Here is a 57,671-nt window from a genome sequence, read left to right as displayed (position 1 = left end):
CTGCCAGTCCGCCCCACAGACCGGCAGGTGCTTCGCCTTCCAGCAGGCGTGGTGAGGGCGGTTCCGGGATTGGGTCCCCAGCCGTCTGCGCGACATCCCACACGTAGGCAGGGCGGGCGGCGATCATCTTCGACCGCACTGCCTCGCCCGGCCGGGGCTGCTCGCCCTTCCCAAGCCGACGCCATGAATCGGAGGCAGCGGGATTCGATGAGGCGAAGCGTCCCGTTACCGGGGCGAAGATCATGTATCCCGGCTGGCTCTTCTCCACCTGACGGCCCAAACCCTGCCACTGTCGATACCCCGCCACGTACGACGGCATCGGGTCGGGCACCCGGCCCGCCTCATACGCGGCCTCATGCTGTGCCCAGATCAGCAGCGTGTTGGAAAACGATCGCGCCCGAAATCGTGCCGCGAACGCGAGCGCCCGAGCCCAGTCATCACCGGAGACGAGCTGTTTCACAGCGCCGGTCAGGCGCTCAAGCAGCTCGTTGAGCTTTGCCTCCCGCGCCTCCTGGGATTGATCCCGCGTTCTGGCCATGGCCTGGTCTCCTCCCGATACCCTGAGCACCGGGCCGATTGGGCTCGGTGACCAACAGGTACGCCGGGGTCACCAGAAACGAGAGACGGACAACAAACAAGCGATGTGACCGTCGGGCGCGGCGGTGAACCCAACGAGTCTTATCCGGACTACCAGTCGAACAGCCGCCTCGGGCGGAGCTACGGGTGAGATGCGGATACTCGTACCTCAGATGCGCAGATTTGTATCAGTGCTTACTCTCTGAATTTGCCCTGACTGAGTTGCCGGTATCGAACTGGTGTTACTCCGACGGCCTCGCGGAAGATACGGGAGGCGTGGCCTCGGCTTTGCCAGCCGACCTGGCGCATCGCTGCTTCGACAGGTGTGTCGGTCTCCCGCAGCAGGCGCGCCAAGTTCTCGGCGCGCACTGTCGATAGGTAGGTCATTGGCGTCTTGCCGTAGGCGTCCACGAAGACCCGGCCGAGTTGCGACGGCGACAAGTGCACGGCAGATGCGAGATATTGAAGCGTCCACCGCTCCTCGGGCCGGTCGCGAAGCAATTCCAGCGCCTGCCGAGCTTCAGCGCGCAACGGCGCGAACTGGCGAAGCGACGGGGGACCGGGCAGGCGGGAAGTCTTCCGCTGGCTGGGCGTGCGGCGCACCGAGGTGGCCGTAACATACGGAATGGTCACGTCGAGCACCGCGAAAAGCAGGGCTTGCATCCGGAAGAACCGATCCGATGATGAACCGCCGATACTGAGCGCCACCAACTCGTCCAACCACGGCATGAGCATCCCTGCGCGGTTCTCGCCAAGGTGCAAAATCTGGGCGGGCTCGGAGTACAGCTCGTCAGTGAAATCCTTCGCGTCGAGCCTGTCCGCAAGCAGCGCGGCGTGTTGCCAGAACACCTGGTCGACGATGTAATCGCGATCTAGATACAGGGTGGTAACGGTGATCGACCCCTCGGGATCACTGCCGCAGAGAGTATTTGCCGCGAGTGCGACGACATCGCCCACCTTGACTGGTTTCTCGCCGAATTCGCTGAACAGAATCGCGGAGCCATCGCGAACAAAGATCAACTTCACGCAGTCGTAGGCGACCGGGGCGATGGGGGCATGGATTGTTCGGCTTCGAGCCATCAACGGCTCGAAGCCGACCTCCCGAGTCGATTCGTGAGACACCAGGCGCTGTTCAGTGGGAGTCCACTACAGCGGCCCAAGCACATCGCCGACGGGCGCGTTGAGTTCGAGGCTCTTGAGAACAGTGAGCAGTTGCCGCTCCTCATAGGCAAAATGGGTTTCCATCACGGCGGCCACGCCGTCTAAGTGCATGGCAAGTTCGGCTGGAGATGCGGAGTGGTCGACGGCATTGCGAAGTTCGCTGAGCAAGTGGGCGATCATCGAGTGATCTTGTTCGAGTGCTCGCAGCACCGGGGCAAGCTCAGGGTGAGCGGCCTCGATCGCAGGAAACAACGCGCGGTCTTCGCCTCGATGATGCCCGTCTAGGGCCGCGCAGAACCCGTGGCAGTAAAGCAGTAAGTCTCCGGTCGCATCACGGGAAGACTCCCCGATTCGAACCGCAGCCTGCGCGAGATGAAGAGCCTCTCGCAGCCGGCGATGGACGTCACGTAGTTCTTTGCTCCAGGCGACAAGCCTGGTCGTCTCGCGATCAGTCACGCGAGGACGAAGGGCGCGATGAGTGCATCGTCATTCCTTCAGGTCCCACGCCTCCATGCCCGGCACAGACTGCCAGCGCACGCGACGCTACCTCCACCTTAGACGACGACGCACGGATGCAAGAGATCGAGAAGGCTTCACGAAGTTGCCGAAATGCGTGCACGGCTCTACAACCGTCGCTTACGTGGTGGATTTGGGTCGATGTTGGTCTCATGTGGGACCACGATCGAACGGACACGTGATCGCGACTTCAGGGGCGGGCGGTAGCCGGGAAGCCGGTCCATCGCAGCTCGGGGGATAGATGGCTCATCTCGTTGAACATCGTTATGCCAGGTGGGAGACCGGGGCGGTAGTCGATGACGGTAAGAGCGGTATTGGCGCTGGAGAGGCCAAGCCAGCGCTCCGGCGGGGCATCGAGGGCGTGGCGAACGAGCCAGGCGATAGGATAGGCGTGGGTGATCAGGATCTCGTGGAGGTCGTCCTCACCTGCGGGTGTGGTGGTGAATCTGTCGATAAGGCTGTCGGCGATCTTGTTCCCGGCTTTGGCTTCTTCGGCGTCGTAGCCGTCGAAGAATGGCACCCAGGATGGTGGGGTTTCCTCAATTGAGGGCACGTAGGGCACGTGGTCGATCAGCTCGGGGGCCTCGGCGACTGGCGGGTTTCCCTTCAGGAACAGGTCGAGTTCGGCCGCAGTATCTCGTGCGCGGGGCAGCGGTGAGTGCCAGACAGCCGTGATCGGCAATTGTGAGAGACGTCGCCCGAGAAGCCTGGCCTGTTCGCGGCCGGTGTCGGTGAGTGCGCCGAATGCGTCGGCATCGCCATGCCGAGCGATGTAAAGGTACCTGATTGCCATAAGTGATTCGAGAGGTCGCATGCGAAGGTGCGTCTCTCGGTCTCCTTCCTTGAGTGGGTGTTGCGCTTCATTCGGTCAGTGGATGGTGAGGGTGCCGTTCGTGCCGTCGAGTGTGACGCGGGTGCCGTCTGTGATCAGCTCGGTGACATCGGTGATGCCGAGTACAGCGGGGATGCCGTACTCTCGCGCAACGATCGCGGCGTGTGACAGAGCCCCGCCGGCTTGGGTGACGACGCCCCCGGCGATCGTGAACAGCGGCGTCCACGCCGGGTCCGTGTGCGGGCAGATCAGAATCTCGCCCGGCTGAATACGCCCAAATTCGCTCGGGCTGCGGATGACGCGCGCCTGACCGGACGCGACTCCATGAGCCCCCGGGGTACCGATCAGCACTCGGCTATCGGGCCGGGCGCTGCGAGGTATCGGCGGAAGCGAGGCGGTTATGGGGCGAGCCTGGAGAATCCATATCTGTCCATCAGAGATCGCCCACTCGATGTCTTGGGGGCCGCCAAGAACGGAGGCGACTCGGTCTCCGAGAGTTGCGAGGTGTGCGGCAGTCTCGTCATCCAGCGTGAGCGCGGCCCGGTGGTGTGAATCAACATCGCGAGTGGACACGCCAGCGATGTCCTCGTTCCGATCCATCCGAGTCGTCTTTGTCCCGACGGTGTGACGGACAGTTCCGTTCGGGGCGACTTCGTAGGAGTCCGGTGTGACGGTCCCGCCCACAACTACGAGTCCGAGCCCCCAGCTCGCTTCGATTCGTGTAGAGCCGTTGCGGTTAGCGGGCGTGAACAGTACTCCCGATGTGTCGGCGTCGATGAGTCGCTGCACCAGCACGGCCATCGTTGATTCCGACGCGGCGCTGCTGGCATTGGTCTTAGCCCAATACTCGGTCACCCGTGCCGATGAGGCAGAGTCCCAGCAGTCGCTGATAGCGCTCAGAACGGCGTCTGCGCCACGGACGGCGAGAATGCTCTCGTACTGGCCTGCCGCCGACGCACCTGCGGTGTCCTCGTTCTCGGCCGATGAGCGTACCGCGACCGGTGGATCCCCCATTCGGGAAAGAGCGAGGTCGACCGGCTGGTAGAGCTTCTCCATCCGCGTTGCAGGCTCGGTGTGTAACGCCCGATGGGCCGCAGACGGCACAACGAACCCGTCGGGCACGGGCAGTCCGGCGCGGAGGAGTGCTCCGAGCGCTGCGGCTTTGCCTCCGCAAGCTTCGGATGACGCGTCCGTCAGATCAACCACTGTCATCTCGTTCATCAACGCTATGTTGACAACATTTTGTTGATAGCGCAAGATGTGAGACATGGACAGTAAGCATGATCCGTCTCGCACAGGTGACACGGACTACGTGGAGGCGCTACGTGAGCGTGAGGCGCAGGAATGTCTCCTGGAGCTTGGCGCCGATGAGTTGACACCGCGGCCCTGGCGACCTGAGCCTGCTCCGCCCACTGCGGTTGACCTCACGCAGTTCGCTCTCTGGCGCTCTGAGAGCCTCAGCGCAGACGGTGTACTGAGCGCGCTTTCGCTTCTTCCCGCGGCGCGGTCCGAAGTCGAGGGCGTCGAGATCGGCTTGCTCTTCACTGCGCGCAATGCCGGGCTTACGTGGGCACAGATCGCTGAGGCAACGGGGTTTCGCTCGCCGCAGGCGTGTCAGCAGTACTACACCCGATTGAGTGCGCGGCAAGGCGAGCAGGCATGACTCATCGGTCGCCGTCCGGTCTACGAATCCTGCACGCCACTAGGCTGCTTGGTTTTTCCGGAGCTGGCGAGATCGCCGACCGTGCCGGCGCAGCCGAGGACGAAACGCAGAAGTTTCTCCGAGAAGCCGAAGGAAAAGGCTGGACGAATGAGATGGCCTTCGCAGACCTTCGTGGATGGTCGCTCACCGATGAAGGCCGCGTTGAGAATGAACGTCAGCTCGCACGGGAACGCGGTACCGTCGACCCCGAGAGGGTGATCGAGGCCGTGCATCGCAGTTTCCTGCCGCTGAACGTCCGCCTTCTGCGCGCCTGCACCGACTGGCAGCTTGCCCCCGTAACGGAAGATCGTTTCGCTCCCAACGATCACTCCGATCCGGAGCGAGATGAACGCATCCTGACCGAACTCGCTGCTCTCAGTGCTGCGCTCACGCCGCTGGTCGATCGGCTCACCGCAGTGTTGGCCAGATTCGGCGGCTACGACACCCGTTTTGAAACGGCTCTGCGTCTGGCGCGGAGCGGACAACATGACTGGGTCGACAAAGCGAGCATCGACTCGTGCCACCGCGTCTGGTTCCAACTCCATGAAGACCTCGTCGCAACGCTCGGCATCGACCGCAGCACTGAGGGAGCAATCAACCCTTCCTAGCGCAAAACCGATACGCCGGTGCCACGCCGTCGCCTGTCACGCATTTCTGGGGGAGACGAGCGGCAGGATTCGTCGATCGGAGACATCTCGACAGTCTCGGCGATTGGTTAGGCGCGAGACTTCCGGCAGGTTGATCTCTCGGCGTCCGCAAGGGTCTGATCGCCTGGCAGGCTCATGCGCCACATCAATCACGACCAGTGATTTGTCGCGCGCTGGGAGCCCGCGGATCGACCCCACTCGGACTCCCTGAGCAGCTGCCGTCCGAGCTGCCACGCCTCTTGCAGGTCGAGGACTGCCGCATGCCAGACTGAACGCACCAGTGCGGCAGGAGGCGTGATGTACGTTCCGAGTCTTCAAGATGCTGTGACCCGGTACGCGACGAGTCTCGCCGTGCCTTCGATGCTGGAGAAACTGCATCCGCGCACCCGCGGAAATCCGGGCAACGCGGGCGCCCTCGCACCCGCGATAGTCCTCACCTCGGTGTCGGCATTCGAGGGTTTCGTCGAAGAGTTCGTGGCGCTCGTCGCTGCTCACCGAAACCAGAGCTTTGGACAGATCGCCAAGTTGGTTTCCATGAACAACCCGACTGTGAAGGTGTTCGATGAGAAGCTCCGGCAGGTACTCGCCTGGGGAGATGGGACGAGTTGGAAGACACCCTTTACGGTGAACGTATGGAAGCCGCCAGCGATCGGTGACTCGTCATGGATCGGGAAGCAAACACTCTCTTGGGCGGACGCGGAGACGCACGCCGAGGGCTGGATGCAAGTCCGTCATTGCCTGACGCATGGACTTGCGCGCGGATTTCGCTCCGAAGTGTGGCCGGGCCCGCTCAGAGGCACCGTATCGGCATCGAGTGTGCTGCGTCCGAGGAGCAATGGCAAGCATTCATTGTCAGTCCATGGCGCGGAATCGTGCGCACATATCTATCGGGTATGCGCCCAACGCCTTGCTGACGAAGCGGCCTCCTTCATCAGCCACCCCGCACTGGACTGGTCGAAAGTGCCGGACTTCAAGCTCTAGTTGCTTCGACAGGCACACCTACAGTGTGTGACGGTTTCGATGCGGGTCATGTCCGCGGGCGACGGATACAAGTACCTGTTGCGCACGGTCATCGCCGGGGACGGCGACCGCTCGTTGAGCACACCCTTGACGCGCTATTACGCGGAGGAAGGCACGCCTCCGGGCCGTTGGCTCGGTTCCGGCGTTACCTCGCTTGGCGGGCAGATCGTGGAGGGCGATCAGGTCTTCGAAGCCCAGCTCGAACTCCTCCTCGGGCTCGGCCGCCACCCGGTCACGGGTGCCCCGCTCGGGCTGGCGTATCCGGCTTACAAGTCGGTGGCCGAGCGGATCGAGGAACGGGTCACTGCCCTCGATCCCGAGCTTGGACCGGCGAGCCGCGCGGAGGCGACCGCCGCAATCGAGGTCGAGGAGTCCGCGCGCGGGGTGCGGCGGCCGGTTGCGGGCTACGACTTCACCTTCTCGATCCCGAAGTCCGCCTCGGTGCTCTGGGCGGTCGCGGACGCGGGCACGCAGGCGCTTATCGCGGACGCGCATCATGCGGCGGTTGCGGAGGTGGTTGCGTTCATGGAGCGGGAGGTTGCAGCGACCCGCACGGGCGCAACCGGACGCGACGGGGCGGTTGCACAGGTCGATGTCCGTGGCCTGGTCGCTACCGCGTTCGATCACTACGACTCCCGGGCGGGCGACCCGCACCTGCACACGCATGTCGTCATCTCCAACAAGGTGCAGACCGTCCTCGACGGCAAGTGGCGCTCCCTCGACGGCCGGCCCATGCACACCGCGACGGTCGCCCTGTCGGAGGTGCACGAGGCCGTGTTCGCGGATCATCTGACCCGGATGCTCGGCGTCGAGTGGGAGGCGCGGGAGCAGGGGCGGGATCGGAACCCGGCGTGGGCGGTCGCGTCGGTGCCGGAGGATCTGGTCAAAGAGTTCTCGACCCGTGCTCGGCACATCGACGCCGAGACGGATCGCCTCATTGCCCGCTACGTCACAGAGCACGGCCGCAGGCCGTCGCCGGCGACGATCATGAAGCTTCGCGCCCAGGCGACGCTCTCCACCCGCCCGGAGAAGGAGGTGCATTCGCTCGCGGACCTCACCGCCTCCTGGCGGCGTCGCGCCGGGCAGGTGCTCGGCTCGGACGCGACCGCGTGGGCGCGGCGGGTGGCGGTGAACGAGGCGCCGTTGTTGCTGCGCGCTGACGACATCCCATTGGACGTGATCGCTTCCTTGGGCGGGAGCGTGGTCGAGGCGGTCGGTGAGAAGCGCTCCACCTGGCGGCGGTGGAACCTGATGGCCGAGGCTGCGAGGCAGACCACCGGCTACAGGTTCGCCACGACTGAGGATCGAGAGGCCGTCGTCGGTCTCGTGGTCGACGCGGCCGAGGCGGCCTCGCTGCGGCTGACGCCGCCGGAGCTCGCGTCGAGTCCGGTGGTGTTCCAGCGGCCGGACGGCACCTCGGTGTTCCGGCCGAAGCACTCGGTCGTGTTTTCCTCGGAGGTGCTGCTGGCGGCCGAAGACCGCCTCCTCGAGCGCGCCCGCACCACGACCGGCCCGACCGTGCCGCTCACCACGGTGGAGCGGATCGCACGCCGGCCCGACCGGCACGGCCGCACCCTCGGCCCAGACCAGGCTGACACGCTGGCGAAGATCGCCCTCTCCGGCCGGCTCATCGACGTACTCGTGGGTCCTGCCGGAGCCGGGAAGACGACCGCGATGAACGCCCTGCGGCGGGCATGGGAACACGAGCACGGGCACGGCAGCGTGGTCGGGCTGGCGCCGTCTGCGGTCGCGGCGCAGGTCCTCGCCGATGACCTCGGGATCGCCACGGAGAACACGGCGAAGTGGTGGCAGAACCACCTCATGTACGGCGAGACGTTCCGCAAGGGACAGCTCGTCATCATCGACGAGGCATCCCTGGCCGGAACGGTCTCCCTCGACCGCATCACCGCGCAGGCCGTCGAGGCCGGGGCGAAGGTGCTGCTCGTCGGGGATTACGCCCAGCTCCAGTCACCGACCGCGGCCGGCGCCTACGCGATGCTCGTCCACGACCGCGACGACGCCCCCGAGCTGGTCGACATCCACAGGTTCAGGAACGAGTGGGAGAAGTCCGCCTCGCTTGGTCTGCGGCACGGGGACACCGCGGTCATCGACGCCTACGCGACGCACGAGCGCATCATCGAGGGCGAAACCGAGGCGATGGTCGAGGCCGCCTACGCCGCCTGGCGCGCCGACACCCTCGACGGCAAAGCGAGCGTGCTGGTCGCAGACTCCAACGAATCCGTGCTGTTGCTGAACGAGCGTGCCCGTGCCGAGCTGATCCTGGACGGCACGGTGAGCGCCCGCCGCGAGGTCGAGCTGTACAACGGCCAGCGCGCTGCGGCCGGCGATACCGTCATCACCCGCAACAACGACCGCCGCCTCCGCGCCGGGCGCGGCTGGGTCCGCAACGGCAACAGGTGGACGGTCACCGAGGTCCGCGATGACGGCTCCCTCACTCTCCGCAGAGCCGGCCAGCGATGGGGCGGTTCGGTCGTGATCCCGGCCGACTACGCGGCCGAGCATGTCGAGCTCGGCTACGCGATCACCTCCTACCGGACGCAGGGCGTCACCGTGGACACCTCGCACGTCCTGGCCGAGGCGACGACCACGCGGGAGAACTTCTACGTCGCCATGACCCGCGGCGCCGAGGTCAACCACGCCTACCTCGCCGTCGACCGGCCCGACGACGCGCACGACGGGCCGCCGAGCGAGGCGACCGGGCGCGGCGTCATGGCCGCGATCCTCCAGCACGCCGGTGCCGAGCTCTCCGCCCACGAGACCATCGCCGCCGAGCAGGATGCCTGGGGCTCGATCGCGCAGCTCGCCGCCGAGTACGAGACGATCGCCGCCGCAGCCCAGCGCGACCGATGGGTGCTCATCATCCACGCCTCCGGACTCAACGACGACGAAGCCGAGGCGGCGATCAGCTCCCCGGCGTTCGGCGCGCTGACCGCAGAGCTCCGCCGGGCCGAGGCGAACCATCACGACATCGAGACGCTGCTGCCGCGCCTCGTCAGGGCGCGGGCGTTCGGAGATGCCGACGACATCGCCGCCGTCCTCCACTACCGCGTCGCCCGAGCAACCACCCGCCCCGCCGGCTCCGGTCGGGCGCGGAAGGCGCCCCGCCTGATCGCCGGGCTTATCCCGGAGGCCACCGGCACCATGAGCGCCGAGTTCCGACAGGCGCTTGCCGAGCGGCAGGAACTTATCGAAGCCCGCGCGAGTGTGATCCTCGACACGGCCCTTGAAGACGGAGATAGTTGGGTCGCAGGGGTCGGCGCACCGCCGAAGAACGCTCGGGCCGCAGCGGCTTGGCGGCGTCACCTGCTCACGGTCGCCGCGTACCGCGACCGCTACGGCGTCACCGGCTTTGCACCTCTCGGCGCGCCCGCTGAGAGCGACGCGCAGAAGCTCGACGCAGCTCGGGCTTCGGCTGCACTTGGCCGAGCGCGGAGCCTGGCCGATCGAGAACAGAGTGGTCAAGACCCGGCGTATCATTCGACCCTCTCCCCGGCCATACCACCACTTTGAATGTCGGAGGTCGCCGGTAGCCTGGACGGTGAGATGAGTTACACCTAACCGCGCCCGTGGCGCAAAGGAGCGCCAGCACGCATGAGACGCAGAGCAGCACGACGACCTCGTCCAGACGACCGACAATCCGGCGAAGGGGTGTCCTCGAGGCTCAAAGTTCCCTCGGATCATGCGGCGCCGAACGAGTTTCTGTCCGTGGGACGGGTCGGGCTGGAGGAGCGCGGATGACTGAGACCGCCCGGTCGTGGTTGAACAGCCTGACCAGCCTCTACACGCCGACCTCGATGCAGTTCGATGCGGCAAAGAGTCATCGAGCGTCGATCGAGTCGCGGCTGGAAGCGTTTCTCGGAGTGTACGAGATGTTCGAGATCGGTTCGTTGCGCCATGGAACGGGGGTATGGCAGCACAGCGACGCGGACTACATGGTCTCCCTCAAGGGGGTGCGGCCGTCGTCGCCGTGGACGGTGCTGAACCGGGTCACGGAGACGCTGCAGGCACGGTTCCAGGGCACGACAATCGTGGTCAGCCGCCCAGCGGTCGTCTGCTACTTCTCCGATGGAGTTGTTGAGGTCGTTCCCGCTTATCCCTCGGACAGCGGCTACTGGATCGCTGACCCCGCGGACGGCTGGATGAAGTCGCATCCGAAGTCGCACAACAAGTACGTCAACGACGTCAACACAAGGCACAATGGGGCGGCTAAGACGCTCGCCCGACAGCTTAAGATCTGGAAGTACCTCCGCAACGTCCCGATCTCTTCTTGCTACCTGGAGATGCGGGCCGCCAAGCATCTCGACGGGGAGTCGGCGTACCTGCCGTTCTGGGATCTCTATCTCGCTCTCGACAAGATGTATGACGCGAATCTGGCAGCGATGAACGACCCCACCGGCCTCGGCTCGCGGTTCGGGGCGTGCTCGTCAGAAGCGAAGCGCCTTGACGCACTCTCCAAGCTCGGCTCTGCCGTCGTGCGGGCGAACAATGCCAGAGAGTTCGAATCGGACGGAAAACACGCCCAAGCGATTGAGCAGCTGAAGCTGCTTTTCAACAGGTAGCGCCGGCTATGAATGAGTCCAATGACTACACGCCACCTCTAACAGGAGCGACGCTTCTCCGCCGTCAGGATGAACTCGACGCGCTGCGCCTGCTGATCGCTCAGAAGCGCCTCTACTCACGCGCGAAGCGGTGGGTCTCGATCCGCTGGTTCGGGATGCTCATCATCGGGTTGGCCGCGCCGATCGTCGCGGTGATCTGGCCGCAGAGCAGCGTGGTGCTGGGGAGCATCGCGGGAGCGTGGTTGTTCCTGGGACGCACGCTGCTGATGCATGTCCAGAAGAAGAGCACCGAACAGGCAGCCGCGGTGCAGGAGCAGTTCGACTTCTACGTCTACGAGATGTCGGCGGGGACTCCGCGCCCAAAGCTCCCGTCTCTTGAAGACATCTCCCTCGCTGCAGGGCCCGATTCTGAGCTTGCCGCCGTCGCCGCGCGCGAGAAGATGCTCGGATGGTACGTCGTCGCCGATGATGATCCCGGCGCGGTCGCCGTCGCGATCGCGCAACGCTCGAACGCCGCCTACAGCTACCGCTTGCTGCGGTTCACCGGCATCATCTGGTCGGTGGTCGCCGTGATCTGGGCGGGGGCGCTCACCACGATCTGTGTCGTCACCGGGCTGACGCTCGTGACCTTCTTGCTCGGTGTCGTCCTGCCATTGCTGCCCGCGTTCCTCGACGTTACTGAATACATCGTTGGGATTGTTCGCTCAGCCAGGGATCGTGAGGCCCTCTACAGAGAGATCGAAAGCAGGATCGGCAACACGGACGAACCGATCACCGGGGAGAACCTGCGCGTCTGGCAAGAGTCGCTGTTCGAACTGCGCCGCGACGCCCCGACCGTCCCAGACCTCATCTACAAGCTTCAGCGTGGAAAGAACGAGGCGGCCATGTCGTCCGCTGCCTCGCAGCTGAGCAAGCGTGCGCGCGCGGAGGGCGAATGACTACTACAAGCCAAGCGATGGCACAGTTTGTGACCGACATTTCGGTCACGGACTACCAGAAGACGTCAATCATCAACGCACGCACAGACCGTGTCGTGGAGAACCTCACCGCTGCCTTCCCTGCCACGAGCGATCTGCCGTTCAGTCGCGCGATTCTGATGGGCTCGGCCGCGAAGGGCACCATCGTCCGGCCTATTGACGACATCGACGTCCTGGCGGTCTTCTCCAACGTGAACGGTGCATGGAACACCTACCGCTATGACTCGCAAGCGTTCCTCTACCGCGTACGCCGTGCCTACAACGGGTTGTCGACGGCGCAGGTAGGCGCTCGCGGACAAGCCGTCCGCATCTTCTTCAACAACGGCGGCCATGTCGATGTGGCTCCCGTGTTCTCTCACGGCAACGACGTTTACGGACTGCCAGGCGGCGATGGCGGGTGGATCAACACGGCCCCCATCGTGGCGAACGCATGGTTCGCCCAGAAACACGCCGACCTCGGGTACAACCTGGCGACGCTGGTGCGGCTCCTGAAGAAGTGGAACAGCGCGCACTCGAAGCGGCTCCGTTCCTTCCACCTGGAAACGATCGCCGCGAGGACGTTCAAGACACTCGGTGGCAACAGGCAGAGCGCGCTCGCTAGCTTCTTCGAGTGGGCGCCGTCGCATCTTGACGTCAGTGATCCTGGCGGTCAGTCCGGAATCCTCAGCGGCTATCTCACTTGGACCGCCCGCCAGGAAGTGATCCAAGGACTCGGCTCGGCGGCGGAGCGCGCCCGCAAAGCGACCGAAGCTGAAGCCCGAGGGGATCACGATGAAGCGAAGCGTCTCTGGCGAATCATCCTGGGCTCCAGTTTCCCGAACTAGACGCGGACGCATACCACCGCAACGCCGTCAGATCTTCGCTCGCGGCAGTTGCCACGTTCCCCGTCTACGACGACCCCGTTGGTCTTGCTCTCAAAGTTGATCCTCATCGGCCAGAAGCAGGTGCTCGAATGGGCTTCTTATGATCACAGCGGATGGGCCGCCGCAACCATGCCGTCCACTTCGACACCAAGGAAGAGCTCGCCCCGGCGCTCTCCGCCGACGCGATCAAGTTTTACGAACGGATCGACTGGAACGGCAACAACGGCTGGCATGACGACTACGGCAAGCGCGACGCGCTCCGCGACCTCCGCAGGCTCCGCGAGATCGGAGAGTTGGACCCGGACGACCTCGCCGGACACATGATCGGACGCCACGGCAACACCGCCATCCGCAATCTCCTCGAACTCGCCAAGAAAGTCTGAGCGCCGGCACCCGCCCCGAGATCTTGGGTTGCCGGCGCCGTATACGGGGGAGTGAGCCCCCTTACGGACGTCTGCGGCGCGTCGTACCCTGAACTTGAGGCAGCGTTCCACATCGCGCAGGTCCTTCGGGACACTCCCTTCGGGGCCACTCATCAAGATCTACCTCCTCGACGGAGAGACACACCTGATGAGAGGCCCGACCATGCTTCGACTGCTCTGGGCGCTGAGCGTCCGCACCCGCTACTTCCTTCGGCGTTACATGCCCACCAATATCCTGCTGGACCTGATCCGCACCCGCCGCGGCCTGAAATGGGGCGTCCCCGCGATGCTTTTGGCTGCGCCCTACCTGCTCGCCGCGAGCATCTGCGTCAACCTGATCGCAGACGGTGGCCCGGGCTGGCTCAACCTGCTCGTGTTGCTGTTCTGCTGGAACGCGCTCAAGTTCATCGCGATCGGCCCGGTGAGCCTGTTACTCCTGGCTCGAACCCGGCTGCGTGAACACCGCGAAGGTCGAGCCCTTCGGGGGAGTGGGATCAGCAGCGCCGCAGGCTCCCTCTGACTGACGTCATCGCTCGTCATCCGCTTCGGGCAAGGCCCGGTACCCGCCGACGACAGCATCGCACGCCGAGGGCTTCGAGACTGGAGGGATGAACGATGACCCACAGCCCGGCTCCCACGGGCTGGAACCACTCCTGAACATCAACCAACTTGCCGACTACCTCGGCGTCCCCGTCTCGACTATCTATGACTGGCGCGCCAACGGAAAGGGCCCCCGCGCCTACCGGTTCGGGAAGCGCATCATGTTCGGCGTCGGCGATGTCCGCACCTGGATGGAGGCCATGCGCGAACCCGCCGGCGCCGCCACGTTTCCCGGCGGTGCGGGGAGCGCGCGTGGGTAGGTCTCGAACCCCGATCGGCACCTTCGGAGTCATCGCCACCAGCGCACAGCCCAGCGGCAACCACGTCGCGAAGACCCGCTACCGCGACTGGCACGGCAAGAGCCGGCTCGTCCAGGCCACCGGGTCCTCGCGCTCGGCCGCCGAGCGAAGGCTGAAGCAGAAGCTCGCCGAACGCTCCCTGTACCAGCCGGGGTTCAACGGGATAAGCGCCGACAGCCCCTTCCCGGCACTCGTCGCCTACTGGATGGAAGACATGGAGATCGAAGACCGGCTTTCAAGAACCACCAGGAATTTGTACGAGCGGGACATGCGCGCCCTCGTTCTCCCGGTGTTCAAGGACCTCACGCTCCGGGAGATCGGGGTCGCCCGCTGCGACTACTTCCTCAAGCAACTCGCCAGACGCAGCTACAGCCGCGCCAAGCACGCCCGCGTCGTCCTCCGGCTCGCCCTCGCGCTCGCGGTCCGCCACGAGATCCTGCCCCGCAACCCGATGGACCACGTCTCCAGGCTGCACCGGAAGAAGACCATCCCCGACGCGTTCACAATCGCCGAAGTGCACGAGATTCGGGCAGCGATCAAGGCATGGGAGTCGCGTCGGATACTGGCGGGGCCGAGGCCGGATCGGCAACTCGGGCAGATCGTCGAGGTCATGCTCGGCACCTCCGCCCGCATCGGCGAAGTCCTCGCCATCCGCCTCCAGGACCTCGACCTGGACGGCCCGATCCCGACGGCACGGATCGCCGGGACGATCATCAGCCGCAAGGGCGAGACGACGCACCGGCAGGAACACCCGAAGACGGATCGCTCGGTTCGCCGCGTCGCGCTGCCGTCATTCGCGTTGCAGGCGATCCACTCGCGCCTTCTGCGTAGCGGCGACACCGAACCAGGCGCGCTGCTTTTCAGCACGCGAGTCAGGACACCGCACACGACGAACAACATCCGCCGGCTCCTCCGCGAAGTGATGGATGACGCTGGAATCGAGAACGTCACCCCGCACCGATTCCGCCGCACCGTCGCCACCGTCGCCAACGACGCCCAAGGCGCGCTCCTCGCCTCCGAACTCCTCGGGCACACCGACCCGCGGATCAAGATGCAGCACTACATCCAGCGAAACGAGACCGTGAACCCCGCCACCGCCGAGCATCTTGAGCGGGCCTTTGGCAGGGCCGGGTGAGTGTCGAGAGATCTTGCGGCCGCCGTGGGGGAGGACCGTGACCTTCGCCGCGACGTCGGGGGTCGGCTAGACACTGGTTGCAGGCCCCGAGGCGCTCCGAAGTTCGACGGCGCCGGCACCCTAGAATGAGCGGGGAGGACTCTACCCGATGGAATGATGCTGCGAGGAGGCGTGATGGCTGGCTTAGGGGAACACATCACTGCCATGGTCCGCAGTCACGCGTCCGGTGACGACTCAGCGTTCTACTCGGTCGCCCTCCAAGTCGCCGCACGAGAAGCACGTCAAGGGCACCACTTGCTTGCTGACGACATAAAGAAGGCCGTCGACGCCTCTCGGCAGTCAACTCCCCGTAGCAACGTCACCAAGCTTGCCAAGCCACGCGGCGACCTGGCAGATCTGATCGAGGTCACACACCCGGAAGTGGCCCTGAAGAACCTCGTTGGGCCAGGCGAACTCGTGGAGCGGCTCAAGCAGGTAATCGCGGAGCAAAGACAGCGAAAAACTCTGCTCGAACACGGCTTCGACCCCACGCATCGACTGCTCCTTGAGGGACCGCCAGGCACCGGAAAGACTATGACCGCCGCCGTACTCGCGCGCGAGTTATCTCTACCTATGTTCACCATTCGGCTCGATAGCTTGCTCAGCAAATATATGGGTGAGACCGCAGGCAAGCTGCGACTCGTATTTGACGCGGTTGCAGAACGTCGCGGCGTGTATCTGTTTGACGAGTTTGATGCTCTCGGAGCTGACCGCTCTGGTAACGACGTCGGGGAGGCCCGGAGAATTCTGAACTCGTTCCTGGTGTTCCTCGAACAGTCCAGCCCAGAGAGCATCGTGATAGCAGCTACCAATCACCGCTCCATTCTGGACAAAGCGCTCTTCCGGCGGTTCGACATGGTCCTCACCTATCACCTCCCCGATAAGATGCAGGCTCGATCCGTCATCAAGGGCAGACTGGGCTCACTGATCAAGGGAATGCGCTGGGACAACGTCGACACGCACATCGAGGGACTCAGCCACGCAGACCTCGTCAAGGCCGCCGAGGCGTCCGCCAAATCCGTCCTGATGCGGGGCGACTCACTCGTCACCGCCAACGATCTCATCGCTGCGCTGGACACCCGGCGAACGGCGAGCCTTGGCTGACGAGCTCCGACATCTCACCCACCTCTATGTACTCGACCGAGCACGCAATGAGGACTTCTCCCGTGGCGGGCAGGGCAATCCCAAGATTCGCCCAGTTGAGTACCGTGCCCACGGTCTCGCCATCAAGGGACAGCTTCAGGACGCCTTCTCTGACAGCGATGACGAGCGACGCAATACAAGCCTCAGCGCCGACGAACTGAAGGCCCTCGGCAGCGTCATCACTCTGGAAGGAGAAGAAGCTGCCTACCCGCTGAAGATTGAGTCGCTTCAGGCTTTCTCGCGACACCGCAAGACGCCGAAAGTGCCGCAATGGCTGCTCTTATCGGTGCAACCAGCAACAGATGCTCTGCCAGAGCGGGCAATCGTCTGGGTGGCAGACACCTATCGTCCTCAGTTCCTGAAGATATTCGAGGACTATCTCGAGAAGAAGATCACGAAGGCATCAGAAGACAAGTGGGAGACGCCAGACGGGAACCCCGCAAACCGAGCCCTTGTCGCCAATATCTCCAGGATCCGCCAAGCCATTCTCGAGGACCTCTGGCAATCCGACGGCGAACCGCCAAAGTCTGGATCCCGTTGGTGGGAACTCTGGCTAGATCCATCAGAGCAGAGCATCGACGCCCTTCAAAGGTTCGCGTCAGCTTACGAACTCAAACTGTTGGACCGCTCACTTGCTCTGAACGACAGAGTCGTCGTGTGGATCGAGGCGACATGGAAACAGCTCGAAATCCTGCCGTTCACAAACGTCCCGATTGCGGAGATTCGCCGTCCCGAGTTCGTCGACACGATCGAAGACCTACGCCCTAGCGAACAGGATGAGTACGTCGACGACCTTGCGTCCCGTGTGGTCTCAGCATCGAAGGACGCTCCGGCGGTCTGCCACCTCGATACGGGAGTAGCCCGGACACACCGACTGCTTTCGAACTCCCTTGACTCCGGAGATCTCCACACGATCATCGGGGCCTCAGGAAACGACAGGCAAGGCCACGGCACTTCCATGGCCGGCCTCGCGCTGTACGGCTCGCTGGACGATCTCCTTACTGGGACCGGAACGGTTCAGCTGCATCACCGACTTGAGTCAGTCCGAATCCTCCCGGAACCTGACGAGCCCGACACCGACCCCCTCGACTACGGAACGGTCACTGTTGAGGCAGTCGCCTTGGCCGAGATCGCAGCACAGCGCAAACGCGTGTTCTGCATGCCGATATCCAGCGATCCGGACCGTCCAGGTGTCCCAACACTCTGGTCCGCGACAGTAGACGCGCTCGCGGTTGGCACAGACATCATCCGAGATGGGAACCAACTACAACTGCTGTCCCAACCCGACCGTGATGCTAGTCGACTACTCGTCATTGCCACAGGCAACGTCGACAGCTACCAGCCGGATCACCGCCTCGAATCCGACACATCCGGCGTCGAAGATCCCGCGCAATCCTGGAACGCTCTGACCGTTGGCGCCCATACGAATCTCGTGACTTTGCCGACCGATCCGGAGTACTCGGGATGGACAGCGATGGCCGGAGAAGGTGAGCTGTCACCTCACAGTCGGACTTCGCTCCCGTTTGGCAAGAGCAGATGGCCGATCAAGCCAGACATCTGCTTCGAAGGCGGGAACGTCCTCACCGACGGCGGGTCCGGATACGAAGACCGTCACCCATTGCTCTCGCTGCGCTCAACAGGAATACACAACGACCTCGCACTCACCTCCGCCAACGCAACGAGCGCCGCCACGGCACAGGCAGCCCGCTTGGCGGCGCTCACCATGGCTCACTACCCGGATTATTGGCCAGAGACTGTTCGCGGTCTGCTTGTGCATGCCGCCGACTGGACACCCGCGATGCGGGCCGAATTCGATGCGACCGGCACGAAGAAGGAACCCAAGCTCGAACTACTGAGACGATACGGGTGGGGAGTGCCGACAGAGGACGCAGTGCTTCGTTCATCCAGACAGTCCGTCACCTTGGTCACACAAGACACGTTCGTCCCGTTCGAGGGGAACGAATACAAGATGCGCAGGTTCAGACTCCACGCGATGCCGTGGCCCGTCGAAGTGCTCGAGAGTATCGGTGCCGGCGATGTCACACTCAAGGTCACGTTGTCCTACTTTGTTGAACCGTCCGCCTCTAGGAGAGGTTGGAGGCAGCGATACTCCTACGCCTCACATCTCCTTCGGTTCGAGCTCAAGTCACCGACCGAGACCGAGACCGAGTTCATCTCCCGCATCAACCGCGACGCTGAAGACGACGAAGAATCGACTCGCAGCGCCCCGTCATCGGGCTCGGATCGGTGGTTCATCGGACCGAATCAGCGCAACCTTGGCTCCCTCCACCAAGACATCTGGGAAGGATCTGGACAAGAACTGGCGGCCAGCGGAGTGATCGGCGTATACCCAGTTGGCGGGTGGTGGAAACGCAACCATCGCAAAGACCGTCTCAACCTTCCTGTCCGCTATTCGCTGATCGTCTCCCTCAAGTCCCGTGAACAAGACGTCGATCTCTACACGCCGATCGCAACTGACCTTCAGCTTCCAATCGAGATCGATGGCGCATGACATGTTCGTGACGTTCGGAGGTACTGCACTGCTGTGAGTACCGACATCCTCAACGAGCTACATCCGGCACACTTGGGTGCATCGTCAGTCGTCGATACCCCCAATTTATGACTCGTCGAAGCTCTGAGCGCGCGAATGCCGAAGCGCGCCGACGAGCTGCTGCGCAAGAGCGCCGCGGCCAGAAACGGGAGGCCTCACCGTCTGTCAGCCCAGCGTTAGCTAGCGTGCCGTCCGACTCGCAGGCTGCGTTGTGGGCTGCTTCCCGGGCGGGTGCGCGTGCCGGGCGCGGTTTTCGTTTTCAGGATCTGGTCGCCACACTTGTTGTATTGCGTCTGTGGAGCGAGGGTGACGCGACAGCGGTCGTGACACCCGAAGAGTTTGACGACATTTCAGTGCAGTCGTCGAGCGGTTCATTCTTCATTCAGGTTAAGTCGCGACGCGAGAGCGCGGGCGATTTCGCCCCTACAGATTTGCGAAAAGACTTACGTTCCGTCGCGAAGGCCTGGATGAAGCGCAAGGAAGCCGAACTCTCGGCCGAGACCATCCTCTTGCTTGAGCGCCCGGTCGCTCGAATCCCAGTTCCCGAGTGGGGGAGTGAGGCTGCACAGCCCGGCTCGAGTGCCTCGCGTGAGTTGGCCAAGGAACTCGATGCTCTCTCCTTCGATAACGACCAGGACTTGGTTGCCTTTACGGCCTCAACCTCAGTTGTAATCTGTTCTGATCCGCACGCGCAGGCCATCAGCATCGTTGCCGGGGCTCGTGATTTTCCGGATGGTCTTGCGGAGATCATTGTGGCTGCCGTCTGCACCCAAGTGGGTCAGGCTAGCGACGCCAACGCGGACCCGGATATCGCGAAGCGAGCGGCCGTGGACATCGCAGGCATCGATGTCCTCATAGACCAGGTCCTTGCGACCGTCGACCTCGACTTGCTCGATGAGGCAAGGTCGCTGGGGATCTGCGAGGCAATCGATTGGGGGTCATCTGCTGATGGTTCGGACCTGCGGCAGGGCGTGCACGTGGGAGCTTCTCACGTCGTTGCCGGGTTGCTCGTGCCTCGTGTTGAACTCACACAGCAGGTGGTCGACGTCGCGGCGACCCGCCGGTTGGCAGTCATCGCCGGACCAAGCGGCAGCGGCAAGAGCGCACTCGCGTACGCAGCCGCGTACGAAACGCGGAGGCTATATCGCTGGCAGCATGTTCACTCGCTGATACCAATGGGGCGCACAGGGCGCGATGCTGTCGCACTTCTTTCCGCGCGCATTGAGGCTTTGCGGCCGAGTGCGTATGCGCCAGTGGGAGTCCTCATCGACGACGCTGGGCGCCACGACCCAGATCTCCTCGATCGACTACTGAGACGGCTCGCTGACCTGTCGAACGTGATCGCCATTGTTTCGATTCGAGAGGAAGACCGCTTCCCTGTGCCGCTGTTGTCGGCCATCGCCACGATAACGCCGATACTTGACGACAGCTTTGCAGAGCAGCTTTGGCGCGACTACCGGGCGGACAATCTCACTGAATGGGCCGGATGGCGGGAACCAGCCGAGCGAGCAGGCGGCCTTCTACTGGAGTACGTCACGCTGCTCACCGAGGGTGTGAATCTCGCCACTGTCGTCAGCGCGCAAGTCGCCGCACGCGAAGCAGACCCGAGTCGACATCTTGAGCTTGAGATCCTCCGGCTCGCATCGTGTGCCAACCAATACGGCGTCGCCGTCCCTGCCCACGCGATCCAATCCGCTCTGGATACCGATCACGGCGCATTCGTCGCTGCCAGCCGCCGCCTCATAGACGAGCACCTTATCGTTGAGGACTCGGGCAACCTCATGCGGCCGCTGCACGAAATCCGATCCGCAGCACTCGCCCGGGCATCTAACCCCTTTGGACAGCAGGAGACCCTCCAGCGCATTGTCCCTCTGGTGGCCAGCGCTGAGCTCGCACGGTTCCTCCGACGAGCACTTGAGTCCGGGGCTGACCAAGCCGTGATGATCCAGGCCGCAACCGAACGCATCACACACGATCGCACCCTCCAGACGCTCATCGCAGTCGCATCCGCTTTCCGTTCTGATGGACTTCGAAGGCGGGCCGACGACTGGAAGCGCATCCTCGATGAATGTGACGTTGATGCTGGCAACGCTGTAACCGCGTTTACGATGTCCCGCACCAAGCCGCGCCCCGACACAGAAGAGCTCTTCAAATCTGAGATCGGGGCAGCCGTCGAGCGGCTACGCAGCGTCCCGACCGATCCGGATCTGCGACCCTTGTGGCGAAAGATCGACACGACGCTGGTCGAGGAACTCACGACCGCTGTGGTCCCCGATGATGAGGCTACCCAACTCCTTTTGCAGGCAATCACCGTACTTCGCGGTTTTGGCGTTGCGGCCCTGGAGGCCACGGCGGGTGCAATCGGTGCGCGCCTGACGGTATGGCCGCTGCACGACGCGGCCGACATGACGGAGGCGTTGCGCCGCGCGGCACCTGAGCTTGCGGAACGCGCTGTGACAGCAGCCGGCGGCGAGCAGTTCCTCCTGCGCAGGATCGCTACAGAGACACCGTGGCTAGCGTCGCTGGAACGCGTGGCCGACGGGGTGGATGGCAGATGGATCTTCGTCGACGAGGAGCTACAGCCGAACCAGAACGAGGCTGTCGTTGATGTGTGCCGGTTAGCCCTCGCTCTTGCGCCGACAGCGTTGATCGCCCGGGTGGGTGCGGTGGATGCCCTCGGGCGTTTGGCAAAGGTCGGTGACTACCCGCTCGTTGACAAAGCGATTCCCCGCGAGAATCTGCCCCATGCCCTCGAAGTCTCCGATAACAGAGCCCAGGCTCGAGCCTTGTCGCGAAAGTACGGCGCGGGCACGTTGACGTCCAAGCTTGCGGCCGAGGCAAAAGCACTCGGGGCGCTCCTCGATCTGCTCCCAGAGATCACGATCGCCCACCTAGGTGATCGAGCTGTGCCTCAAGGGATTGTTCGCCGGTTCGAGTCGGTCTCCGCGCTGCTTTCCGAGATGGACTCTCCGGCGGACGAGGGCTACATGGACGAAGTGCCTGGCGCTCTCGGTGACTACCCCGTCGAGAGCGATGCCGTCACCGTCGTGCGAATGCTGCTCCAGCAAGTCATTCCAAATCTTGCACGGGCAGATGTAGCCGAGCGGCGCCCCATTCTGACTGTCGGAACGCTCGACAGTCTCATCCCAAAGGTCGGTGCACTGATTGAACTCGACCGATATCGCTACCTCCCTGACCCGCCCGATTGCGCTCAGCTACTTGACTGTCTTCGCCAATTGCGAATGGTCGCATCCGCCAGCGCTGGATCGGACTTATCAATGCGTGTATCCATGCGGGCCGCTGCTGGGCGACACACGGGAACCGCTCGGATTGCCGCAGCAGCCACCGTTGCGACCGAGCGCTCTTCCGCAGCTTTGCACAAAGAGGCTGAACGCATGCGACTTGCGCTCGCGAGCGCGGGGTACGCGGTCGTTGTAGTGCCGAGCTCCTCCGAACAATCGATGATGAGTTGGCCGCCCGGAGACATAGCGATCATCGTGGACGGAGAGAGCCTCCTCGCCCATCTAAATGGTCTCGCATCTCTCTCCGATGCTGCGAGAACTGCTGTCGAACATCCAGACCGACGTCTATGGATTGGACTGCGCTCAGCCGATGGTTACTTGTCTTCCTCGATCTTCCAGGTTGCGCATCACGGGGTGATCCCACTTGGCGATCGTGGAGCGCCTTCCGCATTCGCAGGCTCGATCGCTCCGACCCCAATTTCTGATCCCTATGCGGCTTACCTCAAGCAAGCTCGCCGTCTCTCTTCGATCGCGGCGGTCATTGCGGTCCGCGGGAGCACTCTGATTCCCGACGAGGAAGGACGGGTGATTGAAGAATCCTGGGACCGTCTTGTCGGTCTCAAAGCGCAGATCGATGAACTCACCTCCGCTCACGCCGGGACCGAGTACGTGTCCGCGCTCAGCAACATTCTGACGGTCATCGGCTCAGCGATCACTGATGACTTGTCGACCGCAAAGGACTCGGCAGAAGGAGGCCGATCTGGATGGGACGAGATCGCGAGCTTGCAAAGCCCGCTGTTGCTAGACGCGGAGCAAGCGGCAGTACCGGGCGCCGACGCTGCAGTCGTCTACGGCACAGCCGTCGTCATCGCGGACATCGAGGACAGTTTTGAGGATGCGGACTACCGGGTTGCGCGCATGCAGGAGGCGGTCTCGTCACCCTAGCCGGGCAATTCGTCCGTCCATAAGCTGGCCCAAGCCGACACGCTGACGCGGGTGCCACCGTGCCCGCTAACCTAGACCCGCACCCGCACCCGCACCCGCACCCGCACCGAAGCGCGGCAAGGCTAACGACGACGAACAGGTATCCACATGCGACGGGTCCTCACCGCGCTCCAGCGGTCCGCACGCCGCCGTACGTCCAGACCGCCGTCTCGTTGAGGCCGCGCAATGAGCGACGACTTCCAGTCAGAGGCCGGCAGCACCCGCGTGAATTACCCGCGACCTATCTATCTCGTTGTGTGCCCTGTCAGCAGTACCGAGGACGAGGCGTATAAACCCATCGCACACACACTTCCGTCCGGAGTGGACGACCCCGCGGTCAGCTTCGATCCCGAACTTGTGCCAATCCTGCCCGCGGTCTGGTACGCCCTCCACCTGCCCTCGACCCGATTCGACACCGTCGATATCCCCTACATGTCCGCTATTCGCGACCAACTCCGCGAAAAGCGCCGACACCTCATCTTTCCCGTGCCGGCATACGCGATCCAGAACCCGATGATGCTCGCCGGGCTCACTCGACTCGGGGAACCCATGCTGATCATCAGCGATGACGACAACTTCACCGCCGCGACCGCTGCATCCAGAGACGGCGGATTCGCGCTCCCACCGGTTCGCGTCAGAGACCTGAACGCCGCGATGCTGAAAAGCCACTGGCAGACAATCAGCGACCTCTGGAAGTCTGACTTCCCCCACGGGGTTTCGCTCGATCCGCGCCCGCCCGAGTGGTCCCCAACCATCGCCCCAAACGGTTCCGCGCTCGCGCTCCGTCGGCTCCTGAAAGCCATCGAAAGAACCGGAGCACCCACATGGACACACGACGCAAGTTTCTACGACGGAGCGATCAACTTGCTGAATTGGCGCGCCTTCCTCGACACGATGGCCAACTTGGAAGATGACGGTTACTCGATCGCCGACGCCGGAGAAGTGGTGGACGTCGAACTCGCCCAAGCCGCACGCAACCTCAACGTGCCATTGACCCTCGGCATGCCCGGCGTCGCTCCTCGCTATCGGCGTCTCGTCGGCCGCCTCGCGCAAGAGACACGAACAACATCTCCCACGCTCGCTACACAGCCCACCGTGACCCCACCGGGCACCGCGCCCGGCGACCCGCCGGATGTCCTCCGCCTGCTTGTCGCGCATAACACTGCCGGGGACAACTCCGTCGGCGTCATCACTGACCCCATCCCCGACGCGGCGTTCCTCGCACTCGCCGACCTCGAACGCTACTGGATCGATAGCGCACGGTCGAACCGCGGAATAACGCCCGCCAAGGAAGCACGCCTTCGCGCCAAGCTCGACGAAGCAATGCGGCCCTTCTTCACCAATAGGTTCAACAACATCCTGCGCACCGCGTCCCGTATCGACGCGTTCACGAACTTCCCGATCGGGCTCGTACGCCTGCCCGGCCACTCCACTCCGCTCGCCGCACTCGTCCCGATCGCCTACCGTCCTATCAACCCGCTCACCCGAGCCTTCCAAATCGAGTTCATCCCGGACCACCCCGTCGACCTCAGCGAGGGAATGCGTATCCTCGTCGTCGAATGCATCCCCGCCACCGACCCGGTCGGTGTCGCCTCCCGGCAAGCCTGGACTTCCGCGGCCACGCACCTCACCGACCCGGCCCGATCCATCTCTGTCGACATCGTTGATGCGTCCACTCCGGCAGACGTTGCAAACGCGATTGCCGCTCGCCGCCCTGAGGTCCTCGTCCTCAGCGCGCACGGTGTCTACGATGCCGATGCCAACATGGCGGGCCTCGCCATCGGCGAAAATCACAGCACCGGCGACGACCTCGGACCCATGCCACCACTCGTGATTCTGAGCGCATGCCACTCCGGTCCCCGCGGAGCAGGGCCCGTCGCCGTCGCCGACCTCCTCGTCCGAGCCGGCGCACGAGCCGTGCTCAGCACCCTTGTTCCCGTCGGCGTTCACCACAATTCCGTCTTCATGACGCGCCTGCTGGCAAATATGAGCGAGGCGATCGCGGGAACGATCCCGCAGACCACGTTCATGGACGTCTGGCGCCGCGTGCAGACCAACAACGTGATCACGGACATCATCTACGGGAACGGGAAACTGATGGAATGGGCCGCCAGTGCTGCCAAAGGAACACCACCCATCGAGGAGTTCATGGGTCGACGGTCGGCCGGACGGCTTCGCTCCACACACCTCTACGAAGATGCCGAAGCGATCCTCCTCGAAATCGCGGACGAACGAGGACAGAAAGCGCGTGTCCAAGGCTGGCTGCGCACACCCGGATACGTTCCCGAATCCATGATGTATACCATCGTAGGAGACCCCTCCAGTATCCGCTTCCAACCATCCACGGTCGTTGCCATACACCGGGGGAGTTGACACACCGCCACGCTCCCGCCCGCACTTCGTTGAGGCGCAGGATCGGACATCTGCTGTGCGCCAGGTGCGGACGACCCGAACGATCGGGACCAGCTCGCGCGTGTGTCCGCGATCACCTCGCTGATGTGGTTCGCTTTTCTTCACGATCCGGGCGATACCACCCTGAGTCAGCCCACCTCCGAAACGCCCTGTGCCGGTTCGCACCCGTCAACATTCTCAGCGACACCATCATTGGCTGCCATCATGCCTGAGATCCCGCGTCGTTGAGAGCTGCGAAGCGCTTATGAAGCGCCGTGAGCGACTTGTCCGCCTGCGCCAGGATCTCGGAGGCGCAGAGAGTGCAATACGTGGTCTGGCTCTGCGGTCCGTCGCGGACGACGAGGCATGGATCACCTTTCAGGATCACGTGCGTCTTCTTCCGGTAGCACTTCCGTCGTCGCCCCGCTGTCTCCGCGCTGACGTGCTTCAGGATGTTCTTTACCGCGGCCATCGGTTCACTCCTCGATCGCTGTTCTGATCATCTCGGCCACCTGGTCTCCGATCTCGTCGAGCGAGTCATAGGCGGCTTGTAGCTGGTCGAGTGTCCACTTGTCTCGACTCTTCTTTCCCTGCCCAGCGAACGCGTTGATCTCCCGGTTCAGCAGGACGTAAAGCGCGTCGGCGTTGTTGCCGCGCGCTCCCTTGATGGCCCTGCTGACGTCGAAGCCGGCGCGGGCGAGACCGAGGTCGACGAGTATGCGCTGATGGATCGACTTTGAGCGGCTGTCAAGCCGGGCCCGCAGTGTCTGACGCCTAACCTGTGGCTGGACCGGCACCGAGTCGGCGGGCTCCTCCTCGTGCTCTTTGCGGTGAGACAACTGTGCCCGCAGCATGTCCGCGGTGATGCCGAGCTCGCGGAAGGAGAAGCCGCCCGGTCCCTTGGCGTCCAGCATCTCGTCGATGACCCGATCGTCGTTGGGGTCTAGGAACGAGCGATTGAGAAAGTGGCTGAGGCGCTCGTCCTGGGCCACAGGGTCGTCGAAGCGCTGCGCCGTCTGTTCGGGATCGCGGTTGCCGTTTCGTCCGGTCGATTCGGCTCCTTCTCCACGGGCCCACCCTCGGACGATCTGCTGGTCGTGGGTATCGAGGTCGCGGAACTCGTTCCACTGCTCTTCGTTATTGAGGCCGACGTGGGAGACCACGAAGCCCTGGTTGTTGGGACTGTTCGGGTCGTTTAGGTCGACAGTACGCATCACGCGGCCGACGAACTGAATGTAAGGCGACAAAGAACGGTAGGGGCGGAAGATGGCTGCCACGCTCAGTGGGGGATGGTCGAATCCCTCGCCGAGCATGGCCACCTGCACGATGACGTCAATCTGGTTGTTGCGGAGCTTGGCGAGCACCGCGGCCTTCCGGTCGTCAGCGAGCCTGCTGTGGATGGTCTCTGCTTGCAGGCCCATCTCTTGGAAGATCGCGCGCACTTGATCGGCGTGATCGATCGACATCGCTGACGCTGCGATCTGGTGAGGGAAGCCAGTCGCCGCCCGGAGCGCCTGGAGCTTCTCAGCCGCCTTCTCGGCGATGTGGCGGTTGCACTCGTCCGACAGCGCGACCCCGCGACGGAACCAGGCCTCTTCTTTGAGTTCGAGGATCTGGTCCAGCGTGTAGGTGTCGCTTTCGCCGCGCGCGGTGAAGGTGATCTCGGCTGGATGTGCTGAGGCGGAGACGATGTGCTTGATGTAGCCGTTAAGCATGGCTCGAGCGAAGGGGTACCGATAGATCAGGTCACCGAGCAGTTCCTTATTGTCGGCACGAAAAGGTGTCGCAGTCAGGCTGACGAAGCGCGCTTGGGGGAACGCCCGCACGACCTTCTGCCAGCTCTCGGCGGCGACGTGGTGGCCCTCGTCGATGATCACTAGGTCGAAGAAGTCGTTCGGGAACTGCGATAGCCAGCGATCGGCGCTGCTGGCAAGCTGCTGGATATTGGCGACGACGATGTGGCTGTTGACGCAGTCGTCCATGTTGGCCTTCGGGCCGTCGACCAACGCCGTGAACGGTCCGGACGTGAAGGAGTCGAGGACGCCCGCCTTCTTCCAGAAGCAGGAGGCGTTCGAGATGTTCAGGTCGGCGTAGAGACCCTGCCGGATGGTGGTGTTCGGCGCGATGATGAGCGTCCGCTTGTGTGAGAGATTGAAGGGGAGGATCGCCGCGACACCTGTCTTTCCGCAGCCGACCGGTAGCTGGATGATCGCCGGCGTCGTCTTCTGAGCGAAGTGCTCGATGGCGGCTTCGTAGGCCTCCTTCTGAGGTTCACGCAGCTGCGGGTTGCCGCTAATCGTTGCGTCTGCTGCGTCGAAGAAGCCAGCGACCACGTCCTTGGCTTTCTCCGCGGTGTTGTACTCAAGGCGAAACGGCTCCAGGTCAGCAATGCGATAAAAACGGTACTGGCTGCCGGGGCGACGGACGGCGGTCAGCGTGCCTGCCGCATCCCACCGACGCAACGTGGCCGCCGAGACGCCCACATAGGCGGCGGCCTGCGCGATGGTCAGATAGTCGTCGTACTCATTGCTCATGGTTCCCCATCCTACGTCAAGTCATTCAACCTTACGCAACCTTGTCTACATCATGCACAGAGCCCACGCTTCGGCTGCCTGGTGAGGGAATCGCTGATGCCGCGCCGGATACCTTGCTCGATGGTTTGGACGCGCGAAGTTCGGATTCTCGGGGGACCAGAGGGGGACCAGAATCATGCAAACCATGCATCTCGCGACGTGCTCTGCATGATCTGAGGTCCGGAATCACGCGAGTGTTGGCCTCGATGGCACTGTCTTGGCACCTGGGGGTCAAGGGGGCCCGACGGGCGTCCCAAATAGGGGTCTGATACGTCCGTCATGCGCGAGATGAAAGTCCGGCACTACATGATGCCTGGCACCACGAGTGTCTCTTCCGTTCGTCAGGACGATCCTGAGACAACTGGGTAATCGTGTGGATGCCGGCACCGATTAGGAGGCCTGAACCGCCTGCACTCCCCCGTAGGGGAGCGCTTCGAGTCGTTCCTTGAAGTCGTCGTAGTTCTCGACAACCGAGCCGGGCTCCGCGGCTAGATCGAAATCCCTGCGAATCAGACGCATGTCCTTGCGGACGCGCTCGGTCTCGTCAGTGACCTCCGTCAGCTGGTGCTCTATGTCTTCGAGCAGACCCTCTACATCGCGGCGCAATGCCGACGCCTGGTGATCTCGCAAGAACGCGTCCTTGTGACGGGTCAGCGTCTTGCGAACGCGCTCACGACCATTTGAGCGGACGGCCTGGCGTTGCGCCTTATCGATGCGAGTGAACAACTGCTCGAAATTCGCGGTGGTAAGTGCCTTAAGGTCCTGATTCGCTTCGTGCTCCAAGCAGTGCAGGACCGCTCGCGCGAATCCGACCTTGTCGAGCCGCAATTTCGTACCGGCCGCCCTGCACGCCGCTTCGGCTGCTTTGAAAACCTTCTGGCCCGCCGCAACGGGCACGGCCGTGACAGCCGCGGCGACCTCGGCGGCCTCTTGGGGCGATAGGACCTCGGCGGCGTAGTGCCGGATCGCCATGATGACCAGGTCGACCGGGATTAGGTCCTCGATTTCGCGAATAGCGTCGGTTGCCACTGTCACATCGTTGACGTCGATGTCGCTGGACTGGATCACGAACTCATCGTCGACGTACTTCTTGTCGCGGTAGCCCTTCTTTAGCTCTTCGCGGATGCCGTCAGCCTCGCCATCGCCGTCGAGCAGGACCACGACAGCCGGAGTGTCAACGTCGCGGCCCCGGGCTAGGTAGACCATGTACGGGATGTGCTCGGCCGAGCCAGATGGGACCAAGGACAAGCTGTTCAGATTCAGCGTCGATCCAGTGCTTCCGGACCGGCGGGCCAGTGAACTGATGCCTGCGAGCAGCACCTGGTCCGCCTGACCTTCGAGCATCAGGTTGCAGTTGCTGATGAAGGTTGTCTCGGCAACGAAAGCGCCGAAGGCGGAACGGAGCGGCTCGTAGTGGTTGCGGCCCGCGTTCGCGACCAGGCGGGTGCCTTCCTCGCCGTCACCCTTTTCAAGGACGCGGATCCGTTCGCTGTGGTTCTTGTCGATCAGGAACGGCGAGTGCGTCACGTAGACGACCTGGATCTGCCGCACCGACTTGTCCTCCGGCCAAGCGAACGAGTCGAAAATCCGCAACAGGTCCTGCTGGCCGAGCATCGATAGGTACGCGTCCGGCTCGTCCATCAGCAATGTTTCCTGCCCGCCGGTCGGGACGTGTGAGAGGTACTGAACGAAGTAGGACAGGAAGTAACTCATCCCACCGCTGCGTTCGCTGAACGCGTACTCGCTGCCGGTGCGGTCCCGGACCGTGAAGACCAGGTCGAAGTCGCGCAGGGTTAGTGTCAACGAGAACTCGGAGTCCTGGGACCACCACTTGGGGAAGTTCAGCGCCTTTGCCAGGTCCTCGTTCATCTTCTTCACGATGCCGTTGGCATAGCCGTCATGGTTCCTCACGGCTGTCTTCAGTTGCTCGAACGCGTCCTTGCCGATGCCTGCGACCTGAACGAGCAACTTCTCGGCCAGTTCGAGGCGCTTCATTAGGTGCTCGTCGTCGACCTCGTCGACCGCGTTGAACGCGGCGTAGTTCTCGATGAGTTGCGGCGTCGCCTTGTCGATCGTCTCCTTGCTGCCGAACCAGTCGGGGTTCGTGATCATGTTCTCGATCCAGCGGAGCATCTTCTTGCGCGGTCGCGCCTTCTTCGCCTTGTCCGTGGCGGTCAAGTAGGCCAGCGGGACGCTGTCTGGCAACGGCGTGTTCGCGTCAATCAGGAAGAACGTCGGTAGGCCCAGCGACTTGATCTCGGCGGCTTTGACCTTCATCTCAGTCCAGTCAGTCCCGTTCTTCACGTAAACGACGGCACCGGTGTTCATGCGAAAGAAGTGGAACATTTCGATCTTGACGGACTCACCTAGTCCCGCGATCGACCGGACCGCGGTGACCTGCTCGTCGCTGAGGTCGGTGAACTCGCCGCCGAACTCCGGCTTCTTCATCTCGCCTCCGACGGTGAAGAACTGCGAGTAGCGGCAGAAGTCACGGCGCTCGATGTCCTCACCGGTCAGTAGGCACTTGATGGCGCCGAGCAATTGGCTCTTCCCGGACTCGTTCGCGCCGACGACCGTCGTGATCCCGGGCTCCATGGTGACGCGCACGAACGGGTAGAACAACCCGGACTCTGGTAGTCGGTCCCACTCGTCAGGTACGGCCTTCGGGTGGCTCTTGCGGAGGTAGTCGTAGTTGAACGATTTGTAGAACCGGACGTAGAGGGTCTTGATCTTCATCGGGAGGCTCCTGCATGGCGTCGTTGGCACCGGTGGACGGCGGTTTCGCGCCGGAGCGAAAACGACGCATGCGAACGTGCGTTCGTATTGGGAAATACTCTACGGCGGACGCCCGCCACATTGTCGAACTCCGGCCGAGCTAGCTCGATGAGCCGCTCGAAGCGCCTATGAAGTGATGGTTCAGATGAGGCCGGCAGGATCAAGCACCAGCTGAGCTCCACATAGGTCGCGGTCCAAGCTCACGTCGCAGTGTCCTTTCGTGCCCTGCCCGGAATCGGCGTGGCGCGTGCATCAACCCACCGCGAGCGTTCCAAGAGCGGCTGGGCTGGTTAGTAGGGATGTTCCTTCATTCGCTCAGAGGCTCTTGTCGGGGTGGACGCCATTGCCGCAACTTCGCGAGACGACTTATCCTGGAACCCATCCGTAGTCGCCGATCGCCCAACTACGCGGGCCGCAGAAACAGCGAGCACAACCGCTGCGGGGCTGAGTGTCGGGCGCAACTCCTGAGACGATGCAAAGATGGCATCGCTGAATCCTCGCGCACACATCGCCGCCGGCCGCCGGCACTCGGTTGGCGTCACCGGGTCCGGTTCAGCGCTCACCACGGGCCGGCCGAATTCGGAAGAGCGTCGCGTGGACGCTTGGACTGAGATCATCGCGGTGGCAGCGGGCAATGTGCACACGGCCTCGAACACTGGGCGTTCGCATACGGTTGGACTGCGCAGAGACGGCACGGTGCTCGCGGCTGGGTGGAACAACGAGGGGCAGTGTGACGTCGACGACTGGACCGACGTCGTGAATATCGCCGCCGGCTGGCGGCGCACTCTCGCCATCCGTGCAGATGGCACAGCACTTGCGGCCGGCCGCCGGAACGAGGGAGCGAACAACGTCGAAGAGTGGCGCGGAATGGTTGCCGCTGCGGCTGGCGACTGGCACTCCATCGGCCTCCGAGCCGACGGTACCGCCGCCGCTGCGGGAAACAACCGCCGAGGGCAGTGCGCAGTTGTCGAATGGCGCGACCTCTGCGCGGTGGCTGCGGGCTACCTCCACACGATCGGCCTCACCCGGGACGGACGGGTGCTCGCGACCGGCGACGCGACGGCAGGTGTTGAGGAAACGTCAACCTGGCGTGACGTGACGGCCATATCGGCGGGCAGCTTTCATACGGTTGCCGTGCGAGAAGGTGGACGAGTCCTCGCGTCCGGCGACAATAGTCGCGGGCAATGCGACGTCGCCGCGTGGCGTGACATGGTGGCTGTGTCCGCGGGTTCCACCCACACGCTCGGCCTTCGATCTGACGGCACAGTGCTCGCGGCTGGCAACAACGAGGACGCGCAGTGCGAGATCAGAGGCTGGCAGCTGAGCCCTACCCGCTAACCATTGTTTCGGTCAACGGAAGCACTTCTTCGGGTTTGAAGGCGTACACGTTTAGGCTAAGACCCCACTGGGGTGTACTTTCCATTCCTTGCTGAGGCTCCGGAGTTCTCCGCGGTTGCCCTCGACGCGCTGCGGCAGCCGCTCGAGTCGGGCGTGATCCGCATCCACCGTGCGAACGTCATGGCGGAGTTCCCGGCCCGCGTGCAGCTCGTGCTCGCGGCGAATCCGTGCCCCTGCGGGCGCCACGGCATCCGGGGTGAGATCTGCTCGTGCTCGCCGCCGGTGCGGCGGCGCTACCTGGCGCGGCTGAGCGGTCCGCTGCTCGACCGCGTCGACATCCGGCTGACCGTACGGCGCATCGGGGCGGCACAGCTCGCCGTCCGTCGCGACGAGCCTGGGCTTTCGACGGCGCAGGCTCGCGCTCGGGTGGTCGCCGCGCGGGCCCGCGCTCGGGCGCGCTTGGCAGGCACCCCGTGGTCGGTGAACGCCGAGGTCGACGGCGCGTGGCTCCGCGCGACCCCGCAGCGCCCGACCGCCCGGGAGTCGGGCACCCTCGACCTGGCCCTGGAGCGCGGGCTGGTGACGATGCGCGGCTACGACCGCGTGCTGCGCCTCGCCTGGACGCTCGCCGACCTCGACGAGATCGACCGCCCCGCTGCGAGCCACCTCGCCCGCGCACTGATTCTGCGGGGAGCGGGCTCGTGACGGCCGTCGCCGAGCTCTTCGACCGGACCGAGACGCGCCTTGCACGGCGGCTGCTTCCCGAGGACAGCGAGTCCGATCCGGTGGAGGCGCTCGCGCGCGCGGCGTGGTCCTCGCTCGCCGAACCGGGCGATGCGGTGGCCGGGACGCTGATCGAGCGATTCGGTGCAGGCGGCGCGCTCGCCCATGTCGTGGGGACGGCGTCGGCGGGGGAGATCCTCGCGGAGTCGGCAGCAGACGTGCGCCGGAGGGGGACCGGATGCGCGGATGACGCTGCCGCGGAGACCGGCCGCTCCGAGAACTCGTTCGACTCGACAGGCGACGGAGAGAGCGACGGGGACGACTCCCGCAGCGGAACGCGGGTCCTCGCCGCAGGTCTGGCGCGCTGGCGCGCCCGGGTCGACAGGGCCCTGCTCCTCCGCCGCCTGGAGATCGCGCACCGTCTCGACGCACGACTGCTGCTGCCGGGCTGCGACGGCTGGCCGCAGCCGCTCGCCGACCTGGGGGAGCACGCGCCGTTCGTGCTCTGGAGCCGCGGCGATCCGCTCGCCCTCGCCGCTCCGCATCGGCTGGCCGTCGTCGGGGCCCGCGCGGCGACCGGCTACGGCGAGCACGTCGCCGCGGACCTCGCCGCCGGCACCGCCGAGCGCGGCGTCCTCATCGTGTCCGGTGCCGCCTTCGGTATCGATGCGGTCGCGCACAAGGCGGCACTCGGTGCGGGCGGGCGCACGGTCGCCTTCCTCGCCGGTGGTTCGGACCGGCTGTACCCGACGGCGCACACCGACCTCCTGCACCGCGTCATCGCGACGCCCGGCTGCTCGGTGGTGACGGAGGTGCCGCCGGGCACCACTCCGACGCGCTGGCGCTTCCTGCAGCGCAACAGGCTGATCGCCGCGTCGACCGCTGCCACGGTCGTCGTGGAGGCGGGAGCCCGCTCCGGGTCGTTGAACACCGCCGGCCACGCGGCGGCGCTCGGAAGGCCGCTCGGCGCGGTACCCGGCCCGGTGACGAGCGCCTCGTCGGCGGGCTGCCATCGGCTCCTCCGGGAGTACGCCGCGACCTGCGTGACGTCGGCTCCGGAGGTCGTCGAGCTGCTCGGCATGTCCGCGGTGCTCGCCACCGCGCCGGACGTCACGCGAACGGCCGCGCGCGTCCTCGACGTCCTTCGAGCGGAGGGCGCGCACGAGACGGAGCTGCTCGCTCAGCGCTCCGGTCTGTCCGTTCCCGAGACCCTCGACGTCCTCGGGACCTGCCTCGCGGGCGGGCTCGTCCAGCGCGACGCGGAGGGGAGGTGGCGGGCAGCCGCGTGAGGATCAGCGGCGCCGATCGGCGTCGCGGTCGCCGTCCACGGCAGCGCGACGACGGTCGGCCACACGAGTTCACGCCTTGGGGGAGCCGCCGCTCGAACCGACCGCCGCCGTTCGCTGCCGGCGCTGTCGGCGGTGCGCCCTACGCTGTCGATCAAGCAGCGAGGGGAGCCGCATGGGTGACGAGACGACGACGAGGACGCAGCCGGAGCATCCGCAGCTCGGGTACTTCCGGGCCGCCGACCGGGTGCTCGCGCACCTCAGCGACACGCACTTCCTCGCGGAGGGCGCTCCGCTCTACGGGCGCGTCGACACCGTCTCCCGGCTCGAGCAGGCCGTCGCGCGGCTCGTCGAGCGCGGCGGTCGGCTCGACGCGATCGTCGTCACGGGGGACGTCGCCGATCGCGGTGAGGAGGACGCCTACCGGCGGGTCAGGGACGTCCTCGATCCCGTGGGCGAGCGCTTCGACTGCCCGATCGTCTGGGTAATGGGCAACCACGACGAGCGCGGTGCGTTCCGCCGGGTGCTCCTCGACCAGGAGGCGGGTGATGCGCCGATCGATACCCCGATCGACCAGGTCGTCGACCTCGGCGGGCTGCGGCTCATCGCGCTCGACAGCGCGGTGCCGGGCTACCACCACGGCGCGCTCACCGGCGAGCAGCTCGAGGCGCTCCGAGCCGAGCTCGCGACGCCTGCTCCACTCGGCACGATCCTCGCGCTGCACCACCCGCCGCTGCCGACGCCGCTCGGCGCGATGACCGTGCTCGAGCTCCGCGGAATGGACCGGCTGGAGGAGGTGGTGCGCGGGACCGACGTGCGCGCGATCCTCGGCGGGCACCTGCACTATCCGACGGCCGCGACCTTCGCCGGCGTCCCGGTCTTCGTCGCCGGAGCGACCAGCTACACGATGGACCTCGGCGCTCCGGAGCGCGAGCTCGCCGGCATCGACGGCGCGCAGAGCTTCTCGCTCGTCCATGTGCACCCTGAGACCGTCGTCACCTCGCTCGTCCCCAGCGCGACGGCGCCGATCGCCACCCGCTTCGGCACGGACCTGATCGAGAAGCTCGAGAGCCTCGACGAGCAGGGCCGCATCGACCTGTGGTCGCGGATGCCGGGCACCGATGGCTGACACTCCTCCCGCAGGCCTGCCCCCGCGTGGCGAGCCGCTCGCGGCGGCCGTGGAGGACTTCCTCCGCTACGTCCTCGACGAGCGCTCCCTCTCACCCGCCACGGCCCGCGGCTACCGCGCCGACCTCTCGACGCTGATCGACTTCGCCGCGAGCCGGAAGCAGCCGATGCTCGCCCAGCTCGACCTCGAGCTGCTCCGTGACTGGCTCTGGCACGAGTCGCAGACCGGCGTCGCCCGCGCGACGCTCGCCCGGCGGACTGCGGCCGTCCGCTCCTTCTCGTCCTGGGCGCAGCGCTCCGAGCGCCTGCCGATCGACGTCGCCGCGCGCCTGCGCACGCCGAAGGGCGGGCGCCCGCTGCCGCGCGTGCTCACCGAGCCGCAGACCGAGCACCTGATCGACGTGGTCGCGGCGCGCGGGGCGACCGAGGACCCGGTGGCCCTGCGCGACCTCGCGATCATCGAGCTCCTCTACGCGTCCGGCATCCGCGTCTCCGAGCTCGTCGCGATCGACATCGGCGACCTCGACCTGAGCCGGCTCACCGTGCTCGTCACCGGCAAGGGAAGCAAGCAGCGCGTCGTACCGTTCGGCGTGCCCGCGAAGGAGGCGCTCATCGCCTACCTGGAGAAGGCCCGCCCGCAGCTGCTCCCGGACGCGGAGTCCAGCGCGACCGGGACGAGCACCCCGGCCCTCCTCCTCGGCCGTCGCGGCGCCCGCCTCACCCCGCGCACCGTCTACGGCGTCGTCGCCCGGCTCCTCGACGGCGGCCAGGGCTCCGGCCCGTCCGGCCCGCACACCCTCCGTCACACCGCGGCGACGCACCTGCTCGACGGGGGAGCGGACCTCCGCGCCGTCCAGGAGCTGCTCGGCCACGCGAGCCTCGGCACCACGCAGATCTACACCCACGTCTCGACCGAGCGGATCCGCGAGGCCTACCGCCTCGCCCACCCGCGCGCCTGAGCGCGCCGCCGTCACCACCGCCTGCTCCGGATCGGCGACCGCTCCTGCGGCCACTCCGTCCATCGGCAGCAGCACCGCCCGCGGGATCCCGCCGAAGAACCGCATCGGGTTCACGTACTCCCCGTCCTCGCGCACCCCGAGGTGCATGCACGAGCCGTCGCAGTGCCCGCCCGAGCCCACCGAGCCGATGACGTCCCCGGCGCGGACCTCCTGACCCTCCGCGACGGACGGCTCCACCGGCTCCACGCTCGACACCAGCCCGTCGGCGTGCGCGATGCTGACCACGCTCCTGTCGACCACCCGCCCCGCGAAGGACACCCGCCCGTCCGCGACGGCCCGCACCGGAGAACCCGCCGTGGCAGCGAGGTCGATCCCGCGATGCCCCGCGGCGTAGCGATGCGCGGGCGCCCGCCACGGCTCGACGACGGGGAAGCCGTCCACCGGCGGGGTCCAGAGCATCGGACCGAGCAGGGCGAGCACCAGGAACACGCCCGGGCGGAGGAGGAGAGGAGCAACCATGCGGACACCCTCGCCGACAGCGCAGAGGCGCGGGCGACTCGCGGCCCGACCGGGGGAGAAGCACCGGAGGACGCCGCCTGTGGAGGAGCGACTGCGAAAGCAGCGCTCCGCAACCCGTCCCGGCGGATTGGCAGGCGGGAGTAACGTGCCTGTGATCCGGAGCGGGCGCGGAGACACCGCACCCACCGGCGGCGAGAATCGGAGACGACCATGACCAGCGGACGATCTGACACCATCCCGAACCCCTCGGCGGCGAAACTGAAGAGGAAGGTGATCGGTCTCGCCATCGCGGCGGCGGTCGGCGGCTTCCTCTTCGGCTTCGACTCGTCCGTGGTCAACGGAGCCGTCGAGGCGGTGCAGGGCGAGTTCGAGCTGTCGGCCGCGCTGATCGGCTTCGCCGTCGCGTCGGCCCTCCTCGGCTGCGCGGTCGGCGCCTATCTGGCCGGTCGCCTCGCGGACCGCTGGGGCCGCATCAAGGTCATGCTGCTCGGCGCAGGCCTCTTCTTCATCTCCTCGATCGGCGCAGGCGCGGCCTTCGCCGTGTGGGACCTCGTCCTCTGGCGCGTCGTCGGCGGCCTGGGCATCGGCATCGCCTCGGTGATCGCCCCCACCTACATCTCCGAGATCGCGCCCAAGGCGATCCGCGGTGCGCTCGCGTCGCTGCAGCAGCTCGCGATCACGCTCGGCATCTTCGCCGCGCTGCTCTCGGACACCGTCATCGCCGAGGGCGCGGGCGGCGCGTCCGAGCCGTACTGGTTCGGCGTCGCGGCCTGGCGCTGGATGTTCATCGCCTGCGCCGTCCCCGCCGTGATCTACGGCCTCCTCGCCCTGACGCTGCCGGAGTCGCCGCGCTACCTCGCCACGCGGGGTCGCTCGCAGGACGCGCGCAAGGTCCTCGCGACGGTCACCCCGCGCGACGAGGTGGACGAGGCACTGGCCGACATCCAGAAGAAGATCGACGAGGACGCCGAGAACGCCCAGCGCTCGAGCCTGCGCGGTCCGGCGCTCGGCCTGCTGCCGGTGGTCTGGGTCGGCATCCTGCTCTCGGTGTTCCAGCAGTTCGTCGGCATCAACGTGATCTTCTACTACTCGACCTCGCTCTGGAGCGCGGTCGGCTTCGACGAGTCGAACTCGTTCGCCATCTCGGTCTTCACCTCGGTCGTGAACGTCGTGGTCACCTTCGTCGCGATCTTCCTGGTCGATAAGGTCGGCCGGAAGCCGCTGCTGCTCGTCGGCTCCGCCGGCATGGCGATCTCGCTCGGACTGATGGCGCTCGCGTTCAGTCAGTCGACGATCAGCGGCGAGGACGTCTCGCTGCCCGGTGCCTGGGGCCCGATCGCCCTCGTCTCGGCCAACGCCTTCGTGGTCTTCTTCGGCGCGACCTGGGGCCCGCTGGTCTGGGTGCTGCTCGGCGAGATCTTCCCGAACCGGATCCGCGCCGCCGCCCTGGGCCTCGCCGCCTCGGCGCAGTGGATCGCCAACTTCGCGATCACGGTGACGTTCCCGATCCTGTCGCAGGACGTCTCGCTGACCCTCGCCTACGGCCTGTACGCGGCGTTCGCCCTCATCTCGTTCTTCTTCGTCTTCCTGTTCGTGCCCGAGACCAAGGGCCGCTCGCTGGAGGAGATGGACACCCTGCACATCCGCACCGTGATGAAGTCGGCGCGCAAGTAGCGCACGGCCTCGCCTTGCTCCGAGCTCCGGCTCGCGAGAACGCCTCCGGCTCGTGGAATCCCAGCGGTTCTGCGTGCCGGAGGCGTTTCCGCGTGCCGGAGCCGCGTGGCTGAGCTGCGCGGCGGACTTCGGGCACGTGATTGCGGGTCGGGCTCGTCAGATCGAGTGGTTCCTGCGTGCCGGAGGTGTTTCTGCGTGCCGGAGCCGCGCGGCGGGACGTCGGGCCCGAGGTTTCGGTCCGGGCTCGTGGGATCGGGCGGCTTCCGAGTGCCGGAGGTGTACTCACCTGCCGAACGTGGGTGGTGGAGCCCCGGGCTCGCGATTTCGGCTCGGGCTCGTCGGATCGGAGATTCTCCGCGTGCCGGAGGTGTTTCTGCGTGCCGGAGGTGAGCAGCGGGACCCCGGGCTCGTGATCTCGGCTCTGGCTCGTCGAATCGGGCGGTTTCCGCGTGCCGGAGGCGTCTCCGCGTGCCGGAGGTGGTCGGCAGCCGGGCGGCGGACGCGCGGGCAGTCACCCGCGGGGGAGGCGGCCGTCCTGGTGCTAGTCTTCTCGGAGCACCTCGCTCGTCGGGGTGACTACGCGCGCCCATTCGGCCAACGCTCCCCACGGTCCCCTTCGCCCAGTGCGAGGAGGGCGGGAGCGCGCCGGGCGCCAGGGCGACGTGCCGACCGGCCGTCGCGGACAACCGAACGGGAGTTCGGCGCCGTCGTGCGCCCGAGCCCCAGAGAAGGAGAACGACTCATGGCAGTCGTCACCATGCGCCAGCTGCTCGACAGCGGCGTCCACTTCGGGCACCAGACCCGTCGCTGGAACCCGAAGATGAAGCGCTTCATCCTGACCGAGCGCTCGGGCAGCTACATCATCGACCTCCAGCAGTCGCTGGCCTACATCGACAAGACCTACGACTTCGTCAAGGAGACGGTCGCCCACGGCGGCACCATCCTCTTCGTCGGCACGAAGAAGCAGGCGCAGAACGCGATCTCCGAGCAGGCGACCCGCGTCGGCCAGCCCTACGTCAACCAGCGCTGGCTCGGTGGCCTCCTCACCAACTTCCAGACGGTCTCCAAGCGCCTCGCGCGCATGAAGGAGCTCGAGGAGCTCGACTTCGACGACACGTCGAAGAGCGGCTTCACGAAGAAGGAGCTCCTCATCAAGAAGCGGGAGCTCGACAAGCTGCACAAGTCGCTCGGCGGCATCCGCAACCTCTCGAAGACGCCGTCGGCCCTGTGGGTCGTCGACACCAAGAAGGAGCACCTCGCGATCGACGAGGCCAAGAAGCTGGGCATCCCGGTCATCGGCATCCTCGACACGAACTGCGACCCGGACGAGGTCCAGTACCCGATCCCGGGCAACGACGACGCGATCCGCTCGGTGAGCCTGCTCACCCGCATCGTCGCCGACGCCGCCGCCGAGGGCCTCATCCAGCGTCACCAGAAGCCCGAGGCCGAGGGCAACGTCTCCGCCGTCGAGCCGCTGGCCGAGTGGGAGAAGGAGCTGCTCACCACGAGCGACGACTCCGCCGCCTCGACCGACGCCGCCGCGACCGACGCCCCGGCGTCCGACGTCCAGGAGCCCGCCGAGCAGGCCGGCGCCGAGACCGAGAAGGTCGCCGACGCCGAGCTCGCGACCGCCGACGAGGCCGTCGCCGAGGCCGAGGCGCCCGCCGAGGCCGACTCGACCACCGAGTCCGCGACCGACGAGACCCCCGCGTCCGTCTGACACCCGCACTGAGCCGGGGGTCGGACGGGTCGCGAGAGCGCCCGGCCGACCCCCGCTCATTCGGTGCACGTTCACCACGAAGCAGAACCGCCGACACCCCGGCGTGATGGAGTCCTCGACACCGAGGCCCGTCGCCGCGGGACCGGCAGACCACGACGTCCTGGCGGGCGCGGGTGCGCGAAGCACCGCGCCGACCGGACACAACAGAGGAGTTCGCAGAACTATGGCTAATTTCAGCCTCGCTGACGTCAAGACGCTGCGCGAGCAGCTCGGAACCGGCATGGTCGACACCAAGAACGCGCTCGTCGAGGCCGACGGCGACCTGGACAAGGCGGTCGAGATCCTCCGCCTCAAGGGCGCCAAGGGCAACGCGAAGCGCGCCGACCGCTCCACGAGCGAGGGCCTCGTCGCCGCCGCCGAGAAGGACGGCGTCGCCACCCTGATCGAGCTCGCCTGCGAGACCGACTTCGTCGCCAAGGGCACCAAGTTCATCGCCCTGTCCGAGGGCGTGCTGGACGCGGTCGTCGCCGCCGGCGCCACCACCGTCGAGGAGGCCCTCGCGGCCCCCGCCGGCGACAAGACCGTCGCCGACCTCATCAACGACGAGGCCGCGATCCTCGGCGAGAAGGTCGAGCTCCGCCGCGTCGCCACCGTCTCCGGCGAGCACTTCGCCGTCTACCTGCACAAGACCAACAAGGACCTGCCCCCGCAGGTCGGCGTGGTCCTGGGCTACTCGGGAGACGACGCGGACACCGCGCGTTCGATCGCGCAGCACATCTCGTTCGCCAACCCCTCCTACCTGTCGCGCGAGGACGTGCCGCAGTCGGAGGTCGACAACGAGCGCCGCATCGTCGAGGAGATCTCGCGCGGCGAGGGCAAGCCCGAGGCCGCCCTGCCGAAGATCATCGAGGGTCGCGTCAACGCGTACTTCAAGCAGGTCGCGCTGCTCGACCAGGACTACGCCAAGGACAACAAGCTGTCCATCAGCAAGGTCGTGGCGGACGCCGGTCTGACCGTGTCGGGCTTCGCCCGCTTCAAGGTCGGCGCGTAGCACGCACAGCGAGGGGAGTCCGGGTCGTTCAGTCGACCCGGACTCCCTTCGCTCTGCCCGGGGGAGGCGCCCGGGCGTGGTCGCGGGGCGTCCCCCGCGCGGGATAGGTTTGTACGGGTCTACGGGAGGAAACGTCCATGACGGAGACGGATGCGAAGACGACGGGCAAGCGCCGCAGGGTGCTGCTGAAGCTGTCGGGGGAGGCGTTCGGAGCCGGCACTCTCGGGGTGAACCCGGACGTGATCAGCGCCCTGGCGCGCGAGATCGCCGACGCCGCGACCGAGGTCGAGATCTCGGTGGTCGTCGGCGGCGGCAACTTCTTCCGCGGGGCCGAGCTCTCGCAGCGCGGCATGGACCGCGGCCGCGCGGACTACATGGGCATGCTCGGCACGGTGATGAACGCCCTCGCCCTGCAGGACTTCCTCGAGCAGGCCGGCGCGGAGACGCGCGTGCAGTCCGCGATCGCGATGACGCAGGTCGCCGAGCCCTACATCCCCCGCCGGGCGATCCGGCACATGGAGAAGGGCCGCGTCGTGATCTTCGGCGCGGGCGCGGGCCTGCCCTACTTCTCCACGGACACCGTCGCCGCGCAGCGCGCGCTCGAGACGCACGCCGACGTCGTGCTCGTCGCGAAGAACGGCGTCGACGGGGTCTACGACGCCGACCCGCGGACCAACCCGGACGCGAAGAAGCTCGACACCCTCACCTACCAGGAGGCGCTGCAGCGCGGTCTCAAGGTCGTCGACTCGACCGCCTTCAGCCTCTGCATGGACAACGGCATGCCGATGCAGGTCTTCGGGATGGAGCCGGCCGGCAACGTCGCGCGCGCCATCCGGGGCACCCGGCTCGGCACCCTCGTCTCCAACTAAGGCGCCCCCGCCCCGAACTAGACTGACCACTTCCCTCTCTTAAGGAGCCCCCTGTGATCTCGGATGTACTCGCCGACGCGACCGTCAAGATGGACAAGGCCGTCGGAGTCGCCAAGGAGGACTTCTCCACGGTGCGCACCGGTCGGGCCAACCCCGGCCTGTTCCAGAAGGTGCTGGTGAGCTACTACGGCACGCCCACCCCGCTCTCGCAGCTCGCATCGCTGCAGAACATCGAGGCGCGCACGCTGCTGGTCACCCCGTACGACAAGGGCGCCCTGCGCGACATCGAGCAGGCCATCCGGGACATGCCGAACCTCGGCGCGAACCCGACGAACGACGGCTCAGTCATCCGGATCAACCTCCCCGAGCTCACCGCCGAGCGCCGCAAGGAGTTCGTGAAGATCGTGCGCACCAAGGCGGAGGACGCGAAGATCGCCGTCCGCAACATCCGCCGCAGCGCGAAGAGCGACCTCGACGCGCTCAAGGGCGACATCGGCGACGACGAGCTCTCGCGCGGCGAGAAGGAGCTCGAGGCCCTGACCAAGCAGCACGTGGACGCCATCGACGAGGCGCTCAAGCGCAAGGAATCCGAACTGCTCGAGGTGTAGTGCCGTGCCCGTGAACCCCGAGGATCCCGAGAGCAGCGACGACGCTCCGGCGCCGCACGTTCCGGGCGCCCGGGGTTCGCGCATGGTCACGCGCGACGCCCTGCGCGCGCGGGCCCAGCAGGGCCGGGCCGACGTCGAGCGACAGCTCGAGGCGACCCGTGCCCAGCTCGAGGCGACCAACGAGCGCCTCACCGCGCGCTCGGGCCGGAACCTCGTCTCCGCGACCGTCATCGGCCTCATCGGCGGCGGCGCGATGGTCGTCAGCCTGCTGGTCGTCAAAGAGCTCTTCATGGTGCTGGCCGGCGCGTTGGTGCTGCTGGCGGCGCTCGAGCTGTCGAACGCGCTGCGCCACGCCGGCCGCGACATCCCGCGCATCCCCACCGGGGTCGTCGCCGTGGTCGCCGTGCCGGCGGCCTACTACGGCGGGATGCAGGCCGCCTGGTTCGCCGTGCTGGGCGGCTCGGCGCTGGTCGCCCTCTGGCGGCTGGGGGAGCAGCTCCTCCGCCGGACAAGGTCGACCGGTCGCGAGCTCCTGCTCGACGTCGGGCTCGGCGCGTTCGTGCAGATCTACGTCACGTTCCTCGGCGCCTTCGCGATCCGCCTCGTCGCGGAGGAGGGCGGCCAGCTCTGGGCGCTGTCCTTCCTGATCCTCGTGATCGTCGTCGACACCGGCGCCTACGTCAGCGGTCTCACCTGGGGCAAGCACCCGATGGCGCCGCGGATCAGCCCGAAGAAGACCTGGGAGGGGTTCGCGGGAGCGGCGGTCGCGGGCGTCGTCGTCGGCGTTCTCCTCGCCCTCCTGCTGCTCGGCCAGCCCTGGTGGGTCGGCGCCGTGTTCGGCGCGGTCGTCCTCCTGACGGCGACGCTGGGCGATCTCGCCGAGTCGCTGATCAAGCGCGACATCGGCATCAAGGACATGAGCTCGTGGCTGCCTGGGCACGGCGGCTTCCTCGACCGGCTCGATTCGATCCTCCCGTCGGCCGCCGCGGCCTACGTGCTCTACTTCGTCTTCGCGCACTGACCGTGCGCGCGGTGATCGGGCCGTGGCCGAGCGCACGGGCTCCGGCCCCTCGCGGCGCGGTCGACGCGCCGATTCCCGGACCGGGCCGCCGTCTTGGCAGAATGACGGGATGAACGCTCCCTTCCCCCGCGCGCGCGAGTCCCGGCCCGGCTACGACACGGACGAGGTCGACTCCTTCCTCGCCTCGGCCAGGGACGCCTACGCCCAGCTCTCGGGCGGTCCGGCCGACCTGCGCGCGGTGGATCTGCGGCACACCGCCTTCTCGCTGAAGAAGGGCGGCTACTCGGCGCCGCACGTCGACGCCGCGCTGGAGCGCCTCGAGGACGCCTTCGCGGTGCGCGAGCGCCAGTACGCGATCGCGGCGCAGGGCGAGGAGGCCTGGCTCCGGAATGCCCGCGAGACGGCGCAGGAGATCGTGAACCGCCTGGCGCGGCCCGCGCGTGAGCGCTTCACCCGCGCCGGCGTGCTGACCACCGGCTACAACATCCGCCAGGTGGACGCCTTCTCGGACCGCGTCTCCGGCTACTTCCGGGACGGCTCCGTGCTGACCGTGGACGACGTGCGGACGGTGTCGTTCGCCCCGCAGCGCGGCGGCTACTCCGAGCCGCAGGTGGACCTCGTGCTCGACGCCGTGGTCGACGTGATGCTGGCGGTGCGCTGAGCGGTCGGCCCCGCACTGGCGGATCGAGAGGTCCTCCGTTATGCTTTCGTGATCGTGGGTATGCATCAGAGAACGTCCGTCGCGCAGCCACCCGTCTCCCGATCCTCGGTCGAGACCTCGAAGCGCCCGGCGGCCCGTCGGTCCCGGACCCGTGTCCCGCTGGCGTTCCTCGCCTTCGCCGCCTCCATCGGCTTCGTCGCCGTCAGCGCGGTCGACCCGTCCAGCGGCGCCGTCGCGTCGCCCTTCTACCAGGCCCCGGAGCGCTTCAACGGCGACCCGGCCCAGCGCCTCGTTGTCGCCGAGGCGGCGGTCGAGCGCACCGTCCAGCGCGACACCTTCGACGCGCAGGCCAAGCCGACCCCCACGCCGACTCCGACGCCGACCCCCACTCCGACGAAGTCGAAGCAGGCCGTCGTCGAGGACGACGAGGAGGAGTCGGCCGCCGCGGCGCCCGTCGCCCGCTCGGCCGCCCCGGACCCCGGCTCGGCAAAGGCCCTCGCCTACGACCAGATCGTGCAGCGCGGCTGGGCCGACAGCGAGTACGACTGCCTCGTGCTGCTGTGGAACCGCGAGTCCGGCTGGAACGTCTACGCCGAGAACAAGTCCAGCGGTGCCTACGGCATCCCGCAGGCGCTCCCCGGGAGCAAGATGGCGACCGTCGGCGGCGACTGGCAGACCAACGCCAACACCCAGATCACCTGGGGTCTCGGCTACATCTCCGGTCGCTACGGCTCGCCGTGCGGCGCCTGGGCGCACTCGGAGAGCGTCGGCTGGTACTGATCGCCGCCGCCGTCCGTCCCCGGGGCGGTCGGTCCGCCCGATAGCCTGAGAGCGTGGATTACGCGCTGCTCGGAGTCGTCGGGATCATCACCGTCGTCACCGTCGCGCGCTTCTCGAGCCGGCTCGGAGTCGCGGCGCCGCTGCTGCTCGTCGTCATCGGCATCGGCGCGTCCTACCTCCCCGGCGTCCCCGAGATCGAGGTCGAGCCGGAGCTGATCCTCGCCGGGGTCCTGCCTCCGCTGCTGTACTCCGCGGCGATCCAGGTGCCGCTCGCCGACTTCCGGCGGAATCTGCGCTCGATCTTCGGGCTGTCGGTGCTGCTCGTCGTCGTCACGGCGCTCGTCGTCGGCTTCTTCCTCTACATGCTGCTGCCGGACCTCAGCCTCCCGGCCGCCATCGCGCTCGGCGCCGTGGTCAGCCCGACCGATGCGGTCGCGGCCACCTCGATCGGCAAGAAGCTCGGCCTGCCACCCCGGCTCGTGACCGTGCTCGAGGGCGAGAGCCTCGTCAACGACGCGTCGGCGCTCGTGCTGCTGCGCGCCGCCACGGCCGCGACCGCGGTGGTGGGCGCCTCCGTCTCGAGCGACGCCATCGACATCGGCGAGGTCGGCGTGCTCTTCGTGTACTCGGTCGTGATGGCCGTCGTCCTCGGGCTGGTGATGGGCGTGCTGACCGTCTTCGTGCGCTCGAAGCTGCGCGACCCGGTGCTGGACACCGCGGTCTCGTTCGCGGTGCCCTTCCTCGCCTACATCCCGGCGGAGGAGCTCGGCGCCTCGGGTGTCCTCGCGGTGGTCGTCACCGGCATCTACACCGGGCACAACAGCGCGCGGTTCCTCAGCCCGCAGTCGCGGATCAGCGAGCGCGTCAACTGGCGGACGGCGCAGTTCCTGCTGGAGAACGGCGTGTTCCTCCTGATGGGCGCCGAGATCAAGGCGATCGTCGGCGACATCGAGCCGGGCGGCGTCGGCGTCGACACCGCGGTCCTCCTCGGGCTCGCGACGGTCGTGATCCTGATCGTGCTGCGCACCCTCTTCGTCTGGCCGCTGCTGCTCTGGCTGCGCGGCTCGGGCCGGCGGGCGGAGCGGATCAACCGCCGGCTCGCGGTCGGGGTGATGCGCCTGCGCAACAGCGCCAGCAGCGACGAGCGTTTCGTCCGCCGCCGGCAGCGGGCGGAGCGGCTGTACCAGCGGCGGGAGACGGACCTCGCGGCGACGACCAGCGAGGCGTTCGGCTGGCGCGGCGGCGTCATCCTCTCCTGGTCCGGGATGCGCGGCGTGGTCACGCTCGCGGCGGCGCAGTCGCTGCCGGAGGAGACGCCGTACCGCTCGCAGCTGATCCTGATCGCCTTCACGGTCGCGGTGGTCACCCTCCTGCTGCAGGGGGCGACGCTGCCGGCGCTCATCCGGGTCACGGGCATCCAGGGGAGCGACGGCGACGCCGACCGCCGCGAGCTGGCCACGCTGCTCGACGAGGTCGCCTCGACCGGCATCCAGGCGCTGCCGGAGGCGGTCGAGGACCTGCCGGCCGGCAGCGTCGGCGAGCGGGTGCTGGAGCGGGTCCGCCGGGACACGCTGACCCGCTCGCAGGTCGCGTGGGAGCAGGTGGAGCGCGAGGCCGACGGCCCGCTGGGCCCGCAGGGGCAGTACCTGCACCTGCGGCGGGCGGTGCTCAGCGCCGAGCGCGAGGCACTGCTGGAGGCGCGCGGTCGAGGGGTCTACTCCTCGCGGATCCTGCGGCGGGCGCAGCTGATGCTCGACGCCGAGGAGACGCGGCTCGAGATGGACGACTCCTCGCACTGACCCGCCCGGGCGGGACGGCTGCGAGCGAGTGCTCGCGCGGCGGCTCCTAGACTGGAGCAATGCCGCGCAGCAATCGACCCCGCGGACGCGGGCGCGAGGACGACGACGAGCAGCGCGACCTCTCGCAGATGCTCGCCGGCTGGCGCCGCACCGAGACGCGCCGCGGCCGGGAGTGGAACGTCCAGCCCGTCTCGTCGTCGCGCGCGGTCAAGAACTACCTCTGCCCGGGTTGCGGCCAGACCATCGACATCGGCCTCGCGCACGTCGTCGTCTGGCGCGGCGACGGAGCACTGGGCGACGCCGCGGACCTCGCCGGTCGTCGCCACTGGCACACCCACTGCTGGCGGATCGAAGGAGCACGATGACGCACGAGATCCGCGGAGGCGTCGTCCTCCCCGCCCGCCGCGAGGACGTGGAGCTGCACACCGCCGACGGGCTGACGCTGGTCGGCGAGCTGGCGCTGCCGCTCGAGGGCGAGCCGGTCGCCACGCTGGTCACCCTGCACCCGCTGCCGACGCACGGCGGCTTCATGGACTCGCACATCCTGCGGAAGGCCGCCGCACGGCTGCCCGCCCTGGCCGGGGTGGCGGTGCTCCGCTTCAACACCCGTGGCACGAGCTCGCCGCGCGGGACGAGCGAGGGCGCCTTCGACGGCGGCACCGCCGAGCGGGCCGACGTCGCCGCGGCGATGGCGCTGGTCGCCGAGCGCGGGCTGCCGCACCCCTGGCTGGTCGGCTGGTCCTTCGGCACCGAGCTGGCGCTGAAGTGGGGGAGGGAGCACCCGGTCGAGGGTGCGATCCTGCTCTCGCCGCCGTTGCACCGGGCGACGGCCGAGGAGGTCGCGGCCTGGGGCGAGGACGGACGGCCCCTGGTCGCGCTCATCCCGGAGTTCGACGACTACCTGCGGCCGGAGGCGGCCGCCGAGCGGTTCGCCTCGGTCCCGCAGCTCGAGCTGGTCGCCGTCGAGGGCGGCAAGCACCTCTGGGTCGGCGAGGCGCAGACGCGCCGCGTGCTCGACGAGATCGTGCGGGTGGTGGCGCCGGAGTCGTCACCGCTGCCGACGGAGTGGGCGGGCGAGCTCGGCTGAGCCCGCCCACGCCGGTCAGCGGCTCTTCGAGCTGTCCTTCGAGTCGCCGTCGTCGTCCTTCGAGTCGTCGTCGTCGTCCGACAGGCCGTCGATGTGCCCGATCAAGCCGCGGAGGCCCGTGACGTAGCCGGCGATCGCGTCGCGCTCGGTGCGGATCTCGTCGAGACGGGACTCGGCCGTGTTCTGCAGCTCTCTGGTGCGGCGCTCGGCGTCGGCGATCATCTCGCGGGCGCGGTCGCGCGCGGAGTCGAGCAGCGCGTCCGACTCGTCCTGCGCCTCGCGGCGCAGGCGCGTGACGTCGTCGAGGGCGTCGCTGCGGAGCGCGTCGGCCTCGAGGCGCTTGTCGTTCGCGCGGCGGATGGCGTCGGCGAGCTGCAGGTTGGACTCGTCGAGGTAGCGCTGCGTCTGGGCGACCGCCTCCTGGTGGCGGAGCAGGTAGTCGCGGTCCGCCTCCTCGCGGCGGGCGGCGAGCTCCACGACGAGATCGATCCGGGCCTGCTCGACCTCGCGCGAGAGTGCGGCGGCCTCGTCGGAGGCGGCGGAGCGCAGCGCGGCGAGCTCGGCGTCCAGGAGTGCGACGGCGTCGGCTCGGTCGCGGGCGAGCGCGGTGCGCAGATCGGCGAGCTCGCGGGCGCCCTCGGCGCGACCGGTGGCCAGCTCCGCGGCGAGGTCGGCGCGGCCGGACAGGACCTCGGCCTCGATCGCGGCGCGGGCCTCGGCGACCTCGGCGGTGACGGCGGCGCGCAGGCGGTCGACCTCGGAGGCGACCTCCGCGCGCAGCAGCTCGTTGCTCTGCGCCAGGCGGGCGGCCTCGGCGCGGGCCACCTCGACCTCGCGGGCGGCGACGGCGCGCATCTCGGCGGCCTCGCGGCCGGCCTCGGAGCGGATCGCTGCGGCCTCGCGCTTCGCGGTCGCGCGGGTCTCGGCGGCCTCGGTGGCGACGGTGCCGCGGATGGCGGCGGCCTCGCGGACGGCGTCCTGGGTCATCACGTCGCGGTCGTCCGCGGCCTTGCCGAGCGTCGCGGCGGCCTGCGCCTCGGACTCCTCGCGGGTGCGGTCGGCGCGGCGGCGCGCCTCCGTCACGAGGCGCTCGGCCTCGTCGCGCGCGTCCTTCAGCAGGCCGTCGCGGTCGTCGCGGGTCGAGCGGCGCAGCGCGGACGCGTCGTTCTCCGCCTGCGCGATGATGCGCTCCGACTGCTCCTCGGCCACCCGGAGGGTGTGCTCGAGCTTCGCGCCGAGTCCCGCGTAGGTGGGCGCACCGACCTGCTGCAGCTCCTTCTCGAGCCCGTCGATCCGGGAGGAGAGGCGCTTGGCCTCGCGACCGCTCTCGGCGGCCTGGGTGTTGGCGTGGATGAGCTCGCGGCGCAGACCCTGGATGGCCTTGTCGACCTCGTCCCGGTCGTAGCCCCGGAACACCTGGGTGAATTCGGCCTCGTCGCTTGCCACGTCGTCTCCTCCGGAACACGGCCGCGGTGGGGTCGCGGCACTCCAGGGAGTTTAGTCAGCGGGTGCCTCGCGGCCCGGGCCGACACCCGCACCGCGCGCCCCTGGATCGGGGCTCTCGGCCGATCCCTGGGTTCGGCTCGGCCCATCCGCTAACCTGGACTGTCTTTGTCTGTTGCCGTCGCGCCCCGGTCCGGCCGTCACCGGAGCCGTCCCGGGCCGCCACCCCCCGATCCGGCAACGCAGGAGGAGTTCTTTCGTGCGGTTCGTCTTCGCCATCATCGCCACCGTCATCGCCGCGGCGCTCATCGCGCTCGGCATCGGCCAGCGGACGGTGTGGGCTCCACCGGAGTCGCTCACCGCGCAGACCGCGCTCGAGTCCGGCGCCCCCTACGCCGTCATCGACGGCAGCACGCTCGGCGCCAATCCCGGCCGGCAGACGATCACGGTCGAGGGCGAGGGCGACCTCGTGATGGCGTACGCGCCGACGACCGACGTGCTGGGGTGGGTCGGCGGCTCCGACTACGACCGCATCGACTACGCGAGCAGCGAGGACGGCGCGGACAGCCTGTCCGCCGAGCAGGAGACCGGGACGGCGCTGACGCTGGCCTCCGACGTGTCGGACGCGAACGCCGCCGTCGTCGATCCCCGTGACTCCGACCTCTGGCTCGAGCAGTTCGAGGGCACCGGCAGCATCACCGTCGCGCTCGACCTGCCGGAGGACGTCTCGCTGATCGTCGCCACCGACGGCACCGCCCCGGCCGCGAGCGACATCCGGGTGAGCTGGCCGGTCGACACCGCGACGCCGCTGGCCGGTCCGCTGCTGCTGGGAGGCGCCGTGTTCCTGCTGATCGGGCTGATCCTCTACATCTGGGCGTTCCTGCACCTGCGCCGCCAGCACGGACCGCGCCGCAAGGGCCCGCAGGGCAAGGTGCCGCGCGGCGTCCGGCTGCCTCGCGCCCGCGCCGGCATCCAGTCCTCCCTCGCGGCGGCTCAGCCCTCGCGGCGCCGCCGGCTGCTGGTGCTCCCGATCGCGCTCGGTGCGACCGTGCTGCTCGCCGGCTGCAGCTCCGACTACTGGCCCGACCTCGCCGCGAGCGCCTCCGGGACGCCGACCGCGTCCGCCACCGCGACCCCGGGCGCCGAGCCCGTCGCCGAGGAGCCGACCCCGGTCGTCACCACCCAGCAGGCGGAGGCGATCGTGGCCTCGGTCTCCGAGGTCGCGGCCGCCGCCGACGCCGCTCGCGACGCGAACATCCTCGCGGAGCGCTTCCAGGGCGAGGCACTGACCGAGCGCACCACGAACTACGAGGTCCTGACGAAGGGCGGCACGATCGACGCGCCGCAGGCGATCCCGGCGTCGCCGGTGAGCCTCGTCCTCCCGCAGGACACCGACAGCTGGCCGCGGCTGGTCACGGCGGTCGTGCAGAACACCGCCGACGCCACGCAGGCGCCGATCGCCCTGATGATGAGCCAGGCGAGCCCCCGCGTCGACTACAAGGTCGACTACGCGATCTCGCTCGAGGCCAACGCGCGGATCCCCGACGTCGCGCCGGTCACGGTCGGCACCTCGATCGTCGCCCCCGACTCGAAGCTGATGAAGCTCGCTCCGGAGAACGTCGGCGCGGCCTACGCGGACATCCTCGCCAACGGCGACTCCAGCCAGTACGCCGGGACCTTCTCGGGCGACGGCGACACCCTCCGCGGCCAGGTCGGCGTCGACAAGAAGAACGCCGATCGCGAGGCGCTGCCGGACACCGCCTCGATCGAGTTCACCAACGCGGCGGGGACCTCGGACACCATCGCCCTCGCCACCAACGACTCCGGCGCGCTCGTCGCCGCGAGCATCGCCGAGACCGCGACGGTCCGCCCGACCGCCGAGGGCTCGACCGTGTCGACGTCCGGCGCCTCGCAGACCCTGCTCGGGATCGACAAGTCGACCACGGGCATCGCGACCACCTACGGTTATCAGTTGCTGTTCTACGTCCCGCCCGTCGGATCGGAGGAGAAGATCGTCATGCTCGGATGGAGCCAAGGACTCGTCTCGGTGGTGCAGCTGCCGTGAGCACCCCCCTGCCCCCGCTGCCCGGCAACCTGCGCGGTGCCGTCGACCTGTCCACCCTCGTGAACCGGCGCACCCCGCCGGCCGCGCCCTCCGCACCCGCGGGCGGCGGTGAGGCCCCCCAGGGTGCCCCCGTCGCCAATCCGCTGCTGCTCTCGGCCGGTGACGCCGAGTTCGACCAGGTCGTCCAGCTTTCCTCGCGGGTCCCCGTGATCATCGACCTGCGCGGCTCGTGGTCCGACCAGAGCCTGAGCATGACCGCGCTGCTCGAGAAGGTCGTGATCTCCTACGCCGGTGCCCTCGTGCTGGTCGGCGTCGACGTCGAGTCGAGCCCCCAGCTCGCGCAGGCGTTCCAGGTGCAGTCGGTCCCGACGATCGCCGCCGTGATCGCCGGCCGGCCGGTGCCGATGTTCAACGGCCTCATCACCGAGGAGCAGCTCCGCGACCTGCTCGAGCAGGTCCTCCAGCTCGCTGCGCAGCAGGGCGTCACGGGCACCGTTCCCGTCGACCCGGCCGCCGCCGGTGCCGAGCCGGGCGCCGAGCCCGAGGCCGCGCCGCTGCCCCCGCACCACCAGGAGGCGTACGACGCGATCGACCGCGGCGACTACTCCGCCGCGATCACCGAGTACGAGACCGCCATCGCGCAGAACCCCCGCGACGACCTCGCCGTCGCCGGACTCGCGCAGGTGAAGCTGCTGCAGCGGCTCCAGGGCCGCACCCTCGACGACATCCGCTCGACCGCGGCCGCCGAGCCCGCGAACCTCGATGCGCAGCTCGCCGTCGCCGACCTCGACGTCTCCGGCGGCCACGTGGAGGACGCCTTCGACCGCCTCCTCTCGATGTACCCGCGCCTCGACGTCGACGGCAAGGCGAGCGTCCGCGCCCGCCTGCTCGAGCTGTTCGAGATCGTCGGCACGACCGACCCGCGCGTGAACAAGGCGCGAGCGCGGCTCACGGGGTTGCTGTATTGAATTGCGGGAGGAGCGCGAGCGCTCCTCCCGCCGCGGTCGGCTGGGTCTGTGGTTGCGATTCGCAGAGCGTGTCGCCGACGGCTCGCGAGAAACGCTGGCACGCGTTTCTCGCCCATCGCCTTGAGGGACTCGGCTGGTTCCGGGGACGAGCGGCTCAGTAGTCGCTGTCTTCGGCGCTCGTGCTCCGCACCTCGTCCTCAGTACTCGCGCCACATGGTGGTCGAGTAGCCCCGCAGGGGCGTATCGAGACCCGCCGTCACCAGCAGGGCGGGTCTGCAGACTCGTCCTGCTGACGGTGGTGGATCTCGATACGCCCGCTTCGCGGGCTACTCGATCAGCATGCGGGGGGCCGCGCTCTGGGCGGCGTCGGCCGCGGTCGGACGGGGCGTCGCGCTCAGCCGCAGGAGCAGTTCTCGGAGCGGGGGGCGGTGATGCTGCGCTGGTGGACGAGCACCTCGCGGGCCACGATCGACAGGTCGAGGCCGCTCGCCGCCGCCTCGGCGCGCAGCGTGAGGAAGGCGACGTCGGCGGAGATCCGCAGGCTCGCGCTCAGGAAGCCGACGGCCTGGAGGACCGCCGCCTCCTCGTCCGTGACGTCGGGCAGGGACTCCACCCAGGAGACGAACACGCCGTCGACCGAGTCCTCAGGCACGGGGGCCACCACCGGCACGACGACGGCTCAGGGAAGTGCGGGACGGTGACAGCATTCCCACCAGTGTCACCGAAACGGTGACATGAGCGCGGGGGGCTCGCCGCTGCGGGAGGAACACGGACGAGGACGACCGGTCCCGCCTCGTGTCGGGCGCCTCAGTGGCGGTGCGTGCCGGGTGAGGAGTGGACACCCGGCGCTCGGAGTCGACGCGAGGTCCCGCGGGCAGCCGATCCGGCGGATCGCTTCGCGTCGGCGCGGATCGACCGCGGAGAAGTCCCATGATGGTCGTCCTGTCTGCCGGGGTCTCGGGTGGATCGGATTGTCGGATCGACGCAGACAAGGTAACTTTTTTGCCGGTATCGCCTTCCTGCGCGGTTGTCCGCTCAGCGCACTCCTCGCACCGCGAGGTCGCTCACGGCGGCGGCTACCGCGCATCGGCCCGGGCGGAAGGGGGAGCAGTGGCGGAGCACCTGCAGTTCGAGCCGAGCGGCGACCGGGCCGCGCGCCTCGTGGAAGCGGTCGTGCACGCGCAGGACGCCCAGCGCCGGCTGACCGCCCGAGGGCGAGTGCAGCTCGGCCTCGGCGCGACCGACATCGCGGCCCTGCAGTACGTGGCGCGGGCCGGCCGCTCCCCGGTGACCCTCGGCCAGCTCGCCGACTGGCTCGACGTCACTCGCGCTGCGGCGTCGATGGCCGCCAAGCGGCTGGTCGCGGCCGGCTACCTGCACCGCGTCGACGACGAGTCCGACGGCCGACGGCGGTGGCTCGCCCTCACTCCACGCGGTCGCGAGGCGATCGACGAGGCGTTCGGCGCTGCCGACCGGGAGGCGTCGGCGCTCGTCGCGCAGCTCGACGACACCGTGGTCGAGTCCGTGCTCTCGACCCTGCAGCAGCTCGCGACCGTGCTCGACCCGCCCGGTGGGCCGGAGCGGACGAGAGCGCCGCATGGCGACTGATCGGGCTCCGGACTCCGCACGGGAGGATCGGGGGAGCATCCGCATCGAGGCGGTCGGCACCGACCTCGAGCGCGCCTCAGAGGTCCTCGGCGGCTTCTACTCGGGGACGGGGTGGTCGGTGGCGGCCACCGAGCAGCCGTTCTCGTTCCGCTACGCGGCGCTCGGCGACCCGGTGATGACGCTGCGCACCTCGCAGATGCGCGGCGCGACCACCGGGGAGGACCCGGCCGGCGGCGACTACGTCGTGCAGTGGCTGGTCGAGGGCAGGGGGATCGTCGACGTCCACCGGGACGCGATGCCGGTGACGCGTGGTGTGCCGCTCCTGAATCCGGCCCATCGACCGTTCGTCTTCTCCTACGCCGACTACGACCAGAAGCTCGTGCATCTGAGCCGTGAGCACGTCGACCGCAGCGCCCGCGAGCACGGCTACCGCCGCACGGGCGTGCTCCGCTTCGACCACCTGCACCGCCACGGCGTGGAGCCCGTGGCGCAGTGGCACGCGGTGATCGGCGAGATCTCGACGGCGATCCGCACCGGCCGGGTGACGTCGCTGCTCTGGGACCGGCTGACCCGCCGGGCGGCGGCCGCATTCCTGGAGCTGTACCCGCCCGAGGGTGCGGCGCTCCCGGAGGTCCTGCTCGCCCCGAGCAACGCCGGGATGCGCTCCGCCGTCGAGTTCGTGCACGAGAACGCGCATCTGCCGATCGGACCGATCGAGATCGCCGCGGCCGCGCACCTCAGCGTGCGCGGGCTGCAGGTCGCGTTCCAGCGCCTGCTCGGCACCACGCCGCTGCAGTACGTCCGGGACGTGCGCCTCGACCGGGTGCACGCGGACCTGCGCCTGGGCGACCCGGCACGCTCGAGTGTCGCCGGCACGGCGCGCAGCTGGGGCTTCGGGCACCTCGGCCGGTTCTCCGCCGCCTACGCCTCGCGCTTCGGCGAGTACCCGAGCCGCACGCTCGGCCGCTGATGCGGGCGCCAAATCAGGGACGGTAGAGCGCCCACTCGTCCCGGGGCAGCTCGCGCAGCTCGTCGACGACCCGCAGCTGCCAGATCGCCGGCGTGTGCCCCTCGAGGCGCCCGTGCACGGTCTCGCTGGTCCAGCCGTCGCGGGTGCGGGTGTAGCGGATGAATCGGACGTGCCGGCCCTCGAGGGGTGCTCCGCTGGTGGCCATCCCTCGATGGTCCCCGATCCGGGGGGCGGTTATCCGCTCTTGACAATGCGCGCGTCCAGCTGGGCGACGCACGGGCAGGGGATCGGCGGCTGAGCACCGACCGCGGAGTGAGGTCGGGGCGCTCGCCACCGCACCCTAGGGTGAGCGGATGAGCACCGCCGCCCTGTCCCCGAGCGCCCGATTCCACCAGCGATTCCTCGTCGAGCAGCGGGAGATGACGGAGCCCGCCCGCCGCCGCCTGATGCGCGCGGGAGGCGGTTCGGTGGCGGTCGGGCTCGTGCTCTTCGCCGCGCTGATCGTGCAGGTCGCGACGGGCACCGGCCTCGCGGCGCTCGATCCCGCGGTCTCGGAGTGGTTCCGCGCGAAGCGCTTCGCGGAGGGGACGGTGGTGATGGACACGCTGGCCACGGTGTTCGGCCCGGTCTTCCTGCCGATCATCATCCTCGGCGTGCTCGTGCTGTGGATCGCGCTCGCCCGGCACCTCTGGCGGCCGCTCCTGCTCGCGGGCGGGATGATCACGGGGATGCTCAGCGTCCAGCTCGCCGCGTACCTGGTGCAGCGGATGCGGCCGCCCGTGGAGTACATGCTGCTCGGGGCCGACGGGACGTTCTCCTTCCCGTCCGGCCACGTGACCGGCGTCTGCGACTTCTTCCTGATCACGACCTTCCTGCTCGCGTCGCGCCGCTCCTCGCCCGTCTGGGCGATCGGCGGCTTCGCGCTCTCGCTCGGGATGATCGCCGGCCAGGTCGTCGCCCGCCTGTACCTCGGCTACCACTGGCTCACCGACACGCTCGCCTCGGTGGCGCTCGCGCTGGTGATGCTCGGGTCGGTCGTGCTCATCGACACCTGGCGCACCGCGGTGGCGCGCGGGGACGAGGCCTGACCGGAGGTCGCCGATCCGCACCGCTCAACGACGACGCCCCCGGGCCGCAGGGCTCGGGGGCGTCGTCGTCTATCGGGGGAGCGTCAGCCGCCGACGGCCTGGCGTGCGCTGTCGAGTCCGGAGGAGAAGGCGTCCGCCGACGAGACGTTGCCGGACTCCAGCTCGACCAGGGCGCCGGAGAGCGCCGCGCCGATCACGCCGGTGTCGGGCCCGTTGACGAAGGACGGGAACTGCTCGACGGAGGTGGCGATCACGTCGCCGATCTTCGAGTCGCCGAAGAACGGGTCCGTGTAGGCGCGGACGCTCTCGCTCTCGAGGGCGTCGGTCGCCGCCGGGAAGGTGCCCGAGGTGGCGAAGTGGTCCTCCTGGCCCTCGGCCGACATCATCGTCTCGATGTACTGCCAGGCGGCCTCGGGGTGCTCGGCGCGGGCCGGGATGGCGATGACGCTGCCGCCCCAGTTGCCGCCGACGCCGGGGACCGTGGTGACCCGCCAGTTCCCGGCGGTGTCGGGGGCGTCGGTCTTGATGCCCTGCAGGATCCACGAGGGAGCGACGGTCACGGCGAAGGCGCCGTTCGCGCGCCCGGGGCCCCAGCCCGAGGAGAACGCGGCGATGCCGGCGCTGATGCCCGCGTCGTGCGCCTGCACGGCGGTGTCGAAGGCGTCCTCGACCTGCGGGTTGGTGTCGTAGACCAGCTCGCCGTCGGGGGAGTAGTACTTCTCGGTCACCTGGTTGATGGTCGAGTAGAAGACGCTGGTCTCCACGTTGTCGACGAACGGCTTGCCGGTCGCGGCGGTGTACTTCTCGCCGGTCGCGAGGAAGCCGTCCCAGTCGCTCCAGAGCGCGGCGACCTCGGCGGGGTCGGTCGGGAGGCCGGCCTGCTCGAAGAGGTCGGCGCGGTAGGCGAAGCTCAGTCCGCCGACGTCGGTCGGGATGCCGACGACCGAGCCGTCCTGCGCGGTGCCGGCGTCGGCGGCCCACTTCAGAGAGGAGGCGTCGAGGTCGTCGCCGCCGAGGGTGCGCAGGTCGAGGAAGTTGGCGCTGTTCTCGACGAAGCGGGGCAGGTCGTCGCCCTGGATCATGACCAGGTCCGGCACCTTGCCGCCGGCGAGCGCGGCGGTCAGGGCGGTGGCGGTCTCCTGCGAGGAGCCGACCTCGGTCAGCTTGACCTTCGCGTCGGGCTTCTTGGCCAGGTACTCGCTGACGTTGTCCTTCGCCTGGATGCCGGTGAAGGACCAGAACTGGACCTCGGCGTTCGGGTCGTCGGACGCGCCGCCG

The 57,671-nt window shown here is 67.4% G+C and carries 47 protein-coding genes and 1 pseudogene (2 of these 48 cut by a window edge); 35 read left to right on the top strand and 13 right to left on the bottom strand.

What is annotated here, in order from left to right; genetic code table 11:
• The 5 genes from MT351_RS06710 to MT351_RS06690 all read right to left on the bottom strand — a co-directional run.
• Nucleotides 1–538, bottom strand: the beginning of a protein-coding gene (locus MT351_RS06710) for an ArdC-like ssDNA-binding domain-containing protein (protein ID WP_243581655.1). The gene continues 569 nt to the left of window position 1, outside the view; 538 of the gene's 1,107 nt are visible here — the first part of the coding sequence; its start codon is at nt 536–538; its stop codon lies off the left edge, out of view.
• A 233-nt stretch (nt 539–771) separates the two neighbouring features.
• Entirely contained in the window at nt 772–1,656 is an 885-nt protein-coding gene (locus MT351_RS06705) for a helix-turn-helix domain-containing protein (protein ID WP_243581837.1), read from the bottom strand.
• Between the two features lie 66 nt (nt 1,657–1,722).
• Complete coding sequence (locus tag MT351_RS06700) at nt 1,723–2,193, bottom strand: hemerythrin domain-containing protein (RefSeq protein ID WP_243581653.1); 471 nt, start codon at nt 2,191–2,193, stop codon at nt 1,723–1,725.
• A 250-nt stretch (nt 2,194–2,443) separates the two neighbouring features.
• Nucleotides 2,444–3,046 carry a histidine phosphatase family protein gene (locus MT351_RS06695; protein WP_243581652.1) on the bottom strand — a complete coding sequence of 201 codons (603 nt, stop codon included), beginning with the start codon at nt 3,044–3,046 and terminating at the stop codon, nt 2,444–2,446.
• 75 nt (nt 3,047–3,121) lie between these two features.
• Nucleotides 3,122–4,306 (bottom strand): PEP/pyruvate-binding domain-containing protein, encoded by a 1,185-nt coding sequence (locus MT351_RS06690; RefSeq protein ID WP_243581651.1) that lies wholly within the window; start codon nt 4,304–4,306, stop codon nt 3,122–3,124.
• Nucleotides 4,307–4,744: 438 nt separating this feature from the next.
• Between MT351_RS06690 and MT351_RS06680 the strand changes: the two genes are divergently transcribed.
• The 14 genes from MT351_RS06680 to MT351_RS06615 all read left to right on the top strand — a co-directional run bounded on the left by MT351_RS06680 (nt 4,745) and on the right by MT351_RS06615 (nt 25,662).
• Nucleotides 4,745–5,395 (top strand): transcriptional regulator, encoded by a 651-nt coding sequence (locus MT351_RS06680; protein WP_243581648.1) that lies wholly within the window; start codon nt 4,745–4,747, stop codon nt 5,393–5,395.
• Between the two features lie 390 nt (nt 5,396–5,785).
• The gene (locus MT351_RS06675; protein ID WP_243581646.1) at nt 5,786–6,415 is read left to right on the top strand and encodes a hypothetical protein; all 630 of its coding nucleotides are present in this window, start codon (nt 5,786–5,788) and stop codon (nt 6,413–6,415) included.
• Between the two features lie 48 nt (nt 6,416–6,463).
• Nucleotides 6,464–9,985: a MobF family relaxase gene (gene mobF / locus MT351_RS06670; protein WP_243581645.1), complete on the top strand. Its 3,522-nt coding sequence runs from the start codon at nt 6,464–6,466 to the stop codon at nt 9,983–9,985.
• 224 nt (nt 9,986–10,209) lie between these two features.
• A complete protein-coding gene (locus tag MT351_RS06665) occupies nt 10,210–11,034 on the top strand; it encodes a hypothetical protein (RefSeq protein WP_243581644.1) in 825 nt (274 codons plus the stop codon).
• Nucleotides 11,035–11,042: 8 nt separating this feature from the next.
• A complete protein-coding gene (locus MT351_RS06660) occupies nt 11,043–11,972 on the top strand; it encodes an S-4TM family putative pore-forming effector (RefSeq protein WP_243581641.1) in 930 nt (309 codons plus the stop codon).
• Nucleotides 11,969–12,835, top strand: coding sequence for a hypothetical protein (locus MT351_RS06655; protein ID WP_279398108.1), 867 nt, complete (start codon nt 11,969–11,971; stop codon nt 12,833–12,835). Before MT351_RS06660 ends, MT351_RS06655 begins: the two co-directional genes overlap by 4 nt.
• 152 nt (nt 12,836–12,987) lie before the next feature.
• Nucleotides 12,988–13,257 (top strand): hypothetical protein, encoded by a 270-nt coding sequence (locus MT351_RS06650; protein ID WP_243581638.1) that lies wholly within the window; start codon nt 12,988–12,990, stop codon nt 13,255–13,257.
• A 202-nt stretch (nt 13,258–13,459) separates the two neighbouring features.
• Entirely contained in the window at nt 13,460–13,816 is a 357-nt protein-coding gene (locus MT351_RS06645) for a sulfate permease (protein WP_243581637.1), read from the top strand.
• A gap of 88 nt (nt 13,817–13,904) precedes the next feature.
• The gene (locus tag MT351_RS06640; RefSeq protein WP_243581636.1) at nt 13,905–14,156 is read left to right on the top strand and encodes an AlpA family transcriptional regulator; all 252 of its coding nucleotides are present in this window, start codon (nt 13,905–13,907) and stop codon (nt 14,154–14,156) included.
• Nucleotides 14,149–15,330 (top strand): tyrosine-type recombinase/integrase, encoded by a 1,182-nt coding sequence (locus MT351_RS20240; protein WP_243581634.1) that lies wholly within the window; start codon nt 14,149–14,151, stop codon nt 15,328–15,330. The genes MT351_RS06640 and MT351_RS20240 overlap by 8 nt, the downstream gene beginning before the upstream one ends.
• A 294-nt stretch (nt 15,331–15,624) precedes the next feature.
• Entirely contained in the window at nt 15,625–16,473 is an 849-nt protein-coding gene (locus tag MT351_RS06630) for an AAA family ATPase (protein ID WP_243581633.1), read from the top strand.
• Nucleotides 16,466–19,024, top strand: coding sequence for a S8 family peptidase (locus MT351_RS06625; protein WP_243581631.1), 2,559 nt, complete (start codon nt 16,466–16,468; stop codon nt 19,022–19,024). Before MT351_RS06630 ends, MT351_RS06625 begins: the two co-directional genes overlap by 8 nt.
• 224 nt (nt 19,025–19,248) lie before the next feature.
• Nucleotides 19,249–23,250: a dsDNA nuclease domain-containing protein gene (locus tag MT351_RS06620; RefSeq protein ID WP_243581630.1), complete on the top strand. Its 4,002-nt coding sequence runs from the start codon at nt 19,249–19,251 to the stop codon at nt 23,248–23,250.
• Nucleotides 23,251–23,475: 225 nt separating this feature from the next.
• Nucleotides 23,476–25,662 (top strand): CHAT domain-containing protein, encoded by a 2,187-nt coding sequence (locus tag MT351_RS06615; protein ID WP_243581629.1) that lies wholly within the window; start codon nt 23,476–23,478, stop codon nt 25,660–25,662.
• Between the two features lie 241 nt (nt 25,663–25,903).
• Here the strand turns inward: MT351_RS06615 and MT351_RS06610 are convergent, their stop codons facing one another.
• The 3 genes from MT351_RS06610 to MT351_RS06600 form a co-directional block, all read right to left on the bottom strand.
• The gene (locus MT351_RS06610) at nt 25,904–26,152 is read right to left on the bottom strand and encodes a hypothetical protein (RefSeq protein ID WP_243581627.1); all 249 of its coding nucleotides are present in this window, start codon (nt 26,150–26,152) and stop codon (nt 25,904–25,906) included.
• Between the two features lie 4 nt (nt 26,153–26,156).
• On the bottom strand, nt 26,157–28,214 hold the full coding sequence (locus MT351_RS06605) for a DEAD/DEAH box helicase family protein (RefSeq protein ID WP_243581625.1): 2,058 nt from the start codon (nt 28,212–28,214) through the stop codon (nt 26,157–26,159).
• A gap of 429 nt (nt 28,215–28,643) precedes the next feature.
• A complete protein-coding gene (locus MT351_RS06600; RefSeq protein WP_243581624.1) occupies nt 28,644–30,989 on the bottom strand; it encodes an AAA family ATPase in 2,346 nt (781 codons plus the stop codon).
• A 519-nt stretch (nt 30,990–31,508) separates the two neighbouring features.
• Here MT351_RS06600 and MT351_RS06595 point away from each other — a divergent pair.
• From MT351_RS06595 to MT351_RS06570, 5 genes are all read left to right on the top strand, one after another.
• Nucleotides 31,509–32,366: a chromosome condensation regulator gene (locus tag MT351_RS06595; protein WP_243581623.1), complete on the top strand. Its 858-nt coding sequence runs from the start codon at nt 31,509–31,511 to the stop codon at nt 32,364–32,366.
• A gap of 72 nt (nt 32,367–32,438) precedes the next feature.
• Nucleotides 32,439–33,071 (top strand): ATP-binding protein, encoded by a 633-nt coding sequence (locus MT351_RS20405; protein ID WP_374204755.1) that lies wholly within the window; start codon nt 32,439–32,441, stop codon nt 33,069–33,071.
• Nucleotides 33,068–34,378 carry a DNA-processing protein DprA gene (gene dprA / locus MT351_RS06580; protein WP_243581622.1) on the top strand — a complete coding sequence of 437 codons (1,311 nt, stop codon included), beginning with the start codon at nt 33,068–33,070 and terminating at the stop codon, nt 34,376–34,378. The genes MT351_RS20405 and dprA overlap by 4 nt, the downstream gene beginning before the upstream one ends.
• Nucleotides 34,379–34,550: 172 nt before the next feature.
• Nucleotides 34,551–35,504, top strand: coding sequence for a phosphodiesterase (locus tag MT351_RS06575; protein WP_132437833.1), 954 nt, complete (start codon nt 34,551–34,553; stop codon nt 35,502–35,504).
• Nucleotides 35,497–36,462, top strand: a complete 966-nt coding sequence (locus MT351_RS06570; RefSeq protein ID WP_132437834.1) for a tyrosine recombinase XerC — start codon at nt 35,497–35,499, stop codon at nt 36,460–36,462. Before MT351_RS06575 ends, MT351_RS06570 begins: the two co-directional genes overlap by 8 nt.
• 117 nt (nt 36,463–36,579) lie before the next feature.
• Here the strand turns inward: MT351_RS06570 and MT351_RS06565 are convergent.
• Nucleotides 36,580–36,921: pseudogene (locus tag MT351_RS06565) on the bottom strand (M23 family metallopeptidase); the annotation flags it as partial.
• A 270-nt stretch (nt 36,922–37,191) separates the two neighbouring features.
• Here MT351_RS06565 and MT351_RS06560 point away from each other — a divergent pair.
• The 11 genes from MT351_RS06560 (at nt 37,192) to MT351_RS06510 (ending at nt 48,251) form a co-directional block, all read left to right on the top strand.
• Nucleotides 37,192–38,655, top strand: a complete 1,464-nt coding sequence (locus MT351_RS06560) for a sugar porter family MFS transporter (RefSeq protein ID WP_123445729.1) — start codon at nt 37,192–37,194, stop codon at nt 38,653–38,655.
• Between the two features lie 742 nt (nt 38,656–39,397).
• The gene (gene rpsB / locus MT351_RS06555) at nt 39,398–40,375 is read left to right on the top strand and encodes a 30S ribosomal protein S2 (RefSeq protein ID WP_127886405.1); all 978 of its coding nucleotides are present in this window, start codon (nt 39,398–39,400) and stop codon (nt 40,373–40,375) included.
• A gap of 223 nt (nt 40,376–40,598) precedes the next feature.
• Entirely contained in the window at nt 40,599–41,426 is an 828-nt protein-coding gene (gene tsf, locus MT351_RS06550) for a translation elongation factor Ts (protein ID WP_132437835.1), read from the top strand.
• 137 nt (nt 41,427–41,563) lie between these two features.
• The gene (gene pyrH / locus MT351_RS06545; RefSeq protein WP_123445732.1) at nt 41,564–42,295 is read left to right on the top strand and encodes a UMP kinase; all 732 of its coding nucleotides are present in this window, start codon (nt 41,564–41,566) and stop codon (nt 42,293–42,295) included.
• Between the two features lie 53 nt (nt 42,296–42,348).
• On the top strand, nt 42,349–42,903 hold the full coding sequence (gene frr, locus MT351_RS06540) for a ribosome recycling factor (protein ID WP_123445733.1): 555 nt from the start codon (nt 42,349–42,351) through the stop codon (nt 42,901–42,903).
• 82 nt (nt 42,904–42,985) lie between these two features.
• Entirely contained in the window at nt 42,986–43,924 is a 939-nt protein-coding gene (locus tag MT351_RS06535; protein ID WP_123704777.1) for a phosphatidate cytidylyltransferase, read from the top strand.
• Between the two features lie 109 nt (nt 43,925–44,033).
• Nucleotides 44,034–44,585, top strand: a complete 552-nt coding sequence (locus MT351_RS06530) for a DivIVA domain-containing protein (RefSeq protein ID WP_123703370.1) — start codon at nt 44,034–44,036, stop codon at nt 44,583–44,585.
• A 60-nt stretch (nt 44,586–44,645) separates the two neighbouring features.
• On the top strand, nt 44,646–45,365 hold the full coding sequence (locus MT351_RS06525; RefSeq protein ID WP_243581621.1) for a lytic transglycosylase domain-containing protein: 720 nt from the start codon (nt 44,646–44,648) through the stop codon (nt 45,363–45,365).
• A 53-nt stretch (nt 45,366–45,418) separates the two neighbouring features.
• A complete protein-coding gene (locus tag MT351_RS06520; protein WP_123736860.1) occupies nt 45,419–47,164 on the top strand; it encodes a sodium:proton antiporter in 1,746 nt (581 codons plus the stop codon).
• A 59-nt stretch (nt 47,165–47,223) separates the two neighbouring features.
• Nucleotides 47,224–47,529, top strand: coding sequence for a hypothetical protein (locus MT351_RS06515; RefSeq protein WP_123445737.1), 306 nt, complete (start codon nt 47,224–47,226; stop codon nt 47,527–47,529).
• On the top strand, nt 47,526–48,251 hold the full coding sequence (locus MT351_RS06510; protein ID WP_132437837.1) for an alpha/beta hydrolase: 726 nt from the start codon (nt 47,526–47,528) through the stop codon (nt 48,249–48,251). The genes MT351_RS06515 and MT351_RS06510 overlap by 4 nt, the downstream gene beginning before the upstream one ends.
• Before the next feature lie 15 nt (nt 48,252–48,266).
• Here MT351_RS06510 and MT351_RS06505 read toward each other — a convergent pair whose 3' ends face one another.
• Nucleotides 48,267–49,697, bottom strand: a complete 1,431-nt coding sequence (locus tag MT351_RS06505) for a DivIVA domain-containing protein (protein ID WP_132437838.1) — start codon at nt 49,695–49,697, stop codon at nt 48,267–48,269.
• 256 nt (nt 49,698–49,953) lie between these two features.
• Here MT351_RS06505 and MT351_RS06500 point away from each other — a divergent pair, with 256 nt between their 5' ends.
• Nucleotides 49,954–51,759, top strand: coding sequence for a hypothetical protein (locus MT351_RS06500; protein WP_165909162.1), 1,806 nt, complete (start codon nt 49,954–49,956; stop codon nt 51,757–51,759).
• Nucleotides 51,756–52,727, top strand: a complete 972-nt coding sequence (locus MT351_RS06495; RefSeq protein WP_243581620.1) for a tetratricopeptide repeat protein — start codon at nt 51,756–51,758, stop codon at nt 52,725–52,727. Before MT351_RS06500 ends, MT351_RS06495 begins: the two co-directional genes overlap by 4 nt.
• A gap of 394 nt (nt 52,728–53,121) precedes the next feature.
• Here the strand turns inward: MT351_RS06495 and MT351_RS06490 are convergent, their stop codons facing one another.
• Nucleotides 53,122–53,379 (bottom strand): ANTAR domain-containing protein, encoded by a 258-nt coding sequence (locus tag MT351_RS06490; RefSeq protein ID WP_132437839.1) that lies wholly within the window; start codon nt 53,377–53,379, stop codon nt 53,122–53,124.
• A 458-nt stretch (nt 53,380–53,837) separates the two neighbouring features.
• Between MT351_RS06490 and MT351_RS06485 the strand changes: the two genes are divergently transcribed.
• Together MT351_RS06485 and MT351_RS06480 are read left to right on the top strand one after the other, a co-directional pair.
• A complete protein-coding gene (locus MT351_RS06485) occupies nt 53,838–54,335 on the top strand; it encodes a MarR family winged helix-turn-helix transcriptional regulator (RefSeq protein ID WP_132437840.1) in 498 nt (165 codons plus the stop codon).
• Nucleotides 54,325–55,305, top strand: a complete 981-nt coding sequence (locus MT351_RS06480; protein ID WP_207901824.1) for an AraC family transcriptional regulator — start codon at nt 54,325–54,327, stop codon at nt 55,303–55,305. The genes MT351_RS06485 and MT351_RS06480 overlap by 11 nt, the downstream gene beginning before the upstream one ends.
• A gap of 13 nt (nt 55,306–55,318) precedes the next feature.
• Here the strand turns inward: MT351_RS06480 and MT351_RS06475 are convergent, their stop codons facing one another.
• Nucleotides 55,319–55,510 (bottom strand): hypothetical protein, encoded by a 192-nt coding sequence (locus MT351_RS06475; protein ID WP_123445744.1) that lies wholly within the window; start codon nt 55,508–55,510, stop codon nt 55,319–55,321.
• 148 nt (nt 55,511–55,658) lie between these two features.
• Between MT351_RS06475 and MT351_RS06470 the strand changes: the two genes are divergently transcribed.
• Nucleotides 55,659–56,393, top strand: a complete 735-nt coding sequence (locus tag MT351_RS06470; RefSeq protein WP_243581619.1) for a phosphatase PAP2 family protein — start codon at nt 55,659–55,661, stop codon at nt 56,391–56,393.
• An 83-nt stretch (nt 56,394–56,476) separates the two neighbouring features.
• Here MT351_RS06470 and MT351_RS06465 read toward each other — a convergent pair whose 3' ends face one another.
• A protein-coding gene (locus tag MT351_RS06465) for an ABC transporter substrate-binding protein (RefSeq protein WP_132437842.1) crosses the window boundary here: on the bottom strand, nt 56,477–57,671 show its 3' portion. Its footprint extends 80 nt past the window's final position; 1,195 of the gene's 1,275 nt are visible here — the last part of the coding sequence; the start codon falls outside the window, past its right edge; its stop codon occupies nt 56,477–56,479.

Source organism: Rathayibacter sp. VKM Ac-2926 (genome assembly GCF_022815565.1).
Taxonomy (GTDB): domain Bacteria; phylum Actinomycetota; class Actinomycetes; order Actinomycetales; family Microbacteriaceae; genus Rathayibacter; species Rathayibacter festucae.
Note: the sequence above shows the minus strand (reverse complement) of the source record. Positions and strands in the feature narration are given on the sequence as shown.

Bases quoted from the DNA above. Each gene is read 5' to 3' on its own strand.
- tsf (WP_132437835.1), top strand. From the start codon at position 40,599: ATGGCTAATTTCAGCCTCGCTGACGTCAAGACGCTGCGCGAGCAGCTC.
- MT351_RS06680 (WP_243581648.1), top strand. From the start codon at position 4,745: ATGACTCATCGGTCGCCGTCCGGTCTACGAATCCTGCACGCCACTAGG.
- MT351_RS06530 (WP_123703370.1), top strand. From the start codon at position 44,034: ATGAACGCTCCCTTCCCCCGCGCGCGCGAGTCCCGGCCCGGCTACGAC.
- MT351_RS06480 (WP_207901824.1), top strand. From the start codon at position 54,325: ATGGCGACTGATCGGGCTCCGGACTCCGCACGGGAGGATCGGGGGAGC.
- MT351_RS06470 (WP_243581619.1), top strand. From the start codon at position 55,659: ATGAGCACCGCCGCCCTGTCCCCGAGCGCCCGATTCCACCAGCGATTC.
- MT351_RS06510 (WP_132437837.1), top strand. From the start codon at position 47,526: ATGACGCACGAGATCCGCGGAGGCGTCGTCCTCCCCGCCCGCCGCGAG.
- MT351_RS06640 (WP_243581636.1), top strand. From the start codon at position 13,905: ATGAACGATGACCCACAGCCCGGCTCCCACGGGCTGGAACCACTCCTG.
- mobF (WP_243581645.1), top strand. From the start codon at position 6,464: ATGTCCGCGGGCGACGGATACAAGTACCTGTTGCGCACGGTCATCGCC.
- MT351_RS06595 (WP_243581623.1), top strand. From the start codon at position 31,509: ATGGCATCGCTGAATCCTCGCGCACACATCGCCGCCGGCCGCCGGCAC.
- MT351_RS06665 (WP_243581644.1), top strand. From the start codon at position 10,210: ATGACTGAGACCGCCCGGTCGTGGTTGAACAGCCTGACCAGCCTCTAC.
- MT351_RS06660 (WP_243581641.1), top strand. From the start codon at position 11,043: ATGAATGAGTCCAATGACTACACGCCACCTCTAACAGGAGCGACGCTT.
- MT351_RS06570 (WP_132437834.1), top strand. From the start codon at position 35,497: ATGGCTGACACTCCTCCCGCAGGCCTGCCCCCGCGTGGCGAGCCGCTC.
- rpsB (WP_127886405.1), top strand. From the start codon at position 39,398: ATGGCAGTCGTCACCATGCGCCAGCTGCTCGACAGCGGCGTCCACTTC.
- MT351_RS06650 (WP_243581638.1), top strand. From the start codon at position 12,988: ATGGGCCGCCGCAACCATGCCGTCCACTTCGACACCAAGGAAGAGCTC.
- MT351_RS06535 (WP_123704777.1), top strand. From the start codon at position 42,986: ATGGTCACGCGCGACGCCCTGCGCGCGCGGGCCCAGCAGGGCCGGGCC.
- MT351_RS06605 (WP_243581625.1), bottom strand. From the start codon at position 28,214: ATGAGCAATGAGTACGACGACTATCTGACCATCGCGCAGGCCGCCGCC.
- MT351_RS06610 (WP_243581627.1), bottom strand. From the start codon at position 26,152: ATGGCCGCGGTAAAGAACATCCTGAAGCACGTCAGCGCGGAGACAGCG.
- MT351_RS06615 (WP_243581629.1), top strand. From the start codon at position 23,476: ATGAGCGACGACTTCCAGTCAGAGGCCGGCAGCACCCGCGTGAATTAC.
- MT351_RS06515 (WP_123445737.1), top strand. From the start codon at position 47,224: ATGCCGCGCAGCAATCGACCCCGCGGACGCGGGCGCGAGGACGACGAC.
- pyrH (WP_123445732.1), top strand. From the start codon at position 41,564: ATGACGGAGACGGATGCGAAGACGACGGGCAAGCGCCGCAGGGTGCTG.
- MT351_RS06475 (WP_123445744.1), bottom strand. From the start codon at position 55,510: ATGGCCACCAGCGGAGCACCCCTCGAGGGCCGGCACGTCCGATTCATC.
- MT351_RS06645 (WP_243581637.1), top strand. From the start codon at position 13,460: ATGCTTCGACTGCTCTGGGCGCTGAGCGTCCGCACCCGCTACTTCCTT.
- MT351_RS06655 (WP_279398108.1), top strand. From the start codon at position 11,969: ATGACTACTACAAGCCAAGCGATGGCACAGTTTGTGACCGACATTTCG.
- MT351_RS06690 (WP_243581651.1), bottom strand. From the start codon at position 4,306: ATGAACGAGATGACAGTGGTTGATCTGACGGACGCGTCATCCGAAGCT.
- MT351_RS06705 (WP_243581837.1), bottom strand. From the start codon at position 1,656: ATGGCTCGAAGCCGAACAATCCATGCCCCCATCGCCCCGGTCGCCTAC.
- MT351_RS06575 (WP_132437833.1), top strand. From the start codon at position 34,551: ATGGGTGACGAGACGACGACGAGGACGCAGCCGGAGCATCCGCAGCTC.
- MT351_RS06695 (WP_243581652.1), bottom strand. From the start codon at position 3,046: ATGGCAATCAGGTACCTTTACATCGCTCGGCATGGCGATGCCGACGCA.
- MT351_RS06600 (WP_243581624.1), bottom strand. From the start codon at position 30,989: ATGAAGATCAAGACCCTCTACGTCCGGTTCTACAAATCGTTCAACTAC.
- MT351_RS06525 (WP_243581621.1), top strand. From the start codon at position 44,646: ATGCATCAGAGAACGTCCGTCGCGCAGCCACCCGTCTCCCGATCCTCG.
- MT351_RS06560 (WP_123445729.1), top strand. From the start codon at position 37,192: ATGACCAGCGGACGATCTGACACCATCCCGAACCCCTCGGCGGCGAAA.